We start from the raw sequence: 55,828 nt of genomic DNA, 5'->3' as shown, positions 1-55,828 counted from the left end.
GCCGGGCGCCCGGTTCCTCCGGTTCTGGCGGACCCTGGAGCACCTCGGGTGCGAGGTCCGGGGGTCGAAGGGGAGCGAGGTGTCGGTGTACCGGCCCGGCTACCGGAAGTACGTGCTCGGCCGGCACCGCACCAACCGGGAGGTGTTCCCCGCCGAGATCCAGCGGGTGCTGGGCCGGCTGGGGCTCACGACGGGGGAGTGGCTGACGGCGCTCCGGGCGTGATCGCTTCGGGCCGCCCGTGAGAGATGGGCCGGGGGCACCTTCGCCCCCGGCCCGGGACGCCGCCGGCCGAGACCGCCGAGGCCGCCAACCCGCCCGGTGGCGGTCGTGGCGGGCTCGGCCGGCACGAGGCGCACGACGACGGAGTGGGTGCGATGAGCGAGCGCACGCTGACCAGGTTGACGGAGGTCTCGGAGAGGGCGCAGAAGTGGGTGTGGACGGGCCGCATCCCGGCAGGGGCCATCACCGACCTGGCGGGCGACCCCGGCCGGGCCAAGAGCCGGATCGTGTACGACCTCGCGGCCCGGGTCACCCGGGGGCGGCCCCTGCCGGGCGAGACCGCGGCCCGCCCGCCGGCCGGGGTGGTGCTGCTCCAGGCGGAGGACGACGCGGCGGCGACGGTCGAGCCGGTGCTCCAGGCCGCGGACGCCGACCCGGACCGGGTGTTCGTGTACGACCCGGCCGCGTTCGGCGACGCCCCGCTGAGGCTGCCGGCGGACCTGAAACTGGTCCGCACCGCGGTCCAGCAGGTCGGGGCGAAGTTGGTGGTGGTCGACCCGGCGACGGCCCTGATCGCGTGCAACCCGAACGCCGACAGGTCGGTCCGGGACGCGCTGCGGCCGCTGGCCGAACTCGCCGCGGAGTACGAGTTGGCCGTGGTGGTGGTGCGGCACCTGCACAAGTCGGGCGGCGGGAGCCTCCTGCACCGCGGGGCCGGCAGCATCGCCCGGGTCGCCGCGGCCCGGTCGGGGCTCCTGGCCACGGCCGACCCGGCGTCGGCGGACCCGCACCGCCACCTGCTCGTGCAGACCAAGACGAACCTCGCGGGGGGCGCGACGTGGGCCTACCGGACGGTGTTGTCCGGCGGCCAGGTGGTCGCGGAGTGGCTCGGCGAGGTCGCGGTCACCGCCCGCGACCTGGCCGGGGGCGGGGACGCGGAGGCCTCGAAGCGGCGGGAGGCGGCGGAGGTGCTGTACCTGATCCTCGCGGAGGGTCCGTGCCGCGCCCGGGACGTGCGGGTGCAGGCGGCCGAGTCGTGCGTGGCGTTCCGGACCCTGGAGCGGGCCAAGGCCGCCCTGGGGGTGGTGTCCGAGCGGAAGACGCTCTCGGCGAAGTGGTGGGAGTGGGTGTGGCGGCTGCCGGGCGAGGACACGCCGCTCCTCGCGCAGGTCCGGGCGAAGTAGGCCCCGGCCGCCGCGGGCACGACCGCGGTGGCGTAGGCCGTCTCGGTGTGGGCCGCGACCGCAGGGGGGCGGACGCGGGGCCGTCGGCCGTCGCGGCCCGCACCGACGAGACTCACCGGCCGCCAGCGTGGGGCGCGACCGCCGAGTCGATTCCAGCGGGCGGACTACGCGCCCGTGAGTTCCTTGATCTGCCCGGTCGCGATGCCCAGCGGGCGGTCCAGCGGGACGCCCACGCACCCGAGCAGGGTGGTGAGCAGGTCGCCCTGGTTGGCCCTGATCCCGGTCAGGAACCGGCCCGTCTTGAGCGCCCCGCCGCCGCCCCCGGCGAGGACGAACGGGAGGTTGTCCCGGCTGTGCCGGTCCCCGTCCTCCAGCCCGGACCCCCACATCATGATGCAGTTGTCGAGGAGGGTGCCGTCCCCTTCTCGCAGGGCCGCCATCTTCCTCACCATGGTGGCGAACCGGGCGACGTTGAAGGCGGTGATGGCCGCGACCCGGCCCTTGGGCTCCTCCTTGTTCCCGTGGTGCGTGTACGAGTGGTGCTCGCCGCTGAACCCGAGTTCGGGGTACGACACCCCGTTCGGCGTCGACCCGATGTACGTGCTGACCCGCGTGACGTCGGCCTGGAAGGCCAGCACGTTCAGGTCGCACATGACGTCCATGTACTCGCTGCGCTTGTCGCCCTCGGGGATCTTGATCTCGATCGGCGGGGAGTCGGACGACTTGTTCTTGCTCGCGGGAACGCCGGACTTCGCCTGGGCCGCTTCCTTCTGGCGGTGCTCGATGGCGGCGATGCGGCGCTCGACCGACCGCACGCTGTCGAGGTACTCGTCGAGCTTGTCCTGGTCCCCCCTGGGCAGCCGCCGCCGCAGGTCGCGGGCACCGTCGAGGACCAGGTCCAGCATCTTCCCGTCGAGCGGGTCGACCCGCGCGGGCTGGTCCGCCCTGGTGGTCTTGCCGAAGAGGCGGTTCAACACGGCGCGGGGGTTGATCTCCGCGGGCAGGGCCTGCTTCGCCGAACTGAAGCTGCAGTGCGTGTAGTACCCCTCGTTCAGCCCCTCCTGGTTCTCCTTGTGCGTCTGCGGCATCGTCGCCAATTCGAGCGACGGCAGCGCGGTCAGGTGGCCGACGTAGTTCGCGGCGACCTGGTCCGCGGAGATGCCGATGTTGATCTTGTTGCGCGTGGCCGCGTCGGGCAGTTTGGCGGTGAGCCAGGTGGACAGTTCGAGGGCGTGCGGTGCCCCGTTGAACGGGGCGATCGGCACCCCGGAGATCCCTTTGGCCACGAGGCACCGGTCGAGCACCGGCTTCAGGGGCTCGAGCACGGGCGGCGGCGCGGTCAGGAACGTCTCCGGCGACCTGGGCCAGAACTCGCTCCCGATCACGCCGTGCGGCATGTACATGAACCCGAGCCGCACCGGTGGCCGGGCCGGCTTCGCCCCGGGCTCGGCCCACCCCATGCAGTCGAGCAGGGGCAGGGCGAGCGACGCCCCGAGGCCCCGGAGACACGTCCGCCGGTCGAGCAGGTGGTTACTTGGCATTGGGTGGCGCAACCTGGCGGTTCAGGAAGGGGTAGCTGGTGACGACTTCCACGACGAGCGACTGCATGCCGTAGTTGTCGCGGGCGAGGCGGCCCATCACGCCGTCGACGACGATCTCGTCGTACCCTTCGAGCTGGCGGCACAGCGCGTACGCGAGCAACTTCTCGGTAAGGTTCCGGGCGAGTTCGTCCCTGCGGCCGGCGACGATGGCCTTCAGTTCCTTCGGCGTCGAGAACCGCTTGCCGCCGGGCAACTCGCCGGCGGCGTCGATCGGCCCGCCCGAATCGTCCGTGTCGCGCCAGCGGCCGACGGCGTCGAAGTTTTCGAGGCCGAAGCCGATGGGGTCGAGCACCTTGTGGCAGCTGGCGCAGGTCGGGTTCTTGCGGTGCAGCTCCGTCCGCTGCCGCAGCGTCAGGGTCGCCACCTGCTTCGGGTTCTGCTTCTCCAGCGTCGGGACGTTCGCCGGGGCGGGGGGCACGTGCTGGCCCAGGAGCTGTTCGAGCACCCACACGCCGCGCTTCACCGGGCTCGTCCGTTCGGGGAACGACGTCACCGCCAGAACGCCGGGCATGCCGAGGACGCCCCCCCGGTTGCCGTCCGCGAGCTTCACCCGCCGCATCTCCGGCCCCGTGACGGTCTTCTCCAGGCCGTACAGCGGGGCGAGCGTGCCGTTCAGAAACGTGTAGTCGCTGTCGACGAAGCCCACGACGCTGCGGTTCTCCCGAACGATGCTGTCGAAGAACAGCCGCGCCTCGTCGTACATCGCCGCCCGCATCTCCGGGGTCACCAGTGGAAACTTCTTGGCGTCGAACGGCTTCGTCGCGAGCGTCCCGACCCCGAGCCACTGCGACCCGAAGCCGTCGAACAGCGCGCGCGAGCGTCGGTCGGCGAGCATCCGCTTCACCTGCCCGCGGAGCACCTCCGGTTCGTGCAGCGTGCCCTTGTCCGCGAGGGCGGCCAGTTCGGGGTCGGGCATCGTGGCCCAGAGGAAGTACGACAGCCGGGACGCGAGCTGGTGGTCGTCCAGCGGAACGATGGTTTTGCCGGCCTCGGCGGCCTTGGCGGGCGTGATGAAGAGGAACTGCGGCGACACGAGGACCGCCTTGAGCACGAGCCGCAGCGACTCCGGGTACGTGAGCTTGTTCGCTTGGGCCAGGTCGAAGACCTTCAGCAGCGCCTCGACCTCCTCGTCCGTCGCGGGGCGGCGGAACGCGCGGCGGGCCTGGGTGCGGGCCACGGCCGCGGCCGCCTCACGCGCCTTGCCCTCGGGCGGGGTTTCGCCGAACAGCGTCTTCTGCACCTCCGTCGGCGGGGCGTCCTTCGGGCCCAGCACCCGGTCCAGCACGGCGTTCGCGACGGCGAGGTACTGCTCGGTCTGCAGCGGCGAGAACGTGTTGAGGTACCCCTCGCCCGGGACGTCGTCGGGGAGGCCCGCGACGACCGCGGGGTCGACCCCGAACAGGTCGCGGAGGGTGTTGCCGAACTCGACCTTGGTGAGCCGGCGGATGACGAACGGCCCGGGGTCCACCGGGCTGAGGTACTTGACCGTCCCGACCCACTCGGCGAACTCCCGCCGCTCCGCCTCGGTGGGCTGCCTGGCGGTGCCCTCCGGCGGCATGGCCTGCTCGCGCACCTGGGCGAGGGAGACCTGCCAGGCGCTCCGGAACCGCCCGTCCGCCGGGCGCTGGACCATCTTCGCGAAGTCGATGCCCCCCTTCCGCTTGTTGTTGTTGCCGTGGCAGTCCATGCAGTACGCCTTGAGGAACGGGACGACCTTGGTGCGGAAGGTCTCGTTCACCCGGGCGCGTCGCGCCTCGGACGGGGCGTCCTGGGCCGCGGCCGCGGGGGCGAGCAGCGGCACGAAGGACGCGACCGGCACGGCGATCGCGCTCACGACCAGGTGGAGGGTGGGGGTCAGACGCATGACGCGTTGCTGCGGGGGTCGGGGCTCTCGGTCGGCGCGGGGGACGGGTCCGCACGGTGCGAGGGCGGCGGGTGAGGATCAGGGCGTCGGCGGGAGGCGGGAAGGACGCGGGCTCCCTGTCATCGTAACCGATCTTTCGCGATGGAACACCATTTTGCGGGTCCGGATTCCGGGAGCGTCCGGCACGACCGCTCGGGCGCGTGTTCGACTCGGTCACTCGGACCCGGTCGGGACCGGGGGGGCGCGGCGGGGCGGCCGGGCTACTCCCGCTCGACCGCCTCGAAGAGCTTCGCCATCGTGACCGCGAGTGCCGCGGCCACCTTCTCGATGTTCACCAGGCTCAGGTTGCGGGTGCCCCGCTCCACGTCGCTCAGGTAGGTGCGGTGGATGCCGGCCTTGTCGGCCAGGTCCTCCTGGGTCAGCCCCAGCTCCTCGCGCCGGAACTTCACCGCGGTCCCGAACCGCTCGCGCACGTCGGGCCTTGCTCGCCGCTTCCCCATTGCGGCGATCGTGGCGATCTGTAGCCTATAAGTGTATCGACGATGAGTGACATTCCGGCCCAACCCGGTGCCCACCGATGCCCGACCCCGTGCCGCCCGCGGACCCGTTCTGGCTCCTGACCGGCGACGTGCCGACCGGCCCGTTCACCGTCGGCCAGGTCCACGCGCGGATCGCCGCCGGCGATGCCACGTGGCAGACGCCGGCGTGCCCGGTCGGAGGGAGCACCTGGCTCCCGGTGGTGCGGACCCCGGGACTCGGCCCGGTGGCTCCCGGGGCAACTGCGCCCGCCGGTGTACCGGCGGAACGCGCCGCCCCGGGGCCGCTGCCGCCCCACCCGTCCTCTGCCGGTCCGCCGGCACCGCTCGCGCCGAGTCCGCCGGTGCCGCCCCCGGCTGCGCCCGCGGCCCCGCCCGCACCCGCCGCCGCGAAGTACGAACTCGTCGGTGCCGCCGTCGTGCTGCTCCTGATCGCGGGGGGCGTGTACGGGGCGTCCTGGGTCTGGGCGCAGATCCGCCCGGCGACCGCCACGGAGGTGTGCAAGAAGCTGGACGACGCGAAGACCGCGGCCGAGGCGAAGAAGTACGCGACCCCCCGGATGCACCCGCTCCTCGACGCCCTGTTCGCCGACAAGAGCGCCCTCGACCCGAACGACGCGTCCGAGTGGACCCAGGAGGTCGACGGGCCGCGGCCCGACACCAAGTTGGTCGGGTTCAAGGGCACGACGTTCGTCCCGGAGGCCGGGCGGCGGGTCCGCGTCGAGGGCCACTTCGTCGTGGTGAAGTCCGACGGGTGGAAGGCGGACGACGCGGTGCTCACCGGGGTCGAGGGCGCGTCGCTGCCCGGCCCGGTGTCCCTGGTGGACGAGCACCGGGCCGCGCTCGCGCGGCCCCAAGCGCCCGCCCCGGGCGCGGCCCCGACGGACCGGTCGTACCGCCAGCACCCGCCCGGTCCGTCGGCCCGGCCCCCGCAGCCGGTCACCCGGGTCAAGACGAAGTGGGAGGACATGTTCGACCGGCTGAGGGACGCGGTGGGCTGGGGCGGGATCGTTGTGCTCGGCATCCTGTTCGCCGCGGGGGCGGCCGTTCGGGAGTCATGGCGGAACAGGTCCTCGACGACCCCGTAAGCGCCGGCCGCGTCGTGTCGTCGGGCGGTCCGCACGCGGGTTCGCGAGGGGCGGCTCGCCGGCGAGTGCGGCACACACACTCACAACCATTCCGTTCGGGTTCCCCATGTACCCCTTGCTCGCCTTCGCCGGAGCGTACGGCCCGAACATCGCCTCCTGGCTGCTCGCGCACAGCGGCGAACTCGGGGACGCCGCGGCACGGATCGCCCGACCCGTGATGGCCGCGATCACCGATCCGAGTTCGTCCCTCGACCGCATCGGGTCGGCGCTCGTGGCCCAGAACGCCGACCGACAGGAGGTGATCGGGTTGCTCCACCAGCACACCACGCAGCTCGACGGGATCTCGGCCGCGGTCGTCGGCGTCGGACAAGCAGTCGGGCACGTCGGGCAGGCGGTCGGTGTCCTCACGTCGCTGACGATGGTCGGGTTGGGGGTCGCGGCCCTGTCGCAGGCGCACATCGCGTTTCAGTTCGCCCGGCTCACCGAGCGGCTGAAGCGCCTGGAGGCCGAGGTGCAGGAGATCAAGGAGACGATGCACGCCGGGTTCCGCGGGGAGATGAGTGCGGGCCTCATCAAGCTGAAATCGGCCCTCGACGCCCAGGCGGCCGCCCCCGACCGGGCCGACGCGCTGTTCCGCCAGGCGATCAACAACCTGACGGACAGCATGGCCAAGTACGTCGAACTGCTCCGCGGCGGCCTCGGCTCACGCAACCCGCACACGGAGTGGGTGCTGGCGCGCCACTTGACCGTATCGACCCTCGGCCAGGCCGCGGCCCACACGCGGCTCGGGGAGCCCGGTTCGGCCGTGCAAGCACTCCGGTTCGGCCTCCCGTCCATCCGCGAGCACACCAGGGCCGTCTTCCGCCGCACCGTGGGCGAGAAGCCGGGTACGTTCCTCATGCCGGCCCTGTCGGGGCACGGGATCACCCTCGACGTGCTGGCCGAACTGTGCCGACAGGCCGGGCACGCCGGGGTGCTGGAGAAGTCGACCCGGGTCACGGCGAGCGACGTGTTCGAGTCGCTGCGGGACCGCCTGCTCGACGTCACGGACCCGTGGTTCTTCAAGACGAGCAAGGTGGAGCGGCTGCGGGCCGAGTTCGCCGAGGCGTCGGCCGCGGTCGAAGAAGTGAACCGGATCGAGGGGCTGGCGCTGACGATCGAGCAGTGCGAGCGAACGGGGCACGACCACACGAGCGTGGTCGAACTGATCCTCCGGGCGATCGAGGCGTGTCGGCCCGACGAGGGGGCGTGCTTCGCGGTGTTCCCACCGCTGGATTGAGCGGGGGCTCGCGAGCCGGATCGGGCCCCCGCGCCCCGATAGGTAAAAGAGAGACTCGCCGAGTCCCGCCGGTGCGAGGCGAACGGGCACAACCGGGCCGCACCTTCTCCATTTGGGGAAGGTGCGGCGGGATTCGGACCAGGTCACACCGCCGGTTCAACGGCTCAGGGACACGCGGGCCACGTTCAACTCGGGCTCGGCCCGCACGACGGCGCGGACGGCCCGCCGCAACTGACTCATGAACTTGTCGCCGACCAGCACTTCACGAACCACGTTGGCCGCGCCCTCGGGCAGGTCGCCGGGGACGCGGACGGTGACGTGGATCTCGTCGAGTAGAACGGTCTTGTGCTTCGCCATCGGGTTCCCTCCGGCGGCTGGGGTTCGGAAGGCCGCCTCACCACACCAGGAGCCAGATCACGACGCTGGCGATGAAGTACGCCATTTCAACGACCACGGGGGATGGAGGGGCCGGAACGGGCCAGAGTCAGACGACGCTGAGCACGCCCAGGACGACGAGCCGGGTGACGACCGACCACCCGGCCAGGTACGCGAACAGGAGCGCGGTCCGGCCGCCCGAGAGGGACAGGCCGTCGTACACCGCCACGCCCCACGCGACCAGCGCCGCGACGTAGCCGAACGGGAACGGGACGAAGCTGGTCACCGTGACCGCGGCGACGGCCCACCCGGACGCGGTCGGGTAGTTCGGGTCGGCGGTCAGGTCGGCCGGGTCGCCGACCGTGGCCCCGTAGCACGCCACGGAGACGGCCCAGGTCGCCCAGGCCAGGAACGCGAAGATCACGAGCGCAACGAGGAGGACCACGGTCCCCTCCAGGTTCGGGGTGCGGGCAGAAGGAGGAAGAGCGGCGGGCGGGGCGGGGGAGCGGCGGCGCGGAACGGGGGAACCGCACGGGCTGGGGCACCCGCTCGGGGCGGGCACCGGGACCGGCCGGCTTCCCCTTCCGCGCCAACACGCGACCCCGCCCCGCCCGCCGCCGGGGGTCAGCGCAGCAGGCCGACCCGCCGGGCCGCCCGCCGGAGCCACGCCCCGGCCCGGACGCACGCGGTCGTGGCCGCGGCCGCGGCCCCGGCCCCGGCGACGGCCGCGGACACCGCCTCGGGCACCTGGGAGCACACCAGCGCCACCACGAGCCCGACACCGAGGGCGGCCCCCACGGCCCGGCGGACCGGGAGCGGCTCCCCGGCCGCGGCCCCCAGCGCCGCGACCGCGGTGGTGACCGCCGCGACCTTCGCCGCGACCGCCGTCTGGACCGTGGTGGCCGCCGCGACGGCGGCGGCCCGGGCCGAGGCGACCTTGGCCGTGATGCGGCCCCACAGGCCCGGCTTCTTGGGGTGAGCCGGTGCGTCGGTTGCTCTGGGCACGGGAGCGGGCACGGGCGGGGCCGCGTGGGGCACGAGCAGCGCCCGGAGTTCGGGATTGGTCATGATCTCGATGATGGCGTCCTTCACCGCCAGGCGGGTGCCCTCGCGGGCCGCGTCGGCGACGGCCCCGTTGAGGCCCTCGGCCAGGGCGTCGATGATCGAGTCGAGGCGGTCCAGTTGGTCGGCCAGTTGCTTGCGCGGCGGCCTGCCGTTCACGGTTGCGGTCGCGGTCACGGGGGTGTCCTCCGTTGGGGGTGGTGGGTTCGGTTCGGGTGAGTGCGGATCGGGGAGCGGCCGCTCCCGCTTCCCGGTGCGTGTGACGGCGGCCGGCACAGGGCACCGGGAGCGGCCGCGGAACGAGCGGGGAAGAAGGAGCGGCGGGTACGGTTCAGGAACGGTTCAGGAACAGGTCAGGACGGGCCGGTGCGGGCGAGGGCGGTCTCGGCGGCGAGGACGTCGGCGGCCGCGGCCAGGACCGCGAGGGCGGCCCGGGCGACGGGGCCGCCGGCCAGCCCCAGGCCCGCGGCCAGCACCCCGAGTCCGACGGCCGCGGGCACGGTCCCGTGCCGCGCGAGCCACCACCGGCCCACGTTCACCCCGACGGCGACCGCCGCGGCGGCCGGCACGGTGGGCACGGGGTCGTCCTCCTCGGGTTCGCCGCGGGCGGACCGGGCCGGGGCGCGGGGGCGGTCGTCCGCGTCGGGGTCGTCCCACGCGTCCCGGGGGTCGCCCCACGCGTCGAACTCGCGGTCGGCGTCCGCGTCGCCCCTCCGCACCGTCGACCGGGCCGCGGGGGCACGCGCCGCGCCCGCCCGCGGCGGGGCGACCAGGCGGTCCACGAGGGCCGCGGCCAGTACGTCGCGGACCGCGGTGCCGACCGCGTGGGCCAGTTCGGTCGCCAGCGCGGTCCGCACCTTGACCTTCAGGTCGCCGAGCGCGTCGGCGAGCCGGTGGCAGCGGGTGGTGACGATGGCCCTCACGGCGCGCCCCCCAGGTGGAGTTGCTTCAGGTTGGTCATCAGCGCGGACAGCACCTTCTTCTCCCTCTTCCCCTGGCGCAGGGCCGACACGAGCCGGGCCGCGAGGCCCGCGGCCCCGGCCAGGGCGGCCCGCAGGTCCTCGGCCAGGTCCAGGGGCTCGGGCGGGTCGCCCCGCGGCGGGGCGGGGCCGGTGGGTTCGGCCTTCACGGGCGGGCTCCTTTCGGATCGGGTGGGAAGGGTCGGGGACTCGGAAGCAGTCGTAGTGGGCGGGGCGAGCAGTGCGGGGTCGAGCGGGGCCGCGAGCAGGGTGCGGTCGCCGCCCGCGAAGACGACGGGCCGGTCGGGGCTGAAGAGGGCGGTGCGGCACCCGAGGGCCAGGGCTCGGACCAGCACCCGGCGGTCGAGGGCGACCCGGACCGGGGCACCGGAGTGGGTCGAGCGCTCCAGCACCACCTCCCGCGTCTCCCCGGCCTGCTCGCCCTCTCTGGCCCACCCGCGAACGCGCACGCCCCGATCGGCGTCGAGGGTCACGGGCCGCACGTCCCGGTCCCCGCCGGGCAGTCCGGGCAGGACCGGTAGCAGCGCGGCCGCGTCGGCCGGGTCGATGCGGACCGTGGCGGCCGCGTCCCGCGGCACCACCCCGGCGACGTCGGGGTACCTCGCCCCCGCGTCGGTCGGGAGCCACACCGCCCACGGCCCGGCCGCGACGACCAGGTGCGCCGCGGTCCGCGCGAGCGTGACAGTTGTGGGGCCGGCCAGCGGCTTGGCCCCGAACACGGGCAGGGCCGGGACCAGCACGTCGTCGGCGAACGGGAGCGTGAACCCGCCCCAGAGCAGGGCCACCTTGCCGTCGGTCCCGACGACGCGGCCGTGCCGCCCCTGGAGTTGCACCCGGGACAGCGCGAACCGGCCGCTCTCCCTCGCGGCCGCCCGCCCGCACGCGTGCAGCGCGGCGAGCACGTCCGGAGCCACGGCCGCCGCCGCGGGCGGGGCGGGAACCTCGTGCTGCCGGCCCGGCAGGACCAGGTCCACGGGGAGGGTCCGCGGCCCGGTTCCGCAGGTCCACCGCACCACGCCGGTCAGTTTTGTGCCGCGGTCCATGGAGACGGCCCCGTCGGCATTGCCCTCGGCCCCGGCGAGCACCGCCGCCGGCACGACCACCACGTCGTCGGGCTCGTCCGGGGCCGGGGTAGCGTGGGTCAGGGTGACGCCGGCGGCCGTGGTCGCGGCCAGCGTGCGGACGCCGGCCCGGACCCGGACCACGACGGGCGGGGCCGGCCCCCGGGGGCGGCCCGCGACGCACCGCCCGAACAGAACGCGGAAGTCCCGTGCGTCCGCACGGGTGAACAGGATCATGCCTCCTCCTGGGGGTGGCAACATCGGTCTCATACCAAGTCTGGCTGATCCGTAACCATCAGGCGGCGACGGCCCAGTGGAACCCGACGGCTCCCCCGACAACCGTCGGGTGGTCGGTGAGCCACTGGCACCGTGCGGTCAGCACCTCGGTCAGCTTCGGTAGCGTGTCGAACACCCGGTTGGCCGAACCCTCCCGGATCAGCGGCCAGAGGTGCTCGGCCGGCTGCAACTCGGGCGTGCAACTCGGCTGGCGGTGCAGCACCACGTTGGGCGGCACCTTTAACCCCTTGGCCGTGTGGCCGCCCGAACCGTCCAGAATCACGACCAGCAACTTCCGGCCCTCCGGGTCGGCCCACCCGGCGAAGTCCGCCAGCGCCTGCCCCATGCACTCGGCGTTGGCCTTCGCAAGGACCAGGAACCGGCTCCGCCCGCTCCTGGGGTGGGCGAGCCCGTACACGAACACCGACTCGAACTTGTGCCGCCCGTTGCTCGTCGGTCGCGTCCCCTTCAACGCCCACACCCGCCGGACGATCGGCTTGAGCCCGAGCCGCGCCTCGTCCTCGCACCACAGTTCGACCTCCCGGCTGGGGTGCTTCTGACGCAAGTCGGCCAGCCGCGCTCGCAGGCCGTCAAAGCCACACCCGCTGCTGCTCGGCGGAGGCCGCCTCGGGGTGCCGGGGGCGCGGGACGACCAGCCGGAACCCCAGATCCTTGAGCCACTGCCACCCGGTCTGGGGCCACACCTCCACCCCGAACCGGTCCTTCACGAAGGTCGCGACCTTCGGCCCGCTCCACAGCCCGCCGTCGGGCGGCTCGGCCTGGAGTGCCGCGAACAGCTCGGCCCGTTGCTCGGGCGTCAGCTTGGGGTCGGTCCCGTTGCCCCGACGCCCGTCGGGGAGGGCGTCGGGGCCGTGTGCGTTGTACCGCTTGAGGATGGCCCGCCCCCACGCCGGTGTGAACCCAACCACCTTCGCCGCTTTGGTGGCCGAGAGCGGGTGGTCGGGCCGGGTGACCAGCCACAGCACGTGCCACCGGCTCTTCTCGGCCGCGTCGGTGCAGGTGCGGTAGCGGCGGTCGATCTCCTCGGGCGTCAGGTGCTCAACGACAGGTAGTCGCTTCATGGTGTACCCTCCCACCGTTGGAGAGGGTTACGCATCAGCCGGATTCGGTATCAGTCGATCCGCCACCCGCGGTCGAACAACTCCTCGGCCGAGTCGTAGGCCTCGCGGGGCAGGTCCAGCAGCGCGGCGACCGTGGGCGGCAGGGCGAACAGGTTGGTCCTGAACACGCACGCGGAGAACCCGGTGGCCCCGCACACGGCCCACGCGTCGAACACGACGCCCAGTTCCTCGGCCCCGGCGGCGCGGCGCACCACCGGGAGGAACGGCCACGCGGGCCACAGGGCCGGGGTCGACACGAACAGCACGGTGCGGGTCCGGGCACCGGTCACGGCGGTGGGCATCTCGGGCTCCGGGGGATCTGGGGAGTGGGCCGGACCGCACGCTGCGGCCCGGCGGGGGACGTGACACCCGTCACGCGGTCGCGACGGGCTCGGCGAGCCGCGCGACCTTGAGCCGCAACTCGTCCCGGGCCGCGGCGAGTTCGCCGTCCAGCTTCGACTTCTCGTCGAGCAGGTACTCGGCGTAGCTCTGGACCTTGAACTGGGTGGCCCGGATCCTCTCGGCGGCCCGAATGAGCGTGTCCCCGCGGGTGTCCCCGCCGAACTGGGCCACGGCCCGGCGGTGCTCGTCGACCAGGGCCGCGAGCCCGGACGCCACCGCGTCCCGGACCGACCGGTCCCCCTCGGGGGTGCCCGCGGGGACCGGGAACCGGAGGATCTGGCCGTTGAGCCGCCCGAGCATGGCCTGCACCTGGCCCACGAACGCGGCGTGGCGGATCGGCGTGAAGTAGACCCCGCCCTGCGTGCGCACCGGGAACAGGTCCGCGTGCCGGTCGAACAGCTTCTGGATCACGCGGGTGACGTCGGCCCCGCTGCGGGCGTCGATGGCCCGGTCCAGTTCCTCCTGGGCCAGGGTCGCCAGGCCGGGCAGGTCGCAGGTGACCGTGCCGGTCCGCTTGTCCAGGGTGAGGAGCGTCTCCAGGGTGTACGCGAAGTGGTCCCCGTCCCGGCTCTCGGCCGTGAACTGGAACCTCACGCACGCCTCGTCCTCGGCCACCTGGCGGATGATCCGCTGGTCGCTGAGCTTCTTGCACGCCCGGGTGAACGCGTGCCGCGGGGCGAGTTTCGGGCCACGCCCTCGTCCAACGCGGCGTCGGCCAGGGCGGCCACCAGGGCCGCGTGGGTGACGCTCACCCCGGAACAGGTCCACGAGATCACCTCGCCGAGGAGCCGGGTGCCGGCGGCCACGGGGAACGGTCGGGGAGCGGTCGCGGTCGTCATGGAACGGGCCTCCGTGTGATGTGAGAGTGAAAACGAAGCGACCCGGCGGGCCGCCGGGTCGCGAGCGAACCGCAGTGGGCGGTGCTCAGAGCGAGAGGACGCGGCCGACCGCGTCGCCCGCGGGGTCGAGGGCGGTGACCCGGTGGACCTCGTCGCACACGCCCTCCAGGTCGCCCGGGGCGCTGCCGATCACCAGGGCCACGGCCCGCACCCGGGCCGCCGCCCGCCACTCCAAAAAATGGTTTTGGGTTTCTGGGGAAATGCGGCACTTCGCGTCGGTCAGGATCACCAGATCGGTCTCCCCCGGCGGGGCACCGATCTCCTTGTACATCCGGGGCAGTTCCTGGATCGGCACGTCGAGGTCCGAGCCGCCGCCGATGAACGCCGACAGCCAGTCACACAGGGCGGCCTCGTCCCACCGGCCCGGCGGCAATGCGAGGAGCCGCTCACCACTTCCCCCGGAGAACGCGATGAGCCCGGCCCACCGCCGCTGCTGTCGGGCCACCCACGCCAGCGCCAGGGCGAGGGCCTTGGCGGTGTGCGCCTTGGCCCCCTCCATCGACCCGCTCTCGTCGGTCACGACGAGGATCGGTCCCTTGCCCACGGGCTCGATCGCGTGATGCTCCCGGCACACGGCCTGGCGCTCCACGATGCGGCGCAGGGCGTCGAGTTCCAGGTCCGGGTCCGCGAGCCGGACCAGTTCCGCCGGGAGCAGCCGGCCGACGTCGCCGCCCGGCTCGACGCCCACCACGTCGTCCAGGCCGTGCGTGACCTTCCGCCGCTGCCGGCTCGCGGCGACCCGCCGGAACCGCCCCGCGAGTTCGCTGATCCGCCGGAGCGCCGGGTCGTTGCGGACCCGCTTGTAGAGTTCGGCGATGGCCCGCGGGTCGTTGCTGCCGGGCGAGCCCGGCCCCATCCCCAGGGCCGCGGCCGCGTCGCGGAGTTCCCCCACCTCCGTTCGGGCACCGGTCACGGCCCGGCCCGCGGCCCTTAGTGCCGCCATCTCGTCCGCGAGTCCGTCGCCGCTCTCACCGACGTCGCGCGCCCCGGCCCCCCGCTCGTGTTCCTCCTTTTTAAGCCTGGCGAACTGCTCGGCGAAGTGCCCCGCGGCGATCGCGGCGGCGGTGTCGTCGAGCCGGGTGGCCGAGTTGTCGGGCGAGTCGTTGGCCCTGGTACGCCGGAGTGTCGGGTTCCACGCCGAGCACCACGAGGCGGCGGGCGAGTTCAGGAAACCAGTTTCCCAAATTCAGGCCGAAACTCAACACGACCTGACCCACAGTACGAATCCGGGCGACAACCCTAACCCCGGAGGACCGTGCCTTGACCGACCTAACCGCCCTGGTCTCGCAGATTTCCGCCGCACACACCGAACTGACCCACGCCGTCCGCCACACGCTGACCCGTGCAAAGGCACTCGGGGAACTGCTGGACACGGCGAAGAAGTCGTTCAAGCGGCGGGGGCAGTTCAACGAGTGGGTGGAGGCGAACTTCCCTTTCGGCTCCCGCACGGCGACTAACTACATGGTGGTAGCTCGGGACTGGGACAAGTTCGAGGCCGACAACCTCGTGAACCTGACGCTGCCGGAGTTCCTGGCGAGCGTGCGGAACGGGAAGAAGACCGGCAAGAAGAACGACGAGGCCACGGGCAAGGACAAGGTGACCAGGAAGCCGAAGGCGGGCGGCCTGACGCTGAAGGCGGCCATCGTCCTGGAGGCGGCCGGGCGGCTGGGCGTTCAGGGCGACGTGTTGGCCCTGCTGGAGGAACTGGGGGTTCCGGTGGACAAGGTGGAGTTGATGGCGGCGTGAGAACGACCTTCACGATGCCCCGGAACACGACCTTCACGATGCCCTGCTGCGACTCGTGAAGTGAACGACCTTCACGATGCCCCGGCTGATCCACCGACGCCGGGGCCGTTCTCGCTACTGATTGGAGGTGTCGCCCTTCGCCCCTTGTTGTCCGACCGGAGGCGGAAGTTCCCGGGCGAGTGGGTGTCGTTCCACTCGATCTTCTTCCCGCAAGAGTCGCAGATGTACCAGTCGTTGTCCTTGCTCGGGTAGCGGGTAAAGGTCACGTCGTACTTCGCCTTGCAGTGCGGGCACTCGTAGCTTCCTTCGTGTGTACTGAACATGGTTCGGCCCTCTTGGTGTTATTCGAGTCCTTCACAGGCAGAAGACTTTCCGCACCCACGCATCGTTCTTGAACGGCCCGTGAACCGACTGGTAGCAGCCCTTCCCGTCGGGGATGGCCCGGTCAAGATCGGTCGTCACCCAAGTGACGTCGCACATCACCCGCTTCTCCACCACCTTCACGTCGGTGATGATCCCGAGGTGCAGTATCGTGATGCTCCCGTCCGGGTTCTTTCCGCCGGAGTTCCGTTTGATGGCGATGCGGTCGCCCACCTCCATCTGCTTCGCTCGCTTCTTCTGCGGCCCGCTCTGGAACCCGAGAATCCATATCCCCCGCTTCACCCACTTCTGGTCCTGGAAATCGACCCCGCCCCACGACGCCCCCACCACCCAGTAGTTGCTCACGGTCGCCCCCGTTGCTGAGACGTTCTGCCAGTCCCTTCATCTTACCCGGAGCGTCCGGAATTGAAATTGACCACGGGCAGAATGTTGGTAAGAATTCTGGTGTCCCGACCGATGGTTTAAAACGCGAGGGCATCCCGTGGGACGCAAGGCCAAGTACCAGTTCACGATTCAGGGCGGGAAGATCGTCGGGTACAACTTCAAGGCGAACAAAGGGCACTTCACGGCGGTGTTCAAGCACCCCACGGAGGACGAGAAGTACGTCCAGCACAGCACCGGCGTGGAGGTTCCGAAGGGGTGGCAGCCGTGGAAGGACGTTCCCGCCGACATTCACACGGAGGTGGCGAAGGCGGTGGTGAAGTGGTACTCGCCCACGCTGCCCCCGGACCCGAAGACGGCGACGTGGGAAGCGGCGATGAAAGACCTGGAGGAGCACGAGCACCTTCGGCCCCGGGCGTGGGAGGTGTACGTCAGCATCTTGAACGTCTTCCGGGCGACGATTCCGGGCAGCACGGGGCCGGGCGACGTGACGCTGGAGACCGCCAAGCAGTTCAAGAAGCTGTACTCCACTACGCCGTTCAAACGCTCCACGAAGGACGACGCCAAGGGGTACAAGCGGTCCCCGAAGACCGTCGAGAACTCGCTCCGCAGGCTCAGCGGCTTGTGGGAGAAGCTGACCCCGAAGTACGTCTCTTCGAACCCGTGGGAACTGATCGACCGGCCGACCGTCCCGGACATGCAGCCAGTCGTACCCACCGAGGACGACGTGGACAACTTCTTCAAGTGGCTCGACGCCCGGTACCCCGAGTGGAACCTGCCCCGGCTCTTCGTGGAGGTGAAGGCCCTGTCTGGGTGTCGGTTGAACGACCTCTGCCAGATCAAGAGCGACCAGCTTGACCCGACCGCCCACACGCTGACGATCCGCCCGGACCAGGACAAGACCCACAGGGAACGCACGATCCCGCTCCCGGCCGACCTGTCCGCCAAGCTGAACGAGGTGAAGGGCGAAACGTACCTCTGGGAACGGTACCTGGAGGACTCGAAGAAGTGGCGGCCCGGGACCAGGAGCAAGTTCCGGGAGCAGTTCGAGCCGAAGCTCATGTACCACGGGATGCAGAACATCTTCCGGGAGTACGCCGAGCAGGGGGGTAAGCTCCGCTCTCACGGTCTCCGGAAGCGGGCAATCACGCTGATGACGCTGGCGACCCAGAACGTGGACCAGACGGCGGCGGCCATCGGCGTTTCGGCCCAGACCGCCCGGAAGCACTACCTGGAAGCGAAGCGGGCGTTCGACGGGGCGGAACTTCTCAAGAAAATGGCGGACGTACTGCGGCCGAAGGGGGGCTGAAGGTACAGGTACCAACGAACCGGGCACCAGAGAGGTACAATCCCTTCTAGTGCCCGAGGTACAAACCGGTGGTATTTCTGGTGCCTTTCTAGTGCCCTTCAGCCCTCACTTCTTCGCAAACCCTTGTGTTTCTAGTACACCCAAGAGGAGTCGAACCTCTAACCTTCGGTTCCGTAGACCGATGCTCTATCCAGTTGAGCTATGGGTGCGTTGCCGGTGATACCACCGCGACAGGGGGAATTCTAGTTGGTCCCGGCTGCGATTCAACCGCAGCCTGCACATTTCGCGGTAGACTCGACGGCGCGCTCGCGTTTGAGTGAGTGTAGGGGCCGCGGGTCCGGGCGGCACCCGGTTGGCACCAGTTCGCGCCCGTGTCCGTAAAATTACCGCCCCGCCGGCCCCGGCCGGAGCGCCCGACGTCCGAACCACCCGAGTGGCGGCGACCCATGAGCATGACCGACACCGAACCGGAACTTCCCCGGTACAGCCCAATGCCGCCCGCCAACCCGCCCCAGCCGTTCGTCGTTCGCAGCCACGGTGACTCCGACCCCGGGCGGGTCCGCGCGTCGAACGAGGACCACTTCGTCATCATGGAGTTGGCCCGGACCATGTACGTCCACGGGACCAACATCCACCAGGCCAAGGCCCAGTACAGCCACCACCGGGGGCACATCTTCATCGTCGCCGACGGCATGGGCGGGCACCGGGCCGGCGAGGTCGCCAGCGCCCTCACCGTCATGACCATCGAGGGGTTCCTCCTCAACACCCTCAACCGGTTCACCAACCTGCAGGCGACCGAAGAGCACGTCGTGATGCAGGAGTTCCAGTCGGCCGTGTTCCAGGCCGACGCCAAGATCTTCGAGGAGGCCGCCCGGCACCCCGAGTTGCTCGGCATGGGGACCACCCTTACGATGGCCCTCGCCGTCGAGTGGCAACTGTTCGTCGCGCACGCCGGCGACAGCCGCGCGTACCTGTTCTCGAAGGACCGGCTCCAGCAACTCACCCACGACCACACCCTCGTGGCCGAGATGGTCCGCGACGGCAAGCTGTCCGCCACCGAGGCGACGCACCACCCGTCCCGGCACGTCGTCACGAACGTCCTCGGCGGCGCGGAGCCCGGGGTCCGCGTCGAGATGCACCGCCTCGCCCTCGAACCCGACGACCTGCTCATCATGTGCTCCGACGGCCTCACCGAGATGGTCCCCGACGAGCGGATCGCCGCGGTCATCCGCGAGGAGCGCGAGCCGCACAAGGTGTGCGAGCGGCTCGTCGCCGAGGCCAACGAGAACGGCGGCCGCGACAACGTCACCGTCGTCGTCGCCACCTTCCACACGTCCTGACGTTCGCTACGCAGTCGCCACGCTCCCGTCGGGGCCGAACCGAACCCGCCCCGGCTTCCACCGCAGCGGTCCCCGCACCTCCCCCGCGGCGGCCGCCAGCAGTGCTTCTCCCAGGTTGAAGTCCGCCAGTTCCCGCAGCCCCACGTACGACGTCGTGAGCCGGGGGTTGATCTCGATGGCGAAGTCGCGCGAGCCGTCGGCCGCGTCGCCGAGCACCAGATCGACGCCGACGTACCCCAGCAACCCCGGCACGCAACTCACCGCCCGCTGAGCGAGGCGCGTCGCGCGTTCCGCCAGATCGGCGGGGACCGGCACCTCGCCGCCGAGGTACCGGAACCGGTCGTCGGCCGAGAGGAGTTGGAACGCCGGGAGGAGCTGCACGGTCCCCGCGGGGCCGCACAGGAACGCGACGCTCGCCGCCCGCCCCGGCACGAACTCTTGAAGAATCATCGGGCCGGCGTACGCTTCCGCCGCGAGCTTCGCTTTTGCGCTGGCGAGGGCGAAGTGCGAGTCGAGCCGGAACGTGGAGGTCGAACCGGCCCCGTCGCGGGGCTTCCACACCACGGGGAACGGCTCGCACCGCGTCGGCTCGCGGTCGGTGGTCGCGGGCGTCCGCACGCCGCGGTCGCGCCAGTGGGCCGCGAGCGCGAGCTTGTCCGAGCAGAGTTGGATCGCGGAGAGCGACGGGCCGAGCAAGCGGCCGCCGTGCTCCACCACGCGCCGCGCGAGCCGCAGGAGTTCGCCGCCGCACTCGGGGGCGATCACGAGCGACCAGTCCGACGCACCGACCGCGTCCGCGAACTGCCGCGGCTCGGTCGGTGCCGCATCGGGGAGGAACCACACCTCGACGCCCGGCACGCGGCCGAGGTCGGCGACCACGGCGTCGCGCATGGCGCGGCCCTCGCGGAACATGCCGTGCCCGGGCGACGCCGGGTCGCGGCCGGCGCCGGTCGCGGTCAGGGACTCGTAGACGAACACGCGCATCGTCGGCTCCAGAACGACCCGGCGGGGCACCTCGGGCGGTGGTATCAATTAGATGAGGTCGGCCGGCCGATCGCCGCCGCGGAATGCCGCTCGGTGGTCACGCGAGTCCCGTCCCGATCCGATGACGTTGGGCGGCGGTCCGTCAGTCGAAACTTTGTGCGTGTGGGGCGGGAAATGGATCAGAGGGCGCGCCGGGGCATGTGGATGGTCGTGGCCGTGATTGCGGCGACCGCCGTGACCGAGTTGGTCATCACCGCGGTGAAGCTAGAACGGGGCCGGTTCAAAGGGTCGGACGTGTCGCGGTTCCTCTTCACGGCGTGGCTGTTCACGTCGGTCTGGTCCGGTCGCGCGTGGGCTCGGTGGCTCCTGGTTGGGCTGTCCCTCCTGACCGCCGCGCTGTCGTTGGTGGCCGTGGCCCTCATCGCCACCGGGAGGCTGGCGACCGGAACCCCAACGTTCGCGAGCCTGCTATTCCTGGGCCTCGGCGCACTGACGGGTGCCATGGGGCTCGCGCTCGCGTCCAGGTGGGTTGGTGCGTTCCAGGCGGCTCAGCGCCGAACGGTCGCGGACGACACCTGCGAGGCTGCTGCCCTTGTGAAACCGTTCCGGTCCCCGGAGAATACCCGCCTGTGACGGACCGGGTGGCCGCACTCGTGGGGCGCTCATGCGAATCGTGTTGGTCGGCCCGCCGGGCAGCGGGAAGGGCACCCAGGCCGAGCGGCTCGTCGCCGCGTTCGGGCTCGCGTACATCGGCACCGGGGTCATGCTCCGCGACGCCATCGCCCGCGGCACCGACGCCGGCCGCCTCATCGAGCCGCTACTCAAGCAGGGCCGGTACGCGCCGGACCCACTCGTGAACGAGGCCGTCGCCGAGTTGTTCCGCGGCCCGGGGAGGCCGGCGTGCTTCGTCACCGACGGCTACCCGCGGACGTACTCGCAGGCGGTCGCGTTCGACGCGCTCCTCAAGCAGCAGTACCTGTCCCTCGACGCGGTCGTGAACCTCGTGGTGCCCGACGACGAGGTCGTGCGGCGCATCAGCGGGCGGCGGTGCTGCCCGAACCCGGCGTGCGGTGCGTGCTTCCACCTGGCGTTCCGGCCCCCTCAGGTCGCGGACCGGTGCGACCGGTGCGGCGGACCCCTGGTCACCCGCGACGACGACCGCGAGGACACGGTCCGCCGCCGGCTCGCGGTGTACCACGAAAACACCGGCGGGCTCCTGGCCCACTACCGCAAGCAGAAGCTCGTGCGCGACGTCGACGCGACCGCGGCGGCCGACGCGGTGTTCGAGGGCGTCATCGCGGCCATCAGCTGTCGCGCGGCGTAGGGCGGCGCGCACCGCGAGTGGGATCGGGCGAACCCTGAGCGCCAGCGAGGGGGTAGACGCCACCCCCTCGCTGGCACTCAGGGTTCGCCAAAATCCACCGGGATCGCCCTCGGCCGACTTCGCTCCCCTCACTGCACCTTCACGTTCGTATAATTCCGCAATCCGAGTCCCACTCCGCGAAGTTACCGATGCTCCGAGCGAACAACAACCGCCCTCCCGAACTGAAGTCGGCCCGCGAACTCCTCATGATGCGCGAGTCGGGCAAGCTCGTCGCCCGCGCCCTCCGCATCTGCCGCGACATGGCCAGGCCCGGCGTCAAGACCATCGAGATCGACCAGGCCGTCGAGGCGTTCTACACGAAGCACAACGCGGTGCCGCTGTTCAAGGGGTACCCCGGCAAGACGCCGTTCCCGGCCGTCACCTGCCTGAGCGTCAACGAGCAGGTCGTCCACGGCGTCCCCGGGCAGCGGGTGCTGAAGGAGGGGGACCTGCTGAAGGTCGACACCGCGTGCCGGCTCGACGGCTGGTGCGCCGACCGGGCGATCACCCTTCCCATTGGCACCGTGTCGCCCGAGAAGGCCCGGCTGCTCCGCGTCGGCCAGGAGACGCTGCAAATCGCCATCGACCTGCTCCCGAAGCGGCGGTGGTGGAGCGAGGTCGCCAGTGCGATGCAGCGGCACGTCGAGTCGGCCGGGTTCAGTGTCGTCACCGCCTACGTCGGCCACGGCATCGGCCGCACGATGCACGAGAACCCGCAGGTGCCGAACTACGTGGACCGCGAGACGCGCAAGACCGACTTTCGCCTCGAACCCGGTCTGACGCTGGCGATCGAGCCGATGGTGAACATGCGCCGCGCGGAGGTGGACACGCTCGGCGACAACTGGACCGTCGTGACCCGCGACCGGATGCCGAGCGTCCACGTTGAGCACACGCTGGCCCTCACGGCGCAGGGCGTGCAGATCATCACCGCCGACGAGGGCGCGTTCGACGACGAACCCGCCGAGCAAAAGGCGTGAAGACGAAGAGTGTTGATCCGCAGATTACGCAGATGGACGCAGATTGAAAGACGAGGAGTGTTGATCCACAGAGGACACAGATTTTCAGACAGCAAACCCAGCAGAGAAGTTCGAGATGAGATTCCGAACCGCGGTGCGCCGCTCTGCCCTCTGACTTCTGATATCTGTCTTGAAATCTGTGTCCTCTGTGAATCGATCTCTTTTTGTCGTGGTCACCACGCGGCCTTGTAGATGTCGAGGATCTCGCCCTCGTTCTGCGGCATTCTCGGGTTCACCCGCATCAACCGCTTGATCGCGAACGCCTTCGCCGCGAACCCCGGCAGCATTTCTTCCGTCACGCCCAGGTCGCGGAGCCGCGTCGGGATGCCGATGTCCTCGCGGAGTTGCTCGACCTCGCGGATCGCGCCATCAGCCAGTTCGGCCAGGCCGTTCCCCTGGATCTTGCCGAGGAACACGCCGATCTGTGCGGTTTGGTCGATGCGCTTGGGCACGTTGAACCGCATCACGAACGGCAGCAGCAGCCCGTTGCCGGCCCCGTGCGAGACGTGGACCGCTCCGCCCACGGGGTACTCCATCGCGTGGACCAGCGCCACGCCCGCGTTCGAGAACGCCAGCCCGCCGAGCGTCGCGGCCAGCGCCATGCCGTCGCGGGCTTCCAGGTCGCTGCCGTCCTTCACCGCCCGCCGCAGGAACCGCCCGACGAGCCGGATCGCTTCCGCGGCCATCATGTCGGCCATCGGGTTCCTGCCCTGGTACACGCTCCTCTCGCCGCTCGGCAGCGGGAAGGCGTCGTTGTCCACGGCGCAGAACGCTTCGATGGCGTGCGTCAGCGCGTCGATGCCCGAGTCGGCGGTCACCTTCGGGGGGCACGTCACGGTGAACAGCGGGTCGACGATCGCGAAGTTCGGCCGCAGGAACGGGCTGAGGCACGACACCTTGATGTGGTTCGCGGTGTCGGTGAACACCGCCGCCGGCGACACCTCCGAGCCGGTGCCGGCCGTCGTCGGGATGCAGATGAGCGGAACGACCGGGCCGGGGACGCGGCAGTCGCCGGGGTAGTCGAGCGGGTCGCCGCCGTGCGCGAGGATCATCGCGACCAGCTTGGCCGTGTCGATGTTGCTGCCGCCGCCGAGGCCGATCACGACGTCCGGCTTGCACGCCCGCGCCGCCGCCACGCACTCGCGGACCAGCTCGACGCCCGGCTCGGGCGTGACGCTGTCGAACGCCTCGAACGCCACCCCCGCGGCCGCGAGCGGCTCCGTCGTCTGCGCGAGCAGCCCGGCCCGAACCAGAATCGCGTCGGTGACGATGAACGCCCGCTTCGCCTTCAAGCGATCGCACGCATCAGCGAGGTGGTGCCGCACGGCGTGCCGGCCGAAGAACAGCGTGCCCGCGGAGGAGAAGGACCAGGTGCGCATCGGGGGGCCGGGGTCGGGATTCGGGAGCCAGAAAGACGGCAGCGGTATCGCTGTGGGGCAGTATAATCGGCCCGTGGCAGCGAGGCACTTGCGGTTTGTGTCTTCCCCGGACTCCCGTTTCCAGGCACCCGACTCCTTATGAGAATCGGCATCCTCACCATCTCCGACCGGGCCAGCCGCGGCGAGTACGCGGACAAGGGCGGCCCCGCCATTGTCGAGTTCCTCCGCGAGGCTCTGAGCTGCGACTGGCAGCCGCACGCGCTCATCATCCCCGACGAGCAGGACCAGATCGAGGCGACGCTGAAGGCGCTGTGCGACGACGAAGGGTGCTGTCTGGTGGTGACCACCGGCGGCACCGGCCCGGCGAAGCGCGACGTCACGCCAGAGGCGACCGTCGCGGTGTGCGAGAAGGTGCTCCCGGGGTTCGGCGAACTGATGCGGAGCGTGTCGCTGAAGTCGGTGCCGACCGCGATCCTCTCGCGGCAGACGGCCGGCGTCCGCGGCTCGTCGCTGATCGTGAACCTCCCCGGCAAGCCGGCGGCGATCCGCGAGTGCCTGCTCGCGGTGCTCCCCGCGATCCCGTACTGCGTCGACCTGATCGGCGGGCCGTACCTCACCACCAACGACGCCGTCGTGAAGGCGTTCCGGCCGAAGGCTTCCTGACCACGGCGCGCCTGCAACAAGGGAGTGCGACATGCGATTGTCAGTTGCGTTGCTGTTGGCGTTCGTGCCGTCCGTTGCGCTCGCACAGACCCAGCAAGTCGACGACGCGGTCAAGGCGAAGCTCGCGACGGTGAAGTGGGTGTACGGACTCGAAGACCCGGTCGGCGGGTTCCACGTCGCGCCGCACGACCCGAAGAGCGACGCGGTTCGCAAGCCGAGCCTGCGGGCGACGAGCGCCGCGGTGCGGGCGCTCAAGTATTCCGGGGCCGAGGTGCCGAACGCCGAGCGGCACGCGGCGTTCGTGCTGAAGTGCTACGACCCGGCCACGGGCGGGTTCGCGGAGCCCGGCGGCAAGCCGGACGTGACGCTCACCAGCGTCGGCGTGATGGCGGCCGCCGAACTCGGCATCCCGCACGACAAGTACCCCAAGGCGCTGGAGTTCCTGAAGGCGAACGCGAAGACGTTCGAGGACGTGCGGATCGGCGCGGCCGCGGTCGAGGCGTGGGGCGTGAAGGACTGCCCGTTCGACCTCGCCGACTGGCAGGCGCTCGCCGCCGGGGACGTGAACCCGAAGCTCCCGGCCCCGAACAACGGCGGCGCGCGGTTCGTGGGCTCGTACACCGCGTTCATGCTCCGGCTCGGGCTCCAGAAGGGGAACGACTCGAAGCCCGCGGCGCTAGCCGCCGTGCTCGACCGCGGCCAGCTCCCCGACGGCGGGTGGAACAAGGAGGGCGAGAAGGCGTCGGACGTCGAGACGACGTACCGGGTCATGCGGGCGTACATGCTGCTGAACGTGAAGCCGAAGGACGCCGCCGCGGTGCGCACGTTCCTCGCGGCGCACCGCAACGCCGACGGCGGCTACGGCACCGTGCCGGGCGGCCCGTCGAACGTGGGCGGGACGTACTACGCGGTGACGATCTCGAAGTGGCTCGACGCGATGGGGAAGTGAACCCGCCGGCCCACCGGTCGCGACCGGTGGGCCGGCCGCACTCACGCCACGGGCGCGTTCTTGGCGACGCGGGCCTGGACGAACGAGTTGATGCACAGCGCCAGGAAGAACAGCGAGGCCAGCGTCATCATCCACCCGACGCGCACCGCGGCCTCGGCGATGTCGTTGTGCCGGAGCATCACCGGGACCAGACCGCCGAGCGTGCCGAGGAGCCCGGCCATCGCGCCGAGGTGCATCGCGTGCTTGCGGGCGTTCGGGGCGGCGATCGAGACGATCCCCACCAGGAGGATCACCGCGCCGATGGCCGCCGGGGCCAGGCTGGTCGGCGAGTGCGGGGCCGGGGCCTCGCGGACGACCTGCTCGTTGGCGTCCACGACGACCTGCCCATTGTTCATCACCTCTTTCCCCGAGCCGATCAGCTCGGGGGCCATGTAGGCGAACAGCCCGAGCGCGACCAGCGTGGTCCCGAACAGGACCGCCATCGTGGGCATCGTGGACGACGGGGACTCGACGGGTGCGGGAGAAGGCATGGACATGAAGTGGCTCCTTGGGGCGACACTGAGGTCGGACGCGGCCACTTGATTATTACGATGCTTCGGCCATAACCGCCAGCAGATGTTTCACGAGTTCGTCCGATCCGTGCAGTTCGACCGCCCAGGCGTCGGAAAACACGTCGAACAACTCCGCCCCGACCCGGAACCGCAGGAACCCCATCGGCAGCGGCACCTCCAGCTCGAACTCGTCCTCGGGGTACGCGCCGGCCCGTGCGAGCGCCTCAAGGAGCCGCCCCTGCGTCTCGTAGTCCTCGCGGGCACAGATCGCGGCACGCATGGGGCACCCGCTCCGCGGCGCAGCTAAAGGAGATCGCACTCCGCACTCCACATTCGAGTCACTCCCACTCGATGGTCGCGGGGGGCTTGCTGGAGATGTCGTACACGACGCGGTTGATGCCCTTCACCTTGTTGATGATGGCGGTGGCGACGCGGGCGAGGAGGTCTTCGGGGAGCCGGGACCAGTCGGCGGTCATGAAGTCGTCGGTCTGCACGCACCGCAGGCAGATCGCGTTCTCGTAGGTGCGGCCGTCGCCCATCACGCCCACCGACTGCACCGGGAGCAGCACGGCGAACGCCTGCGACGTCTTCTTGTACCAGTCCGACTTGTGAAGCTCTTCGAGGAAGATCGTGTCGGCCCGGCGGAGCGTCGCGAGCTTCGCCTCGGTCACCTCGCCCAGGCACCGCACCGCCAGCCCCGGCCCGGGGAACGGGTGCCGCCCCACCACCTTCTCGGGCAGCCCGAGGTCGAGCCCGATGCGGCGCACCTCGTCCTTGAACAGGTCGCGGAGCGGCTCGACGAGGTCGAACCCGAGTTCCGCCGGCAGCCCGCCCACGTTGTGGTGCAGCTTGATCGTCGCCGCCGGGCCGTCCAGCGACCCGCCGCTCTCGATCACGTCGGGGTAAAGCGTCCCCTGGGCGAGGAACTTCGCGTCGGCGATGCTCTTCGCCTCGTGCTTGAACACGTCGATGAACACCTTGCCGATGACCTTCCGCTTCGCCTGCGGGTCGGTGACACCGGCGAGTTCCGAGAGGAACCGGTCCTTCGCGTCGACCACGTGCAGGTCGGCCTTGAACCAGTCGCGGAACGTGTGCCGCACCACCTCGGTCTCGCCCTCGCGCATCAGGCCGTTGTCGACGTAGATGCACGCGACCTGCGGGCCGATGGCCTTGAGGAGCAGGGCGGCGCACACGCTCGAATCGACCCCGCCGGACAGCCCGCAGATCACCCGGTTCTTGCCGACCGTCGCGCGGATGCCCGCGACCGTGTCGTCGATGAACGCCTGCATCTTCCACTGGCCGGTGCAGCCGCACACGTCGCGGAGGAAGTTCGCGAGCACCTGCCCGCCGTGCGGCGTGTGCGCCACTTCGGGGTGGAACTGGAGCCCGAAGATCGGCCGGGTGCGGTGCTTCACGGCCGCGTTCGGGCACGTGTCGGTCGAGGCGAGAGCGACGAACTCGCCGGCCGCGTCCTGCACCTGGTCCCCGTGGCTCATCCACACGGTCGACTCGGGCGGGTACGCGCGGAACAGCGAGTTCGCGTCGGTGACGGTGAGCGTGGCCCGGCCGTACTCGCGGGTGTGGCTCCCGCCGCCGACCTTCCCGCCCAGCGCCTGACACGCCAGTTGCATCCCGTAGCAGATGCCGAGGACCGGGATGCCGAGGTCGAAGATCTTCGGGTCGCAGTGCGGCGCGCCCGGCTCGTACACGCTCGCCGGCCCGCCCGAGAGGATGATCCCCTTGGGGTTCAGCGCCTTGATCCGCTCGGCCGACAGGTCGTGCCGGACGATCTGGCAGAAGACGTTCTGCTCGCGAACGCGCCGGGCGATCAACTGCCCGAATTGCGAGCCGAAGTCGAGGATCAGTACCTGTTCTTGTGTCATGGTTGTCGCGCCAAAGAACTAACCACAGAGTCACAGATAGGACGGAGGGAAGGAGCACGGAGCAACAGCGGAATTCATTGTTCACTCGGTGTTCGGCTTCTCTCTGTGCCCTCTGTGGCTCTGTGGTTAATCATGCTTTACTTCCCTAGATCCTGTGAGCGCTTCGTGGCGGCTTCGACGGCGTCCATCGCGGCGGCGCGGAAGCCGGCCCGTTCGAGTGCGTGCAACCCGGCGATGGTCGTGCCGCCCGGGCTGGCGACCGCGTCCTTCAGTGCCCCCGGGTGCAGGCCGGTTTGCAGGACCATCTGCGCGGCCCCGAGGACCGTTTGCGCCGCGAGTGCCTGCGCCACGTCGCGGGGCAGGCCCATGCGCACGCCGCCGTCGGCGAGCGCCTCGATGAACACGTACACGAACGCCGGACCGCTGCCGCTCAGGCCGGTGACCGCGTCGAGCTGCGGCTCGGAGACGCGGACCGCCTTGCCGACCGCCCCGAACAGCGCGGCCACGAGTTCGACGTGCGCCGCGGTCGCGTTCGGCCCCGGGGTGTAGCCCGAGGCGCTCGCGCCGACGAGGCACGGCGTGTTCGGCATCACCCGCACGACCGGCACGCCGGCCCCGAGGCCGTCGGCGAGCGCCTTGAGCGTGACGCCGGCCGCTATCGAGATCACGAGCCGGCCCGCGGGGACCGCGTCGCGGACCTCGGCGAGGAGCGCCGGCATCATCTGCGGCTTCACCGCCAGCACGAGAACGTCACACGCGGCCGCGACCTCGCGGTTCGACGCGGTCGCCCTCACGCCGGTGGCGGCCTGGAACTTGTCGCGGGCCGCAACGTACGGGTCGGAGGCCACTGAACGGGCCACGTCGAGCAGCCCGGCGCTCGTCCAGCCGCCCGCGAGGGCGGTGGCCATCTGCCCCGCCCCCAGAAAGCCGACGGACACAGCAGTGGCTCGATCCCCAGCCATCCCATCACCCCGCGTGGAATGCGAAAGGGGAATTGTACGACACGAACGGGCTTTGGAGCCGAGTTGCGAGAAGTGGGGGCGAGAGTCGGCTCGTCGCGCGGCGGGCCGACCGCTACAATCCCCATTCCGATACCGAAGCAACCACACTCGGGAGATGAGTTATGGGCATTCAGCACGCACCGAAGAGCCAGCGGAACGCCTCGAAGAAGCGCCGCAAGGCCCGCAAGCACAAGCTCCGCAGCACGAAGAAGTACAAGTCCTGAGCCGGCACCGGTGAGCCAACAACGCATCAGGCACGCTCCGTGTGCCGTTCCGCTAACCACGCGAACGGCACACGGAGCGTGCCTGCTACCGTTACAGGTACGTCGAGAGCAGGTACAGGGTCAGACCGATGCCGACCAGGAACATCGCGATGCGGACGCCCCAGCCGAACGCCTCGGAGAGGATGCGGTCCCAGCGGTCGTGCCGGGTCGCGGCGTAGACGAAACTGACGATCACCAGCAGGACCGGCAGGTCCCAGTAGATGCTGACGGCGAACAGGGCGGGAATCACGTCGCACCCCCTTGAGGCGGGCCGTCCGGCGGACTGGTGGCGACGACCGGGGCCACGGGTTCGGGCGGCGGACTCGCGGCCACCAGCGGCTTCGGGCTCTCCGGATCCAGAGGCTTGCCCGCGGCCTGTTCCTCCAGCCACTTCGGCGGGTCGCGGAACATCGGCCCGGCGAGCGCGTCGTAGATCACGAGCAGGTTCAGCACGCCGGCGATCACGGTGTACACCCAGCCCAGGTCCCACCGCTTCGAGGCGTTCCGCTGCAACTCGTTCAGTTGCTCCTCGGTCGGCGACCGCTGGAACTTCTTGAAAGGCGGCGGCCCCTCGTCCTTGGTGCGGTCGAACTTGATGTACTGGTACACGGCCGGCCACGCGGCGGTGCCGATGAAGAACTGCGCGACGAATTGCGGGCGGTACGAGACCGCCTTGGGGACGCCCTCGAGCCGCTGGTTGAGGACGACCACGTCGGGCAGGTCGTGCGTGTCGGGGAGCCAGACGTTCCGCCACTGGCCCATCCACATGCCGTAAAAGAACAGCGTGTAGAGCCCGGCGAAGAACAGCAGCCCCTTGCCGACGCGGCCCTGGTAGATCTGGCCCAGGCCGGGCACCAGGTAGCTGAAGAGGGCGGCCAGCGGGTCGAGTTTGACCGGGGGTAGCGGCAGTTCGAGGGGCTCGGTGGTCGTTTTTGGGGAAGCCAAAGCCATTGGTGCGGGCCACCCGGAGAGCGGACGCGGTCGTGACAGAAACCACTTCCCGATCGATTCGGGGAGACGGGCATTATATTGCCGCACGCTCACCGGGGCCAAGGAAGCTCCTGGGGAAGCTCGATCCACCCGTGAATCTGGGCGACCTTTGCCGCCGTGTAGGCCAGCAGCCCGAGCCCCGCGAGGCCGAACAGCGACTTCACGAACCCGGACCGCAGCACCCGGCCGGGGAACCCGAGCAGGCCGAGCCCCCAGTTCACGAAGCCGTTGAACACCACGAGCGGCCACAAAACCGCCGGGACGTCCGCGTCTCGCGGTCCGGTGGCCGGCTCTTCGGGAGCAGGTGCTGGGGCGGGTGCCGGTGCCGACTTCGGCGCGAGTACGCGGGCGCTCGACGCGGGCATCGGCAGAGGAAGGGGCACGGGCTTCGGAGACGCGGCCGGGGCTGTGGCCGCCTTCGCAACAACGGGTTGCGGCGGCGCAACGGGCTCGCGCTTCGGCTGCGGGGGCGGAACCACCGGTGCGGGCGGCGGCTCCGGGGGAGCGACCTTCGCGACCGGCGTTGGTGCTGGTACGGGCGGCGTCTCGACGAGCAACCGCGGGGCCGCCACGGGTGCGGGCGGCGGTTCAGGAGCCGGAGCCGGGCGCGTCGGTTCAACGAGCAACCGCGGGGGCTGCACGATCGGCGTGGGGGCCGGTGGTGGCGGCTCGGGGCGGCGGAACAGCTGTGCGGGGACCGGGGCCGGCGCGGCGGGTGCGGGCGACGCGGCCGGGAACGACTGCGGCAGTGGCGGCGCGTACACCGTCAGGTTCGGCACGGGGGCCGGGGCCGGCGTCGGGAAGTTGGGCGGGGGCGTCGGCGCGTGCGGCTCCGTCGGCGGCGAGATCGGCAGGGACAGCATGCGCTGGAGGAGCGCGTCGAGTTCGTCGAGCTGCTGGCGGGTCAGGTCGTTGGGGCTGGTCTGAGCGGTCGCCATGTGAATCCTTCCGCGGCCGGCATCCTGCCTGTGCGGCGAGAGTCCTCGCGCTGTGGCGAGTATAAAATCGGCCCCACCGGGAAAAAAGGGCAACACCGGCACGCGCCGGCGGGCTACGCTGCGGGGACAAGTCCGGACCGCGGGCCCGGCCCGTGATCGTGAGAGGAGTAGCCGATGTTGTTCGCCGGCATCGACTGGGACCAGGTGATGATGCAGGGGCTGATCGGCGGCGTGGTCGGGGGCGTGATCGGCCTCGTCGCGTACCTGTTCAAGAGGGTCAAGGGCGACGGCAAGCCCAAGTCCGACGGCCCCAGCACGGGCAAGCGGAACTGGTGACGGGCCGCGTCCCTTGTCACTTCCCGGGGAGCGCCGCGAGCACCTCGGCCGCGCTCGCTCGGTCGCCGTGACCGGTGCTCACCTTCGCGAACGCGACCTTCCGGGTGCCGTCGACCACGAACGTTGCGGGGTACGCCGTCTCGCCGCCCGCGTCCCAGCGGAGCCCGTAGGCGGTCGTGAACGCGTAGTCCGGGTCGAGCAGGACGCGGAAGTGCGCCGGGTAGTCCTCGCCCCGCACGAACGCGGCGGCCTGCTCCTTCAACCCGTCGGCCGGCCCCGGGTACACGAAACAGACCTGTGCACCGGCCCTCGCGAACGCGCCCGCCTTGCGGCGGAACTCGGCGAACTGCGCGGTGCAGACCGGGCACTGGTAGCCGGGGTTGCCGCGGAGGACGACCAGCACCACCGGTCCCTTCTCGGCGAGTGCCGAGAGCTTCACCTGCTCCCCGCCGAGGTCGGCCAGCCCGAAGTCCCTCGCCTCGTCGCCGACCTTCGGGCCGACGTCGCGGGGCCGCGGGCCGGACGCATGGCAGCCCGCTACGAGTGCGACTGCCAGAACGCCGAAGCACGCGAAGCGGTGTACCATGAGCGCTCCCCCAACGAAAACTCGTGCGGTGACCGTGCGTTGATTCAGATAGGGAGTATGCCGGGCGATGGCAGACGCAACGCAAGAGCGGCTCGCACTCACGCGGCGGATCAACCGGCTGGCGTTCGCCGAGTACGCGTCCGTCGGGTGGTTCAAGGCCACGACCCTCGGCGACCTCCTTGTGTACGCCGCCGGCCCCGAGGAAGAGGTGGTTCGCGAGTACGACCGCGATCCGCACGACCCGGCCCGCGACCGCGACGTGATCCGCGTGTTCCTCGGCGAGTGGCTGGTGTGCCACCACCCCGAGAGCATGGGTACCTACGCCCTGGAAGCGGAGCCGTTCCGCCGCATTGACCGGGCCGAAGCGCTGGAGGCGGTTGACGGGATCATCGCGGCGAGCATCGATGCCGGAGGCGAGATCGGCGGGTGCCTCGACTGGCTCACTCCGGTCAGCGAGGCGGACGCGGCCGACGTGCCGTATTCGCGCCTTGAGGAGTGGTTCGCGGCGCTGTTCGGCGGCGACAGCCGGTTCTACCTCCGCGACGACGGCGGCCCGTGGGTCGTCGGCCTCGCGCCGGACGTGCTGGGAATGCTGTGGATGGAGTAGGGCAGGGTGGGGGTTCGAGCGGGCGGAAGAAAGTATCCGGCACACGGAGTGCGCCGGATACTTTCTTCCGCCTGTCCTGATTTCGGAGCGTTGGGCGTCCCGGCCTCGCCAACCGGCTACGGTGGCTCAGTTTGCGGGCCGGTGGCGGGGCGCGGCCACAAGGGAGCGGGTGGGGCTGTTCCACTCCCTTGCGGTCCGCCGGGTCACGTCACTTCTTGCCGGCCTCCATCTTCATGTGGCAGTTCTTGTACTTCTTCCCGCTGCCGCAGTGGCACGGGTCGTTGCGGCCGACGCGGGCACCGACGTTGCGGATCGGCTCGACCTTCTTCGGTTCGCCGCTGGCGGCGTTCGTCTGCATCTGGGCGGCGCTCTCCTGGGCCTGCCGGGCCTGGACCGCCGACAGCGCCGCGGCGTGCGACTCGCGTGCCCCGGCCCACAGCGCGGCCTGGGCCTCCTCGTCGCCCATCTCCTCCATGCGGAACACCGACTCGGTGATGCGGTCGCGGATGCCCGCCCACATCGCGTCGAACTCCTTCATGCCCTCGCGCTTGAAGACGATCTTGTAGTCCTCCTGCGCGTAGCCGGCGAGCCGCGCGCCGGACTTCAGGTTGTCCATCACCAGCAGGTGCGACTTCCACGCGCTGTCGAGTTGCTCCAGCAGCAGCGACCGCTCCGTCGAGTGCATCTCGGGCCGGTACTTCTTGTCGTAGGCGTTCAGGAGCGTGTCGCGGGCCGCCTCGGCGGTCATCCCGGTGACCTTCGCCGGGTCGAGGGTCAGCCCGAGTTCGGTCCGCGCCCACTCGGTCAGCTCCTTTGCGTCCTCGGCCTCGGCCACCTTCGCGCCGCTGAACACCTCGGTCACCTTCGCGGCGACCTCGTCGAGGTCGGCGGTCGGTACCGCCTTGGGGGCGATCTCCAGGAGCTTCTCGCGGAGCTTGCTCCGCGGCTCGGTGCGGACGAACTCCTCGGTGAACCCCTCGGCCTCGACGGCCTCGAACGCGGCCGCGAAAAACCCGGACTCGCCGGCCAGCGCGTCCGGCCCGGCGGTCTTCAGCGCCAGCACGGTCCCGAGCCGCTGGGCCGCCCACTTGTAGAGCCCGTCGCGGTCGTACCGCTGGCCCCCGCCCTGCACGGCCTTGTCGGCCATGAAGTTCTGCATCGCCACGCGGACCGGGAACTCGACGTCCTTCTCGCGGTACGCGAGCCGGATCCTCTGGTAGAGGAAGTCGTGGAGGGCCGCGCCGGACCGGCTCGCGATCTCCTCGACCGTGAGCTTCACGCCGAACTTCTGCCGCATCCAGTCGGCGAGCGCCTCGGCCCCGTAGGTGGGGGTGAGGTACCGCGCGCCCTCGGCCAGGTCCACGGCCTTCATCGCCGCGACGCCCCGGGCGACCAGGTACTCGGTGATCTTGTCCGGGTCGATCTTCTTGAGTTCCTTCTCGGTGAACTTGAACCCGTACTTGGCGTTCACCGCCCGGCACAGCTCGCTCCACGACCAGTCCTTCGGGTCCTCGTCCGGGTTCAGGCTGGCCTCGACGAGCTCCTGGATCTTGGTCGGCACCTCGTTGACGGCCTTCTCGACGGCCCCCTTGCTGGCGTCGTCGTACCCGCCGCGGAAGTCGCGGGCGTCGAACGGCATCCCGAGGCGGTTCCCGGCGAACTCGGCGAAGCTGGCCGGGCCGTAGTCGGTGTCGAGGAACTGGTCGGCGACCTTGGCGACCTGGCCCTTGATCATCCCGAGGATCTCGGCCCGCGGGTTCTTCCCGTCCAGGACGTCCTGGCGGGCGCGGTAGATCCGCTTCCGCTGGTGGTCCATCACCTCGTCCTCCTCGAGCAGGCTCTTGCGGCTCTCGAAGTGCCACTCCTCGACCTTCTTCTGGGCCTTCTCGATGCGGCGGGTGACCATGCCCGACTCGATGGCCTCGCCCTCCTGCATGCCCAGCCGCGTGAGGACGCCGCTCACCCACTCGCCGGCGAACATTCGCATCAGGTCGTCCTGCAGCGACAGGTAGAACCGCGACGAGCCGGGGTCGCCCTGGCGGCCGGCCCGGCCGCGGAGCTGGTTGTCGATGCGGCGGCTGTCGTGCCGCTCGGTGCCGACGATGTGGAGCCCGCCCATCTCGGCGACCCGCCGCCCCTCCTCCCGCATCTTCTCCTTGGTCTCGATCTCACTGACCGTCTTGGTCCACACGTCGTTGGGCACCTCGAGCCGCGTCGGGTACAGCGGGCGGCCGTCGGCGTCCTTGAGCTGCTTGAGCCGCGCCCACGCGAGGGTCTCGGGGTTGCCGCCGAGGATGATGTCGGTGCCGCGGCCGGCCATGTTCGTGCTGATGGTGACCGCCGAGATCCGGCCAGCCTGGGCGACGATCTCGGCCTCGCGGCCGACGTTCTCCGGCTTGGCGTTGAGCAGCTCGTGCTTGATCCCGCGGCGCTTGAGCATCCCCGAGAGCTTCTCGCTCTTGTCGACGTCCTTGGTGCCGATGAGCACCGGCCGGCCGCTCTTGTGGGTCTCCTCGACCTCGTTGAGCACCGCGTCCCACTTCTCCTTGTCGGTCCGGTACACGAGGTCCCGGTGCTCGATGCGGAGCATCGGCTTGTTGGTCGGGACGCGGACCACGTCGAGCTTGTAGATCTTCCAGAACTCGGCCTCTTCGGTCTTCGCGGTCCCGGTCATGCCGCCGAGCTTCTGGTACAGCTTGAAGAAGTTCTGCAGCGTGACCGTGGCCATCGTCTGCGTTTCCTGCTTGATCTGCACCCCGTCCTTAATGTGCTTGGCCTCGACCGCTTGGTGCAGCCCGTCGGACCACTGGCGGCCGTACATGGCGCGGCCGGTGTGGCTGTCGATGATGACGATGCTGAGCTCGTTGTTCTCGCGCGCGTCGCGGTCGATCATGTAGTCGCGGTCGCGGTGGTACAGGTGGTGCGCCTTCAGCGAGTTGTCGATGAGGTGCGGCCACTCCATGTTCCCGGCCGTGTAGAAGCTCTCGACGCCGGCGAGCTTCTCGGCCTCGCGGACCCCCGCGTCCGTGAGGTGGCAGGTCCGCTCCTTCTCCTTGATCTCGAAGTACACGCCCTTGGGGGGCGGGTCGGCCGGGTCCACGCGGGCCGGGTCGATCGGCCCGAGGGTCGTGAGGCCGTCGCCCTCGGTGCCGGTGGCCTTCACCCGCGTCCCCTGCGCGACCAGGTCCTTGCGGGCCTTGCGCTCCATCTCGGTGAGCGCCCGGGCGACCTTGTCGGCCTCGGCGAACCGCTTGGCGTCCGAGAACGCCGGGCCGCTGATGATGAGCGGGGTCCGGGCCTCGTCGATGAGGATGTTGTCCACCTCGTCGATGATGGCGTAGTGGTGGCTCCGCTGGACCTGCCGGTAGTACGGGTGGAACCCCTCGTCGTCGAACCGCGCGGTCTTCATGTTGTCGCGGAGGTAGTCGAACCCGAACTCGCTGCTGGTGCCGTAGGTGATGTCGCACTCGTAGGCGGCCCGGCGGCGCTCCGGGTCGATGTCCGACTGGATGAACGCGGCCGACACGCCCAGCGCGTTGTAGATGGGGAGCATCCACTCGCAGTCGCGGCGGGCCAGGTAGTCGTTGACGGTGACGACGTGGACCCCCTTCCCGGTGATCGCGTTGAGGTACGCCGGGAGGGTGGCGACGAGCGTCTTGCCCTCTCCGGTGACCATCTCGGCGATCGCGCCGAGGCCGCTCCCGTACCCGTGCAGGATGGCCCCGCCGACCATCTGCGTGTCGTAGTGCCGCATCCCCTTGGTGCGGCGGCCGGCCTCGCGGCACGCGGCGAACGCCTCGGGGAGCAATTTGTCGAGCGTCTCGCCATTGTTGAGCCGCTCGCGGAACTTGACGGTCTGGGCCTTCAACTCGTCGTCCGAGAGCGCCTTCATCTTGTCTTCGAGGGCGTTGATCTTGTGCAGCACGGACCCGGGCGTGACGGTGTGAACCTGCGCCCCCTTGGGCCGGTAGAACCCGAGGGACTTGGCCGTCCGCTCGTCGGCCGACCCGCCCATCGCCCGCGAGAGCAGGCCGACGCACCCCTCGACGAAGGAGTTGAACGAGTCGCCGAGCTTCTCGAAGAACCCGGACTCCATGTTCGTCTTCGCCACCTGGGTCGCGGTCGCCATGATTCCGTCCTCCTGCCGATAACCCGGGGCGCAGAAGCACCTCCGGCCGCGCCGGGTCAAGAAGTTCACTCTAAGAAGGTGGGAAAACTGGGTCAATACGGACCGCCCGTGCCGGTTGTGCGGCTCGGACCGCCGACCCGGGTCCGGTCCCTCATTCGTAACCGGACACCGGGACGGGAGTTGCTCGCCGGCGGGGCGTAGAAGGGGGCCGCCCGTGGGATAATCTGCCAGCCGACGAGGACAACCTGATGCCCGAGTGCCCTGGGAATCCACCTGGCAAGCCGCTCACCCCGCCGGCTTGTCGCCCTTGAGTTCCGGTTCGATCACCGCCCGGAGGCGGGCCTCGAACGCCGGCGGGAGTCCGCACTTCGGCAGCGCTCGGGCCACCCGCACCGTGTGCGAGTACGAGTGGACCAACACCCCGCAGTGGTCGCACCCGTTGATGTGGACCTCGACCGTGGTCCGGCTCTCGACGACGAGCGCGCCGCCGACGTAGTCGTGCAGTAACTGGTAGAGTTCTTCGCAGGTCACGGCGTCACCTTCCCCTCGAAGTGCGGTGCCAGGAGGTCGCGCATCCGGAGCCGGCCGCGGTGCAATCGGCTCTTCACGGCCGCCAGCGACAGGCCGAGCATGTCGCCGATCTCGGAGTTCGGCAGGCCCTCCACGTCGGCCAGGAGGTACACGTCGCGGAACGGCTCGGGCAGTTGCGCGATCGCCGCTTCAATCACCGCCGCCTGCTCGGTGGCCAGGGCGGTCTCCTCCGGGCCCACGTCCCACTTCCGGCCGGGCGTGACCGGGTCGCCCGAGCCCAGCAATTCGTCGTCGGTCTCGCCGGCCTCGTGCTTTTGGCGGTTCGCCCGCTTCTGTCGGTGCGCGAGGGCCGCGTTCACCGTGACGCGGTGCAGCCACGTCGCGATCTGGCTGTCGCCGCGGAACGTGTCCAATTTCCGAACCACTTGGAGGAGCACGTCTTGTGTCACGTCCTCGGCGTCCGCGTCGTTGCCGAGCATCCGGCGGGCGATGTTGTAGATGCGCGGCGCGTACTCGTGGAACACCAACTCGGGCGTCAGTTTCTCGGGCGGCGGATCGAACATGCGGCCCTCGCGGCGGGTTCGGACGGGCACCGTCCACGATACCGCGAAGGCCGTTGCGTGTCCGCAGGGACACGCCCTTTCCCGGTAAGATGGGGGCCGGCGGGGAAAGGATTCTCGCGGCGGCCCGTGCGGGCCGCCGCTCGGGTAGGGTCGCGGTGCAAGTCTGACCCCGATTCCATCTCAGCGCAGGTCGATCGAGAACGTGTTCGGACCGGGTTGGATGTCCGTGAATAAATCTGTCCTATCCGGTCGGGCATACTTCGCTGGACTACCGGACACCGCGGTAACAACAACCCGCATCTTTCCGGCCCGGGTAGGAGAGATGAAGTAACTCCCATCCTCGGCAAGGGTCGTATCGACCGCGTTCCCATCTTCGCCCACGAACGTCACTTTCCCGAGGGTGATCGGTTTCCCCTGGTACGTGATTTTTCCCGAGATCGTGGGCTCGTCGCGGACGCAGGTATGACCAGTATCAGAAAGGTGCGAAGAACGAGCTGGACGGTTTTCACCAGCCCGTTCCTCTGCTCACGCCGTTCTGTGGCGTGCTCGCGTTTCACCACGTCGTCGAACCGATGGCGTAACCGACGCGCCGGACGCTGCCGTCAACTATTCTTGGCGTCCCCTGGAGTGACACAAGTCGGCCATGAGGAAGATTCACTCGTGGCAGAGGATGGACAACACGACTACGCGAACCGATCCATTCGCGTGGGAACGCCCTCCGCGAATGGACCGGCCTGGTCGTTACTTTTCAACACGGCAACGATTGAACTCAGGGGATATCAATTGAGTACGCATTTTCCCCCGGTTTGATTTCGACCGTGAGGTCGGTAGTCTTCGGATCGCGATACTTGGCCGGAAGGTTCGACATTGAGGTAATCATGACACGCATTGTCCCGACACGGGCCGGCCGGATCAAGTACGTTCCATCTTCTGCCAAGATCGTGTTCAATCCATTGCCCTGCTCATCAACAAATGTCACCTGACCGAGCGCCGGAACCTTGCCCTGGTAAGTGATCTTGCCAGAAATGGAAGGCTCTGGCTGATGGCAGCCAATTGCCACAACGAGGAGGAGGCTCAGAATTATGGTTCGAAGGGATTTCACCAGTCGGTCCCCAGCACGGTGGAATTCTCAGGGGTACTCGCGTTCCACCACGTCGATGAAGTAATCGAATAGCTGACAAACCGGACGCTTCCGTCCATCAAAGAAACTGCCAGCCCACCCGAATGGGGGCCCGAGGATTTTCTTCCGTTGCAAGTGGCATTCGTCCGCCAGTCGCCGACGTTCCTGTTCGGGGAGGGTGCGCCGTTGAGCGGCCCCATCGAGCCCCAGCCGGACTGAACCGACGGAAACAAATTTTGTGAGTCGGTGAACCGAATGCCACTCGCGCCACCAAAATAGCCCCAGGCGTTTGAGGCGGCGAAGTAGTAGTCCCACTGGGGGATCATACAATTCGCCAACTTCTCGGTGAAGGCAATCGTGTTCGAGGTGCCATCCCCGAAGTCGGTATCCATTCGGCGAGTATCGCCTGGAACGATCATCAGCTGGTCGTTAGAGGCAAACCCTCCGTCCGACCTCCTCAGCTGATCCCGAATCCCCGGCGTCGTCGTCGCCAGTAACGAAGGGTTTGCTTCGACGGTGTATTTACTGAAGGCCGGTCCGTTCGCTCCATAACTCATCACCGCCCAGGGCTTGGCCGGAGTACCGGAGTTCGGTACCGTCGCCACCGCGCCGGCCGGATTGTACACTGCGACTCCACCATTGTAGGTGTAATCACTCGGACAGGCGTACACATTGATCGGGTTGAATGCTACTAACCGGCTATCGAAATCCCCAGTGGTCGTGCGAGCTTGGTTGTAAAGGGCGCTCTGTTCGAGGTATGGGAGAAGCCAAAAGAACACGGTATTGGTGTTTCCGGTCGCACCAAGAGGGCCAAAAATCGTGGGGAACTTTTGAGAGGCGTCATGGTAACCATGGAGGGCCAGCCCCATTTGCTTCAAGTTGTTCTGACACTTCATCAGTGCAGCGGACTCACGGACTTTCTGGACGGCCGGCAGAAGCAGGCCGATGAGGATTGCAATAATGGCAATCACCACGAGCAATTCGATCAAAGTGAACCCAAATCTCTCCGCAGTCTTCCGTTTCATGCAACCCCTCTCCTGTCGGAACCCTTGTGGCGATGAGCCGTAGTGGCTGCCCGCCACGTCGAATGAAAGACGTCCTGATCGGACCCGTACCGATGGTGGGCCCCAACCACGAGGGGCTGCCACCTACGGGCCTCGGCTACTTCCGGGAGAGGGGGAGAGGGGCGGAAGCAGTCGACGACCCATTGTCACGGTTTCAACGGGTCCTGATCCGCGGTTGTTGCACCGCGGAGGGAGAGAGCATCGAGTCTACCCTAACCTCAGAAATGACTGTTGTGGGGAAAATCAGTAACGAAATGGGGAAAGGGCGGCGCGAGGTGCGATCGGGACCTTGTGAAGTCCACGGGTCGCCGGGCGCCGCCCCGGGGGCCGGTCCCGAGGCGGATCGGGCCGCCCCCGGTTACTTGCGGCGTTGCGGCTGATCTCGGCGGTGGCATCCGAGAGTTCGATGAACGCGTTCCCGGCGTACGGACCGGCTCCGGGGCGTGGTGCGCCCCGGGGCTCGAGTGGGCCGCCCGGGGCGGGGTGGTCACGGCCGGGGCCTGGCGTGGGAGCGGATCAGCGAGATGATGTCGCCGACGGCCACGTCGATGTCGTCGAGCGCCTTGTCCTTCAGGCCGCCGAAGTCCGCCTTGGCCGCGCGCAGCTCGTCGCGGGCCTCGCGCAGGTCGGCCAGCGCGGCCCGCAGCCGGGGGTGGTCCGGGTACCGCTTGTAGTAGTCCGGGGTCCGCTCCACCCCGCGGAAGTTCTTCACGTCCTTGACGGCCAGGATCCCCTTGATGGAGTTGATCGCCTCCTGGGTCGACGCCAGAGCGCGGTCCTTCAGCGGGTTGGGGGCCTCGTCGGCGACGTCGGTCAGCGTGCCGCGGGCGTCGCGGAGTTCGTGCAGCGCGGCCCGCAGCCGCTGGTAGCTCGCCGGCTCCTGGGCGGTGGCGGCGGACGGCCCGGAAAGGGCGATGGCGACAAGGGCGGCGAGTCCGGCGTGGCGGGGCATGGGAACCTCGGGTTGGGACGGGGCGAGAGAAGAACCGGTGCGGGTGCGTGAAAATGCCGTGCCGCGACGGGCCGGCCCGCGTGGGCTTTCCCACCCCACATCTTACAATACCCGCCCGTTCCCCCACTCCCCACGCGCGAGGCGAGGCGATGCCCGAGTACCGCACCGAGACCGACAGCATGGGGCCGATCCGCGTGCCCGCCGACCGCTACTACGGCGCGCAGACCGCCCGGTCCCTCACCCACTTCGCCATCGGGGCCGACACGATGCCGAGGGCCGTCGTCCGGGCGTTCGGCACCCTCAAGAAGGCCGCCGCGCTCGTGAACCGCGACCTCGGGCTCCTCGCCGCCGACAAGGCCGACCTCATCGCGAAGGCGGCCGACGAGGTCATCAGCGGCACGCTCAACGACCACTTCCCCCTGCGGGTGTGGCAGACCGGGAGCGGCACCCAGTCGAACATGAACGTCAACGAGGTCATCTCGAACCGCGGGATCGAGATGGCCGGCGGCGTCATGGGCTCGAAGAAGCCGGTCCACCCGAACGACGACGTGAACATGTCGCAGTCGTCGAACGACACGTTCCCGACCGCCATGCACATCGCCGCCGTCGAGGAGATCACGCACCACCTGCTCCCGAGCGTGGCGGCGCTCCGCGACACGTTCGCGGCCAAGGCGAAGGAGTTCGCCGACATCGTGAAGATCGGCCGCACGCACTTGATGGACGCGGTGCCGCTGACGCTCGGCCAGGAGTTCGGCGGGTACGTCGCCCAGCTCGACCACGGCCTCGCCGCGGTCCGGGCGACGCTGCCGCACCTGTACGAACTCGCCCTCGGCGGCACGGCCGTTGGCACCGGTCTGAACGCGCACAAGGAGTTCGCCGACCGCGTGGCGAAGAAGATCGCCGAGTTGACCGGCCTGCCGTTCGTCACCGCCCCGAACAAGTTCCAGGCGCTCGCCGGGCACGAGCCGCTCGCGTTCGCCAGCGGGGCGCTCAAGGCGCTCGCCGCCGGCCTCATGAAGATCGCCAACGACGTCCGGTGGCTCGCGTCCGGCCCCCGGTGCGGGCTCGGCGAGTTGACCATCCCCGAGAACGAGCCCGGGTCGTCGATCATGCCCGGGAAGGTGAACCCGACGCAGTCCGAGGCGATGACGATGGTGTGCGTGCAGGTGCTGGCCAACGACGTCGCCGTCGGCATCGCCGCGAGCCAGGGGAACTTCGAGCTGAACGTGTTCAAGCCGGTGCTGATCCACAACTTCCTGCACTCGGTGCGGCTCCTCACCGACGCCTGCCGCAGCTTCCGCGAGCACTGCGCCGCCGACATGCCCGAGACCGACTACGAGGCGCTCGAGTACCACGTCGGCTCCGACACGGGGATGGTCGAGGTCGATCACACCCGGGTCAGGCCGAAGGCCGGGGGGAAGGTGCGGCCGGGCATCGAGGCGAACCGCAAGGCCATCGCCCGCATTCTCAACGAGTCGCTGATGCTCGTGACGGCGCTGAACCGGCACATCGGGTACGATGCGGCCGCGAAGATCGCCAAGACGGCGCACCACAACGGCACGACGCTCCGCGAAGAAGCCGTGAAACTCGCCCCGCCCCTGAAGGACGGCAGCGGCGTGCTCACCGGCGAGAAGTTCGATCAGATCGTGCGGCCCGAGAAGATGTGCGGACCCGGGACCGATTGACGGAAATTCGGAACGTGGAGCGCGGAACTCGGAATGGAAGCCGGGATGAGCGGTCGGGGCGAGGACTTGGTAGTTGTTGCGTGATTCCGCGTTCCGAAATCCGCACTCCGAATTCAGCAAAAACGTCCGGTGGTGCGGGGACACCACCGGACGGCAAGATCGTACCTCGCGCAGGCACAACCGATATCAAGTGTAATCCATCGTCCGGACCGGTTCAACTACGGCGCGAAGTTTTCTCGGACCGCCTCGATCGCCGACTTCTATTGCGAACCCCCACCCCGTGGATCGTGTCCGGCGAACTCGTTTCCGAACCCGTCAAACCAGCCCGGGACCGTCATTCTGATAGGAGTTTGTCCGGACTTTTAGTCCGTTCCGCCGCATCGCTTCGTCGGCGCAACCCAATGAAATAAGAAATGTTGCGCGTTCTGATACAAATTTGTCCGCAAGAATTATGTTGATTCGCGAAAAGTTGCGATTCACCGGGGAGGGGTGGCGCGGCGGTGCGGAACGAATGCGATGCCGCCGCGTTCGGTCCCCGAACGGTTCACCCGCGACGAAAATCGCCTCCGGTCCCATCCGTCCGGGTCCGGGCCTCGTCATAGGTGGATCGGAACCCGCCGATACTTCTCTCAACATTCCAACCGTTGTTCATCCGGAGGTTTTCATGCGGACGTTCCTGCGCGCCGCGGTGCCCGTCGCTGCCCTCGTCGCCGTTGTCGGTGCCGACGCCTCGGCCGCGAGGTTAATGATGGCCCCGAGCCCGCCCGGAGCACGGGCGATCTCGGCCGACGTCGTGATCGTCGGCAAGGTCGTCGGGTTCGCGAAGGAGCCGGTTCAGGCCGCGTCGCCGTTCCGCGGGGCCAAGGACATGGTCGCGTACCAGGTCGCCACGGTGAAGGTCGAGACCGGCCTCGTCGGGGCCGAGAAGTTCAAGGAGATCAAGGTCGGCACGGTCCTCCCGCCCAAGATCGATCCGAACGCGAACCCGAAGCTCCCGCGGATCGGCGGCGGCCCGCGGGGCCGGTTCGGCGCCGAACTGAAGGAGGGCCAGGAGCTGATCCTGTTCCTGGTGAAGCACCCGACCGCCGACTTCTACATCATCCCGGGGGTGGCGCTCCCGATCGACATGAAGGGCGAGCAGGCCAAGAAGGACCTGGAGGCGGTGAAGGGGGTCGCGGCGGTGCTGGCGGACCCGGCGAAGGCGCTGAAGGCCGACAAGCCCGAGGCCCGCGCCGAGGCCGCCACGGTCATCGTGATGAAGTACCGTGCGTACCCGGCCCTGGGTGGCGAGGTCGATCAGGCCGCGATCCCCGCCGACGAGAGCAAGGCCCTCCTCAAGGCGCTCGGCGAGGGCGACTGGAGCATGACGAACCGGCGGTTCGACGCGCCGCCGAGCCCGCTGCAGGCGTTCCAGTCGCTGGGGCTGACGCCGAAGGACGGGTGGGTCGAGCCGGTGATCGTGGCCGCCCCGGGCGCCCCGCCGGTGGACTACGGCGCGGTCCAGAGGGACGCGTTCCTGAAGTGGCTCGACGGCCCGGGCCGGGACTACCTCATCAAGAAGAACGCCCCCAAGCTGATGAAGTGATTCGCGTTTCCCGAAGGCGGGGCGGCCGCGAACGGCCGCCCCGCTGCGGCCACCTCTCCGAACCGTCCCGACGGTCACGCCCGCGTCCCATTCATTGACTTTCCACTGAGGTATTCATGCGATTCGCTTCCGTCGCGGCGGCCGTTGCCGCCGTTGCACTGGTCCCTACGACGTCCGCGGCCGCACGCAAGGTCGCCGCGCCGCTGCCGCCGGCGCAGCGGGCGATCATGGTCGACACCGTCGTCGTCGGCAAGGTCGTCGGGTTCGAGAAGAACCTCGTCCAGGCCGCGTCGCCGTACGCGGGGGCCGCGGACAAGGTCGGGTATCAGATCGCCACGATCAAGGTGGAGACCGGCCTGGTCGGGTCCGAGAAGCTGAAGGAGATCAAGCTCGGCTTCGTCCCGCCCCCGAAGGCCGACCCGAACGGCGGCCCCCCGGTCCGCGGCGGGCGCGGCCGGTTCGGCTTCGTGCCCACCGAGGGCCAGGAGCTGATCCTGTTCCTGGTGAAGCATCCGACCGCCGACTTCTACATCATCCCGGGGATGGCGATGCCGGTGGACCTCAAGGGCGAAGAGGCCAAGGAGGCGCTGGCATCGGTGAAGGCCGTTGCGGCGGTGCTGGCGGACCCGGCGAAGGCGCTGAAGGCCGACAAGCCCGAGGCCCGCGCCGAGGCGGCGACCGCGATCGTGCTCAAGTACCGCGCGTACCCGGCCCTGGGCGGCGAGGTCGATCTGGCCGCGATCCCCGCCGACGAGAGCAAGGCGCTCCTCAAGGCGCTCGGCGAGGGCGACTGGGCGACCAACAACCGCCGCTACGACGCGCCGCCGAGCCCGCTGCAGGCGTTCCAGTCGCTGGGGCTGACGGCGAAGGACGGGTGGGTCGAGCCGGTGATCGTGGCCGCCCCGGGCGCGCCCCCGGTGGACTACGGCGCGGTCCAGAGGGACGCGTTCCTCAAGTGGCTCGACGGCCCAGGCCGGGACTACCAAATCAAGAAGAACGCCCCCAAGCCGATGAGGTGACCGGGCGAATCGACGAGCGCTCGCCGCGAGTCGGTTACTGGCGGCGTGCGGTCCCGGGCCACGCGCCGTCTGCTTTCTGCACACCACAACGTGCGTACCGGCCGGCGTTGCTCACATTTCCCACAGTTGGACGCGCACCTCTCGTCCCGCCACAACATTCCGGCGGTGATCGCTCGCGTACCCTCTTGACGGCCCGGATCGCCCCGTCAGAATCATAAGCTGGAACCCAGCAGTCGATTCAGCCGTCCAACACTCGGTGCCCGTCACCGTTCCGATTCGATTCCCCTCGTCGCCCCGGGAGCATCATCATGTCGTCCCGTCCGTGGATCGTCGCCGCCCTCATCCTGTTCGGCACGGCCGGGCCGGCCGCGGCCCAGGCCCCCTCGCCGCTCGACCTCGTCGGCGGCATCCGCGAGGCCGGCCTCGCCGACCTCGCCCTCGAGTACCTCCGCGAGATCGAGCCCAAGCTCAACACCGCGGACAAGCAGGTGCTGCCGCTGGAGCGGGCCAAGTGCCTGCTGGAGGCGTCCGAGGAGGAGCCCGACGAGGGCACCCGCACCAGCATGGTGAACGAGGCCAAGGTCGCCTTCGACAACTTCCTGTCGACGGCCGCCAACCACCCCCGCGCCGCCGAGGCGTCGATGGCCCTGGCCCGGCTCACCTCGGTCGAGGCGAAGTCGCAGTTGAACCGCGCCCGGCGGATGGACGTCCCCGCGAGGGACGACGCGGGCTACGACGCGGCGATCCAGAAGCAGAAGGCCGAAATGGCCAAGGCCCGGCCGCTGTTCCTCCTCGCGTCCAAGCGGTTCGCCGACGCCGCGACCCAGATGAAGGCCCGGCTCGACTCGCTCCCGCCCAACGACCCGGCCCGCACCGCCCTCGCCCGGGAGTCGTTTGACGCCGACCTCGCGGCCGCCATCAACGAGTACTACCTCGCCGAGACCGCGCTCGCGACCGGGGCACAGGGGGTCGTCGAGCGGGACAAGTTCCTCGAGGCCGCCCGGAAGAAGTTCGAGGACCTCGCGAAGGGGTCGCCGACCAGCCGCACCGTGTGGATCGCCCGGGCCTGGATGGCCGAGGTGCTCGCCGACCAGGGGAAGCCGAACGACGCCAAGACCGAGTTCGCCGCCATCCTCGCCGCCCCGCGGGCCGAGGCCGAGGAGGGGAAGCGGCTCGCCCGGTTCTTCCAGATCCGCCGCGAGTACCTCGACGCCCTCACCGAGAACAACCCGACCAAGCTCGGGGCCGTCGAGCAGCTGCTCAAGAGCTGGCTGTTCCGGTACGGCAACACGCAGAAGCCGCCGGCCGAGGTCATCGCCGCCCGGTACTACCTCGCGTTCGCCCTCCAGCGGCAGGGCACCATCACGATCCTGAAGAACCCCGGCGGCAAGCTCCCGGACAGCGTGAAGGGCCAGTTCGAGGCGGCCGAGAAGCTGTACCGCGGGCTGAGCCAGTCGGACCACGACTACACCGACCGGTCGGCCAAGAACCGCATGTTCGTCGTCCGCCGGCTGCTCGGCGAGGCCGACAAGCCCGCGAGCGAGTACGTGAACTTCGAGTCGGCCCAGATGGCCGCGCTCATCCAGATGGCGAAGCTCAACGACATGGAGAAGTCCCTGGCCGGCGCGGCCGAGCTCCGCGAGGCGGCCGAGGAGATGCCGTTCTGGGCCGGGCTCCGGGCGCTCGGCAACGTCCGCCGCGTCGAGGAGGACGCCAAGGACCGCAAGGTCCGCGTCGTCGCGCTCCTGGAGCGGGCCCGCGAGCTGGCGACCGAGCGGGACAACCCGGCCGACGTGACCGACAACCTGATCCGGCTCGTGTACTTCTACACGAACTCGGACCAGCCGCACCAGGCCGCGGTCCTGGGCGAGCACATCGCCCGCACGAGCCGGACCACCGGCGGCAAGGCGGCCCTCGCCGGCCTGATGGCCCTCAACGGGTACTCCATCTCGATGGGCAAGGTCAACCGCGACGCCCAGCGGGGCGTGGCGGCCCAGCCCGAGAAGGCCGACGAGATCAACGCCGCGGCCGCGGCCGCGACCCGGGCCGACCGCGAGCGGGCCATCGAGGTCGCGCGGCTCCTCGACCAGAAGTTCCCGAACGACTCCGCGACCGACAGCGCCCGGCACCGCCTCGCGTTCCTCCTCCGGGACGAGGGCAAGATCGACCAGGCGTTCCAGGCGGTCGTGAAGATCCGCTCCGGGTACTCCGCCCTGCTGGCCGCCCGCCAGTTCGAGGGCGCGCTCGCCAGCGCCCTGATCAACCCGAAGGAGAAGGAGGGCGAGCTCCCCAAGGACAAGAAGAAGGCGATCTACCGCCAGGCCATCACCGACCTGTCGAAGGTCGCCAAGCCCCCGCTGGCGGCGAGCAAGGACGACGTGCAGGGGTGGGTCGCGTGCCGGCTCCGGCTCGCGTTCCTGTTCCTGACCCAGAACCGGGCCGACGACGAGACCGAGAAGACCGCCCCGGGGTACGACCGGGCGCTCGGCGTGGCCGACGAACTGGTCGCGGCGATCCCGGCGTTCAACGCCTGCCAGGACAAGGACAAGAAGCTGACGGTCGACGGGATGGAGTTCTCGTTCCAGGCGAACGACCTGCACACCCGGGCGCTGTACCTGCGGGCCAAGAGCCTCGTCGACGACGGGAAGTTCGACGACGCCGCCGGCATCGTCACCGCCGCCGCCGGGGAGATCTCGAAGCCGCTCTTCGACGAGCGGATGAACAAGTGGCGGGACGGGAGCGGCGACCCGGGCGACCCCGAGGCGGTCGGCAAGCAGAAGGCCCAGATCGCCGGCCTGGCCCAGAGCATCGACAAGGTCCGCCGCGACATCGTGATGGTCGGGTTCAAGATCCGCTGCCTCCAGGGCAAGAAGGAGGAGGCGGCCAAGATGCTGGAGACCCTCAAGGCCGCCGGCGGCGGCGTCGAGACCAACCTCCAGGCGCTCATGCTGATGGCCCAGGAACTGTCGGCCCAGTTGAAGACCCTCAAAAAGGACGGCAAGGCCAAGGAGGCGGCCGACCTCGGGGCCGGCCTGACCCTGCTCCTGAGCGAGTTCACCAGCGTCAAGGAACTGGCCCCCTCGACCATCCTCTTCCTGGGCGACACGCTCTCCACCATCGGCGAGTGGGAAAAGGCGGCCGATGCGTTCCGCAAGATCCCGCAGCCGAGTCTGGACGGCAAGCCCATCCCGGGCTGGCAGACGCGAAAGATCGACGACTTCCCCGCCGAGAACCGGGCCGAAATCAGCAAGCAGATCGCGACGTACCGGTACGCCCAGCTCGGTACCGCCAAGGCCCTCCGCGGGGCCGGCAAGTTCCCGGAGGCCGAGAAGCTCCTGACCGAGGCGATCGGCGACAACACCAAGCAGGGGTTCGCCTTCGGCAGCCTCGACTTCCGCAAGGAACTGGCCACGCTCTATGAGACCAAGGCCGCGACCCTCACCGGCAAGCCGGCCAACGACGAGTGGGGCAAGTCTCTCAAGGAGTGGAGCACCCTGTTCCAGTTCGCCCAGAACGGCCTCAAGCAGATCAATCCGAATACTCCGCAAGAGGTAGTCAGGAAGCTCAAGAGCACGTTCCTCGACTCGTACTTCGAGATCCAGCGCGTCCTCGTGACTGCCAACCAGGCACTCATCAAGGACCCGGCGAAGCTCGACGCCAGCTTCGAGAAGGTGGGCACGCAGATCTTCAACGTCGAGAACCTGCACAAGTTCAACGACGTCAAGCAGGTTCCCAACGCGGCAGGAAAAATGGTCCCGATCAAGGTCGGCACCGAGATCATCACCCCCGAGGTGTGGACCCGGTACTGCGACCTGCTCGACAAGAACCCGAAGCTGAAGGCCGCGTACCAGAAGGCCGGCGGCAAGTTCTTCCTGGAGCGGCCGAAGGACGACTGACGCGCGACCGGTGTGCGGGGCGGGGGGCGGCGGTCTCCTGGGCGAACAACCCGGGGGCCACCACCCCCCGTCCCACGGCTTTTGGAACGCATCGGTTTGCGAAACGGAAGTCCAGGGGTTTGGACCCTCGTCGAAAGATGGCAACCCACCCGGACCCGAGATCCGACTCTCATCCGAGGAACGCTCCGATGATCCGGCCGGTGGCTCGCGGTCTCCTGGTTTTCGTCGGCCTGACAGCGCCCGTTGAAGCGGGTGCCGGTCAGCAACCGGCACCCGCCGACCCCGCACAGCTCGGCGTTGCCAAGGCGCTCCGCGAAGACGGCAAGCTCGACGAGGCCGAGAAGCTCCTCACGGATGCAATCGGCGCGAACAACCAACCGGGGCCGGCCTTCGGCAACTTGGCGTTCCGCAAGGAACTGGCCACGCTCTACGAGACCAAGGCCGCGACGCTGACCGGCAAGGCGGCCAACGACGAGTGGGGCAAGTCGCTCAAGGAGTGGACCACCCTGTTCCAGTACGCACAGCGCGATCTGAAGCAGATCACGCCCGACACCCCGCCGGAAAAGGTCAAGCACCTCAAGAGTGCCTTCCATGATTCGTACTTCGAGGTCCAGCGGGTGCTGATCACCGCCAACCAGTCGCTGATAAAGGATCCGGCGAAGCTCGACGCCAGCTTCGAGAAGGCGGGGACCAACATCTTCAACCTTGAGAACCTGCACAAGTTCAACGACGTCAAGAAGGTGGACGGCCAAGACGGGAAAATGGTCCCGATCAAGGTTGGGACCGAGGTCATCACCCCCGAGGTGTGGGGCCGGTACTGCGACCTGCTCGACAAGAACCCGAAGCTGAAGGCCGCGTACCGGAAGGCGGGCGGCAAGTTCTTCCTCGAGCGGCCTCCGACGAATGACGCGCGGCCGGTGAGCGAGGCGGGGCCGGTGGTCTCGTGGGCGTGCAACCCGGTGGTGGTCGCCCCCGCCACGCAGTGCTTCGCACGCACCGGTCGACGAAAGTAGTTCCGGGGGCTTGGCCCCCCGCCCGAAACATGGCAACATACCGGAACCCGAGTTCCGACTCTCTCATCCAAGGAACGCTCCAATGATTCGGCTGGTGGCGCGCGGTCTCGTCGTTCTCGTCGGCATCACACTGTTCCTCGAGTCGGTCGCCGGGCGGCAGCCGGTGACGGCCCCGGACAAGATCTCGGTCCGCGACAAGAAGGACGGCTCGATCAAGAACTACGAGGGGACGCTCGTGTTCGCCCCGGCCGGGCTGCAGGTCGTCGGGCCGGACAAGAAGACGCTCGCCGTCGTCTCCCCGTCGGACGTCGTCAAGGTGGTGCCGGGCGAGATGGCGGGGGTGGACCGGGGCGAGGTGCTGCGGCTCGTGGGGCTGGAGGACAAAAAGACCAAGGCCGACTACGCCGCGGCCCGGCTCGGGTACGTGGACCTGAAGAAGAAGGCCGGGGCCGCGCCCGCGGGGTCGAAGAAGTACCTCGACTTCAAGCTCTCGCTCATGGCCAGCCGCATCGCCGACGAGGCCGCGTACGACGAGGACTGGTCGAAGCTCGGGGCCGAGGCGGCCGACAACTGGGGCGGGTTCGTCAACGACTACAAGACCGGGTACGAGGCGTGGTACGCGACCCGTGCCGCGGCCCGGATCTACACCGAGATGAACAAGTTCAACGACGTGGCCCGGACCTGGAAGCCGATGACCAAGAAGGACTCCGGGCTCCCGGCCGACCTGCTCCTGGAGGCCCAGATGCAGGAGATCGACGCGCAGATCCGCACCCGGACCGGGGCCGCCGCGGCGCAGGTGGCCGCGGCCGACCTGCTGAAGACCGCCCCGGCCGGCCCGGCCAAGGAGAAGCTGGCCGTCTACGAGGCGGCCGCGAAGGCGATCGCCGGCGGCGACTCGCTCGCCGGGGTGAAGCCGATCGAGGCCGTGATCGCCGCGACGAAGGACCCGACCGTGCGGGCCGTCGCGTTCGGCATGCTCGGCGAGATCTACCTGACGGCCGCGCCGCCGAAGCCGCGGGACGCGATGTGGGCGTTCCTGTGGGTCGAGACCGTGTACACCGCGGACAAGGACGAGGTGTTCAAGGCGATGTGCCGGCTCGCGGAGGTGTTCAAGAGCCAGCAGGACGACGACCGCGTGCGGCTGTACCACGACAAGCTGCGCCGCGCCCGCTCGAACTTCTGACCCCGGACCGCGGCCGCTCGGGGCGGCGCACCCGGTCGCCCCGAACTTCCCCTTGCCCGCGGCCGCCGGCCTCTTATCATGACGTCACCGGGGCGGTAGCTCAGTTGGTAGAGCGCTTCGTTCGCAACGAAGAGGTCAGGGGTTCGACTCCCCTTCGCTCCACTTCACGACCCTCGGTGACAGCAAGTGTCACCGGGGGTTTTTCGTTGACTTCCAGGCTCATTTCCTGGCCCTTTGGGGGCGACAACTCAAACTCGTTTGGTAGTGCTTGAGTGCCGGCAAGTGCCCCAGAACGCCCCTGGTTGTACCCAGTTGGTGCAACCGTTGGTGCAACCCAACTCGGTGCCAGGTGTGAGCGGCCGTCGGTTCCCGTTGTGACGCCCGCCCCCGCCTCGGGTGAACGTCCCCCGTCCGAAAGGGGAAGGGCCGGCAGCCTCTCGACCGCCCCGCGAACGTCGAGCAGTCGTGGGTCCGTGTACACGCCCATCGTCAGCTTGATGTCGGAGTGTCGCATCGCGGCCTGGGCTGTCCGGGGTGCGGTCCCCGTCTTGCTCAGCAGCGTCCCGAACGTCGTCCGCATGGCGTGAACGTCCACCGTCCGCCCCCGATCGTCCCGCTTTGGGATCCCCGCGGCCTTCAGGTCGCGGTCGAGGATGCGGAGCAGCCCCGCCGGCACGTCGAACACCGGGGCGTCTCCTGGAGCCCGCAGCGGGATCGGCTCGCACGCGGCCTTCGCGGCCTCCTGCAATTCCTTCAACTTGTGGTCGAGCCACCCCCGGAGGTCGGCGGCGAGGTCGTCGCGGATGGCGACCGCGTTGCCCTCTCCACTCTTCTCGTCCGCGGCGTCGAGTTGCAGGAAGGCGCGTCCCGGGGCCAGGTCGAGTTGTGCCGCGGTCAGGGTTCGCAACTCGTTCGCCCGGAGTCCGGTGAGCACCAGCGTCTTGTAGATCAGCGCACGCTCCCGGCCGACGGCCTGCAACCGGGTAACGGTGTCGTCCCGCAGCTCGGCCAGCGCCTCGCCCTTCCGCACGCCGCGGCGAACGGTCCGTGCGTCGGTCAGGGGGCGGGCCGCGGCCACGGCGAGTACGCGCCTCAGCTCGTCTTCGGTGAGCGCCCGGCGCTGGCGTCGGGGGTCGGCTTTCGGGTCGGCCTTCGGGAGCCGGTCGAGGTCGTGGCCGAGCAACCGGCCCGTTGCGACGCACCAGTTGGCGAAGGTGACCACCGACTGCCGGTAGTAATTTCTGGCGCTCGCCGACATCTGTTCGTCCGGTGCCATCCGTGCCGCCAACCAAGCCACGATGGTCTCGCGACTGAACTGTGCCGGGGTCGCGAAGCCGCACTCCTTTGCGATCCGGCGAACGCCCCGCAGCGTGTTCGCGCGGTACACGTCCGACACCTCCGCGGCGATCAGCGAGCGCTCGTACGCGATCAAGTGTTCCTCTAGTGGGACGGTCGCCTGCCGGGCCGCGTCGAGTGCCTTCCGGTCGAGGGTGCCGGCCCTCACCTGCTCGACTTCGCGCTCCCACTTCTTCAACAGTTGCTCGGCGGCCTGCCGGTCGCGGCACCCGGTCGGCTTCGTGACCACGATCCCGCCCGCGTCCCGGAACTTGGCGAAGTAGGTGCCGGACTCGGTCACGATCCGGTCCCCACCGCTCTTGCCCCGGGTGAGGGGCGCGGTGCGGAGCTTCCCGCGGACACGCCACTTGGCGACGCGCTGCCCGGCCTTTTCGGTGACCTCCGCGCCGGCCGGAACCGGGCGGGTCGTCTGCTTCTTAAACACGGTGCCCATCGGTCACCCCTTCGGGCTCTTTTTGCTCGGCTTCTTCACGGTCGGGGTCAGCGTCAGCCCCAGGTACGCGGCCAGCTTGTCCGCAAAATCGAGCCGCAGGGAGCGCTCGCCGCGAACGAATCTTGAGATACTCGCACGCTGTACACCGGTTTCTTCTTCGATCCGTTGCAGCGGCAGTCCACTGTCGAGGATGGCTTGTCGCAGAATGTCCGACATCGGGTTCTCGGTCGCCATCGTGTCAATTGTCACAGACGACGTGCCCGATCACAAGTCCGTTAGTCCTGGAGATTCGCTGATGAGGGTTCCGCCGAACCGCCCGGCGCGTCGGCGAGAGTCACCAGGGGGGGGCGGCCGCACCGGTGCTCCACGGAAACCAGAATCGCTCCTTCCAACGACCGCAATGCACGTCGAGCGGTGCCACGCGGCATCCGCAACGCGGACAAGTTCAGCGGTACCGTACGTTCGTTGCGGCACCCGGCTTCCCGCCAGACGACCAACCCGACCGCCAGCGCCTTCCCCGGGAGTGCTGACGCGGCCTCGATCCATTGCCACGGGATCGGCCCTTTGAGGAACTTCTCGCCGGCCTTGTGTCGGGGCGAGCGCTTCTCCGTCCTGGTCGGAATGTCGCTGGGGAGCGATTCAAGGTGCGTGGCGTTGAAGGGATCGAACACGGCATCACCCAATACGGGAAGAGAAGACAGACCCAACTAGACTGAAATAAGACTAGGCGGGTGTACCACGGGTGGCGCAAGTGGTGTACCACGGATGGTACAGGTGGGTGCGTCACAAGTGGCACAGGCCCGCCGGTTCGAGGTCGGCGAGAATCCGCTGTACGACCGCCCACATTCGTTCGCCGCGCGGGTCCGAGTACCGGTCGGGGTGGCGCACGATCTTCGCCTCGGTCTTCAACGGAAAACCCGGTAGCACCCACTCGGAGGCTCGTTGCATTGCGTCCTGCATCCGCGCGGTTTCGGCGTCGATGTCCTCGGTGCTGGCCTCGATCAGAAACGCATCGTGGACCGGGCAACACACAGTGATCCCGCTTTCGGTCGCGAGACACGCCGCGAGCCGCATCATTTCGGCACCGTTCCCCTGCATCGGGAAGTTCCTCAGCGACCGCGGGTTGACGTTCGCCCCGACGCGAACCGTCCAACCGAAGACCGTGCTCAGTTCGCCGGTGAGGATCGCGCGTTCCTCGATCGCATCCGACCATTCCCAGAACCGCCTGAACGTGCGCTGGTGGAGCCCGAGCAGTTCCCGCCCCCGGCGAACCGGGACGCCGAGCTTGCGGGCCAAGCCGTCGGCGCTCAGGCCGTACAGCACACCGAGCGCCACCGTCTTGAATTGGTCGCGTTCCTGCCCGTGCGTCTTCTTCGTCGCGCTCGGCGGCACTGCGCCGGCCAACCTCGCGAACGTCAGGTAGAAGTCGCCCGACGTGTACGCCTCCATCATCTTCGGGTCGCGGGAAAGCGCCGCGGCGATGGCGAGTTCCTGTTGTGACCAATCGACGTAGGCCAGCGCTCGTCCGGGCTCCGGCCGGATCAGGGAGCGCAACCACGCGCTCGGTCCGAACACGAATCGGGAGTTTGACGGCTGGTTGCGTCCAGTCCGTGACCGGAACACCGACAAGAGCGTTCGATTCCTGCCGTCGCTCCCGACCGCGAGATCGTTCAGCCGCATCTGCCCGAGCGTGTGCCGCAACTCACGCATCGGCCCGACCTGCGCCGGGTACGACTTCGCCAGCTCGCGAAACGTCTCGTCGTCGAGTGCGAGCGCTCCGCTCGGGAGCCGCGGCCACGGGATACGCGTTCGGCTGAGGTACGCGGCCCACCGTTCCGCTGAGAAGGTCACCGGGCTGTCGAAGGGCACGCGCCCCCTTGAGCCGACCATCTCGGTGTCGAGAACCGCAGCGCCCGATCGCGATGCGGGATCGGGCCGTCGGCCGGTGGGGACGAACACGTTGTAATCCCGGTCGATCTCCTGCACCAACCGGCACTTGATCCTGTCCCAGTTCGCACCAAGGCTGCGGAGGGTGGGAACGTCGATTGGGACACCGTTCGCTTCCATCCGGGCGACTGCCGCCATGTAGCGGCCGCGAAGCAGCGCACGGGGTAGATCGAGGTGCGGCACCATCCGCGGCAGCAACCACGTGAGAGAATCGACGTCCGATTGACAGTAATCGAGCAGCGCGTTGCGCTCGGTGTCGGCGTACTCGCCCCCGCGCATGGCAAGCGATCGCATGGCGTCCTTTTCGGCGGCGTCGAGGGCGTCCAATCCGAAATAGGCGAGCGCCCCGAGCAACCCGTTGCCGTGCGGGGCCGGGCACCCGTTGGTGAGGTTTCGGAACTCGGTGAACAGGTCGAGAACCCGGACGGGGAGCGGCCAGTTCAAAGCCAGATGGCATCCCAGTTCAGCAGACGCGTAGTACGCGACGAACAGCTCATCGGGACCGGCCGAGTACTGCGGCATCGGGGGCGGATGGTCCGTGAGCCAGACGCGAACGAGCCGGCCCGACCGGAGCCCCCGTGCAACGACGCACAGGGGTTCCGGCCGGTGCCCGTCCGGCGCGCGGAACTCGAAGTCCACGCACCAGATTTCGCGAAAGCAGCCGAGTGCTTCCACGGGTTAGACCCAATGCCCTTCAGTTAAGCGGAAAGCCGGTGCCTCCTTGGTATTGTGGGGTTG

General features: G+C 69.3%; 54 protein-coding genes, 2 tRNA genes and 1 pseudogene (1 of these 57 cut by a window edge). 22 read left to right on the top strand and 35 right to left on the bottom strand.

Going from position 1 to position 55,828, the window contains the following annotated elements; genetic code table 11:
- Positions 1-223, top strand: partial view of a hypothetical protein gene (locus tag ACTIGN_RS19500; protein WP_439626863.1) — the final stretch only. 587 nt of this gene lie to the left of the window's left edge; the window shows 223 of its 810 coding nt (coding positions 588-810); its start codon lies off the left edge, out of view; its stop codon occupies positions 221-223.
- A 152-nt stretch (positions 224-375) separates the two neighbouring features.
- Complete coding sequence (locus ACTIGN_RS19495) at positions 376-1,404, top strand: AAA family ATPase (RefSeq protein ID WP_439626861.1); 1,029 nt, start codon at positions 376-378, stop codon at positions 1,402-1,404.
- Positions 1,405-1,568: 164 nt separating this feature from the next.
- Here the strand turns inward: ACTIGN_RS19495 and ACTIGN_RS19490 are convergent, their stop codons facing one another.
- From ACTIGN_RS19490 to ACTIGN_RS19480, 3 genes are all read right to left on the bottom strand, one after another.
- On the bottom strand, positions 1,569-2,945 hold the full coding sequence (locus ACTIGN_RS19490; RefSeq protein ID WP_439626859.1) for a DUF1552 domain-containing protein: 1,377 nt from the start codon (positions 2,943-2,945) through the stop codon (positions 1,569-1,571).
- The gene (locus ACTIGN_RS19485) at positions 2,935-4,869 is read right to left on the bottom strand and encodes a DUF1592 domain-containing protein (protein ID WP_439626857.1); all 1,935 of its coding nucleotides are present in this window, start codon (positions 4,867-4,869) and stop codon (positions 2,935-2,937) included. The genes ACTIGN_RS19490 and ACTIGN_RS19485 overlap by 11 nt, the downstream gene beginning before the upstream one ends.
- 260 nt (positions 4,870-5,129) lie before the next feature.
- Positions 5,130-5,369, bottom strand: coding sequence for a helix-turn-helix domain-containing protein (locus ACTIGN_RS19480; protein ID WP_439626855.1), 240 nt, complete (start codon positions 5,367-5,369; stop codon positions 5,130-5,132).
- A 77-nt stretch (positions 5,370-5,446) separates the two neighbouring features.
- Here ACTIGN_RS19480 and ACTIGN_RS19475 point away from each other — a divergent pair, with 77 nt between their 5' ends.
- Positions 5,447-6,493 (top strand): hypothetical protein, encoded by a 1,047-nt coding sequence (locus tag ACTIGN_RS19475; protein ID WP_439626853.1) that lies wholly within the window; start codon positions 5,447-5,449, stop codon positions 6,491-6,493.
- 106 nt (positions 6,494-6,599) lie between these two features.
- Positions 6,600-7,772 (top strand): hypothetical protein, encoded by a 1,173-nt coding sequence (locus tag ACTIGN_RS19470; protein ID WP_439626851.1) that lies wholly within the window; start codon positions 6,600-6,602, stop codon positions 7,770-7,772.
- A gap of 156 nt (positions 7,773-7,928) precedes the next feature.
- Here the strand turns inward: ACTIGN_RS19470 and ACTIGN_RS19465 are convergent, their stop codons facing one another.
- The 10 genes from ACTIGN_RS19465 to ACTIGN_RS19420 form a co-directional block, all read right to left on the bottom strand.
- Entirely contained in the window at positions 7,929-8,129 is a 201-nt protein-coding gene (locus ACTIGN_RS19465) for a hypothetical protein (protein WP_439626849.1), read from the bottom strand.
- 127 nt (positions 8,130-8,256) lie between these two features.
- A complete protein-coding gene (locus ACTIGN_RS19460; RefSeq protein ID WP_439626847.1) occupies positions 8,257-8,592 on the bottom strand; it encodes a hypothetical protein in 336 nt (111 codons plus the stop codon).
- A gap of 179 nt (positions 8,593-8,771) precedes the next feature.
- Complete coding sequence (locus ACTIGN_RS19455) at positions 8,772-9,386, bottom strand: hypothetical protein (protein ID WP_439626845.1); 615 nt, start codon at positions 9,384-9,386, stop codon at positions 8,772-8,774.
- Between the two features lie 176 nt (positions 9,387-9,562).
- On the bottom strand, positions 9,563-10,132 hold the full coding sequence (locus ACTIGN_RS19450; RefSeq protein ID WP_439626843.1) for a hypothetical protein: 570 nt from the start codon (positions 10,130-10,132) through the stop codon (positions 9,563-9,565).
- Positions 10,129-11,487, bottom strand: a complete 1,359-nt coding sequence (locus ACTIGN_RS19445) for a hypothetical protein (RefSeq protein WP_439626841.1) — start codon at positions 11,485-11,487, stop codon at positions 10,129-10,131. Before ACTIGN_RS19445 ends, ACTIGN_RS19450 begins: the two co-directional genes overlap by 4 nt.
- Positions 11,488-11,545: 58 nt before the next feature.
- A complete protein-coding gene (locus ACTIGN_RS19440; protein WP_439626839.1) occupies positions 11,546-12,091 on the bottom strand; it encodes a transposase in 546 nt (181 codons plus the stop codon).
- Positions 12,092-12,116: 25 nt separating this feature from the next.
- Positions 12,117-12,608 carry a winged helix-turn-helix domain-containing protein gene (locus tag ACTIGN_RS19435; RefSeq protein WP_439626837.1) on the bottom strand — a complete coding sequence of 164 codons (492 nt, stop codon included), beginning with the start codon at positions 12,606-12,608 and terminating at the stop codon, positions 12,117-12,119.
- A gap of 50 nt (positions 12,609-12,658) precedes the next feature.
- Positions 12,659-12,949, bottom strand: coding sequence for a hypothetical protein (locus ACTIGN_RS19430; protein WP_439626835.1), 291 nt, complete (start codon positions 12,947-12,949; stop codon positions 12,659-12,661).
- 70 nt (positions 12,950-13,019) lie between these two features.
- The gene (locus ACTIGN_RS19425) at positions 13,020-13,643 is read right to left on the bottom strand and encodes a hypothetical protein (RefSeq protein WP_439626833.1); all 624 of its coding nucleotides are present in this window, start codon (positions 13,641-13,643) and stop codon (positions 13,020-13,022) included.
- A gap of 330 nt (positions 13,644-13,973) precedes the next feature.
- Entirely contained in the window at positions 13,974-14,861 is an 888-nt protein-coding gene (locus ACTIGN_RS19420; protein ID WP_439626831.1) for a hypothetical protein, read from the bottom strand.
- A gap of 347 nt (positions 14,862-15,208) precedes the next feature.
- Here ACTIGN_RS19420 and ACTIGN_RS19415 point away from each other — a divergent pair, with 347 nt between their 5' ends.
- Positions 15,209-15,694, top strand: a complete 486-nt coding sequence (locus ACTIGN_RS19415) for a hypothetical protein (RefSeq protein WP_439626829.1) — start codon at positions 15,209-15,211, stop codon at positions 15,692-15,694.
- A 71-nt stretch (positions 15,695-15,765) separates the two neighbouring features.
- Here ACTIGN_RS19415 and ACTIGN_RS19410 read toward each other — a convergent pair whose 3' ends face one another.
- The gene (locus tag ACTIGN_RS19410) at positions 15,766-16,017 is read right to left on the bottom strand and encodes a hypothetical protein (RefSeq protein WP_439626827.1); all 252 of its coding nucleotides are present in this window, start codon (positions 16,015-16,017) and stop codon (positions 15,766-15,768) included.
- A gap of 31 nt (positions 16,018-16,048) precedes the next feature.
- Entirely contained in the window at positions 16,049-16,420 is a 372-nt protein-coding gene (locus ACTIGN_RS19405) for a hypothetical protein (protein ID WP_439626825.1), read from the bottom strand.
- A gap of 136 nt (positions 16,421-16,556) precedes the next feature.
- Between ACTIGN_RS19405 and ACTIGN_RS19400 the strand changes: the two genes are divergently transcribed.
- On the top strand, positions 16,557-17,765 hold the full coding sequence (locus ACTIGN_RS19400; RefSeq protein WP_439626823.1) for a tyrosine-type recombinase/integrase: 1,209 nt from the start codon (positions 16,557-16,559) through the stop codon (positions 17,763-17,765).
- Between the two features lie 135 nt (positions 17,766-17,900).
- Here the strand turns inward: ACTIGN_RS19400 and ACTIGN_RS19395 are convergent.
- Positions 17,901-17,974: transfer RNA gene (locus ACTIGN_RS19395), tRNA-Arg, on the bottom strand.
- A 243-nt stretch (positions 17,975-18,217) separates the two neighbouring features.
- On the opposite strand from ACTIGN_RS19395, the gene ACTIGN_RS19390 reads away from it, so the two are divergent.
- On the top strand, positions 18,218-19,105 hold the full coding sequence (locus tag ACTIGN_RS19390) for a Stp1/IreP family PP2C-type Ser/Thr phosphatase (protein WP_439626821.1): 888 nt from the start codon (positions 18,218-18,220) through the stop codon (positions 19,103-19,105).
- 6 nt (positions 19,106-19,111) lie between these two features.
- Here ACTIGN_RS19390 and ACTIGN_RS19385 read toward each other — a convergent pair whose 3' ends face one another.
- Positions 19,112-20,089: an ATP-grasp domain-containing protein gene (locus ACTIGN_RS19385; RefSeq protein WP_439626819.1), complete on the bottom strand. Its 978-nt coding sequence runs from the start codon at positions 20,087-20,089 to the stop codon at positions 19,112-19,114.
- Between the two features lie 204 nt (positions 20,090-20,293).
- On the opposite strand from ACTIGN_RS19385, the gene ACTIGN_RS19380 reads away from it, so the two are divergent.
- The 3 genes from ACTIGN_RS19380 (at position 20,294) to map (ending at position 22,429) form a co-directional block, all read left to right on the top strand.
- Positions 20,294-20,722: a hypothetical protein gene (locus ACTIGN_RS19380; protein ID WP_439626817.1), complete on the top strand. Its 429-nt coding sequence runs from the start codon at positions 20,294-20,296 to the stop codon at positions 20,720-20,722.
- Between the two features lie 31 nt (positions 20,723-20,753).
- On the top strand, positions 20,754-21,413 hold the full coding sequence (locus ACTIGN_RS19375) for an adenylate kinase family protein (protein WP_439626815.1): 660 nt from the start codon (positions 20,754-20,756) through the stop codon (positions 21,411-21,413).
- A 188-nt stretch (positions 21,414-21,601) separates the two neighbouring features.
- Positions 21,602-22,429, top strand: a complete 828-nt coding sequence (gene map / locus ACTIGN_RS19370) for a type I methionyl aminopeptidase (protein ID WP_439626813.1) — start codon at positions 21,602-21,604, stop codon at positions 22,427-22,429.
- Between the two features lie 212 nt (positions 22,430-22,641).
- Here the strand turns inward: map and ACTIGN_RS19365 are convergent, their stop codons facing one another.
- Positions 22,642-23,847 (bottom strand): iron-containing alcohol dehydrogenase, encoded by a 1,206-nt coding sequence (locus ACTIGN_RS19365; protein ID WP_439626811.1) that lies wholly within the window; start codon positions 23,845-23,847, stop codon positions 22,642-22,644.
- Between the two features lie 138 nt (positions 23,848-23,985).
- On the opposite strand from ACTIGN_RS19365, the gene mog reads away from it, so the two are divergent.
- Both mog and ACTIGN_RS19355 read left to right on the top strand, forming a co-directional pair.
- Positions 23,986-24,510, top strand: coding sequence for a molybdopterin adenylyltransferase (mog, locus tag ACTIGN_RS19360; RefSeq protein WP_439626809.1), 525 nt, complete (start codon positions 23,986-23,988; stop codon positions 24,508-24,510).
- 31 nt (positions 24,511-24,541) lie between these two features.
- Positions 24,542-25,459 carry a prenyltransferase/squalene oxidase repeat-containing protein gene (locus ACTIGN_RS19355; RefSeq protein WP_439626807.1) on the top strand — a complete coding sequence of 306 codons (918 nt, stop codon included), beginning with the start codon at positions 24,542-24,544 and terminating at the stop codon, positions 25,457-25,459.
- A 41-nt stretch (positions 25,460-25,500) separates the two neighbouring features.
- Here ACTIGN_RS19355 and ACTIGN_RS19350 read toward each other — a convergent pair whose 3' ends face one another.
- The 7 genes from ACTIGN_RS19350 to ACTIGN_RS19320 form a co-directional block, all read right to left on the bottom strand.
- Positions 25,501-25,995 (bottom strand): hypothetical protein, encoded by a 495-nt coding sequence (locus ACTIGN_RS19350; RefSeq protein WP_439626805.1) that lies wholly within the window; start codon positions 25,993-25,995, stop codon positions 25,501-25,503.
- 49 nt (positions 25,996-26,044) lie between these two features.
- Positions 26,045-26,290, bottom strand: coding sequence for a hypothetical protein (locus ACTIGN_RS19345; protein ID WP_439626803.1), 246 nt, complete (start codon positions 26,288-26,290; stop codon positions 26,045-26,047).
- A 58-nt stretch (positions 26,291-26,348) separates the two neighbouring features.
- Entirely contained in the window at positions 26,349-27,893 is a 1,545-nt protein-coding gene (gene guaA / locus ACTIGN_RS19340; RefSeq protein WP_439626801.1) for a glutamine-hydrolyzing GMP synthase, read from the bottom strand.
- Positions 27,894-28,030: 137 nt separating this feature from the next.
- The gene (proC, locus tag ACTIGN_RS19335) at positions 28,031-28,855 is read right to left on the bottom strand and encodes a pyrroline-5-carboxylate reductase (RefSeq protein WP_439626799.1); all 825 of its coding nucleotides are present in this window, start codon (positions 28,853-28,855) and stop codon (positions 28,031-28,033) included.
- A gap of 354 nt (positions 28,856-29,209) precedes the next feature.
- Entirely contained in the window at positions 29,210-29,407 is a 198-nt protein-coding gene (locus tag ACTIGN_RS19330; RefSeq protein ID WP_144945016.1) for a hypothetical protein, read from the bottom strand.
- Positions 29,404-30,108, bottom strand: a complete 705-nt coding sequence (locus ACTIGN_RS19325; RefSeq protein ID WP_439626797.1) for a DUF6677 family protein — start codon at positions 30,106-30,108, stop codon at positions 29,404-29,406. Before ACTIGN_RS19325 ends, ACTIGN_RS19330 begins: the two co-directional genes overlap by 4 nt.
- An 89-nt stretch (positions 30,109-30,197) precedes the next feature.
- The gene (locus tag ACTIGN_RS19320; protein WP_439626795.1) at positions 30,198-31,085 is read right to left on the bottom strand and encodes a hypothetical protein; all 888 of its coding nucleotides are present in this window, start codon (positions 31,083-31,085) and stop codon (positions 30,198-30,200) included.
- 174 nt (positions 31,086-31,259) lie between these two features.
- Between ACTIGN_RS19320 and ACTIGN_RS19315 the strand changes: the two genes are divergently transcribed.
- The gene (locus ACTIGN_RS19315) at positions 31,260-31,421 is read left to right on the top strand and encodes a hypothetical protein (RefSeq protein WP_439626793.1); all 162 of its coding nucleotides are present in this window, start codon (positions 31,260-31,262) and stop codon (positions 31,419-31,421) included.
- A gap of 16 nt (positions 31,422-31,437) precedes the next feature.
- Here ACTIGN_RS19315 and ACTIGN_RS19310 read toward each other — a convergent pair whose 3' ends face one another.
- The gene (locus ACTIGN_RS19310) at positions 31,438-32,007 is read right to left on the bottom strand and encodes a peroxiredoxin family protein (RefSeq protein WP_439626791.1); all 570 of its coding nucleotides are present in this window, start codon (positions 32,005-32,007) and stop codon (positions 31,438-31,440) included.
- A 67-nt stretch (positions 32,008-32,074) separates the two neighbouring features.
- Between ACTIGN_RS19310 and ACTIGN_RS19305 the strand changes: the two genes are divergently transcribed.
- Complete coding sequence (locus ACTIGN_RS19305; RefSeq protein ID WP_439626789.1) at positions 32,075-32,614, top strand: hypothetical protein; 540 nt, start codon at positions 32,075-32,077, stop codon at positions 32,612-32,614.
- Positions 32,615-32,822: 208 nt separating this feature from the next.
- Here ACTIGN_RS19305 and secA read toward each other — a convergent pair whose 3' ends face one another.
- From secA to ACTIGN_RS19275, 6 genes are all read right to left on the bottom strand, one after another.
- A complete protein-coding gene (gene secA, locus ACTIGN_RS19300; RefSeq protein WP_439626787.1) occupies positions 32,823-36,743 on the bottom strand; it encodes a preprotein translocase subunit SecA in 3,921 nt (1,306 codons plus the stop codon).
- Positions 36,744-37,028: 285 nt separating this feature from the next.
- Entirely contained in the window at positions 37,029-37,274 is a 246-nt protein-coding gene (locus ACTIGN_RS19295) for an anti-sigma factor family protein (RefSeq protein WP_439626785.1), read from the bottom strand.
- Positions 37,271-37,837: an RNA polymerase sigma factor gene (locus tag ACTIGN_RS19290; RefSeq protein WP_439626783.1), complete on the bottom strand. Its 567-nt coding sequence runs from the start codon at positions 37,835-37,837 to the stop codon at positions 37,271-37,273. The genes ACTIGN_RS19295 and ACTIGN_RS19290 overlap by 4 nt, the downstream gene beginning before the upstream one ends.
- Positions 37,838-38,606: 769 nt before the next feature.
- Positions 38,607-38,939 (bottom strand): hypothetical protein, encoded by a 333-nt coding sequence (locus ACTIGN_RS19285; protein WP_439626781.1) that lies wholly within the window; start codon positions 38,937-38,939, stop codon positions 38,607-38,609.
- Positions 38,936-39,982: a DUF1559 family PulG-like putative transporter gene (locus ACTIGN_RS19280; RefSeq protein ID WP_439626779.1), complete on the bottom strand. Its 1,047-nt coding sequence runs from the start codon at positions 39,980-39,982 to the stop codon at positions 38,936-38,938. The genes ACTIGN_RS19285 and ACTIGN_RS19280 overlap by 4 nt, the downstream gene beginning before the upstream one ends.
- Before the next feature lie 526 nt (positions 39,983-40,508).
- The gene (locus tag ACTIGN_RS19275) at positions 40,509-40,973 is read right to left on the bottom strand and encodes a hypothetical protein (RefSeq protein WP_439626777.1); all 465 of its coding nucleotides are present in this window, start codon (positions 40,971-40,973) and stop codon (positions 40,509-40,511) included.
- Between the two features lie 149 nt (positions 40,974-41,122).
- On the opposite strand from ACTIGN_RS19275, the gene fumC reads away from it, so the two are divergent.
- The 7 genes from fumC to ACTIGN_RS19240 all read left to right on the top strand — a co-directional run bounded on the left by fumC (position 41,123) and on the right by ACTIGN_RS19240 (position 51,516).
- Positions 41,123-42,658 (top strand): class II fumarate hydratase, encoded by a 1,536-nt coding sequence (gene fumC / locus ACTIGN_RS19270; protein WP_439626775.1) that lies wholly within the window; start codon positions 41,123-41,125, stop codon positions 42,656-42,658.
- Positions 42,659-43,322: 664 nt separating this feature from the next.
- Positions 43,323-44,243 carry a hypothetical protein gene (locus ACTIGN_RS19265; RefSeq protein ID WP_439626773.1) on the top strand — a complete coding sequence of 307 codons (921 nt, stop codon included), beginning with the start codon at positions 43,323-43,325 and terminating at the stop codon, positions 44,241-44,243.
- Positions 44,244-44,359: 116 nt separating this feature from the next.
- Positions 44,360-45,262, top strand: coding sequence for a hypothetical protein (locus tag ACTIGN_RS19260; RefSeq protein WP_439626771.1), 903 nt, complete (start codon positions 44,360-44,362; stop codon positions 45,260-45,262).
- A gap of 308 nt (positions 45,263-45,570) precedes the next feature.
- Positions 45,571-49,158, top strand: coding sequence for a hypothetical protein (locus tag ACTIGN_RS19255; protein ID WP_439626769.1), 3,588 nt, complete (start codon positions 45,571-45,573; stop codon positions 49,156-49,158).
- A 200-nt stretch (positions 49,159-49,358) separates the two neighbouring features.
- The gene (locus tag ACTIGN_RS19250) at positions 49,359-50,171 is read left to right on the top strand and encodes a hypothetical protein (protein ID WP_439626767.1); all 813 of its coding nucleotides are present in this window, start codon (positions 49,359-49,361) and stop codon (positions 50,169-50,171) included.
- An 82-nt stretch (positions 50,172-50,253) separates the two neighbouring features.
- Positions 50,254-51,354 (top strand): hypothetical protein, encoded by a 1,101-nt coding sequence (locus tag ACTIGN_RS19245; protein WP_439626765.1) that lies wholly within the window; start codon positions 50,254-50,256, stop codon positions 51,352-51,354.
- Between the two features lie 89 nt (positions 51,355-51,443).
- A tRNA-Ala gene (locus tag ACTIGN_RS19240) sits at positions 51,444-51,516 on the top strand.
- Positions 51,517-51,832: 316 nt separating this feature from the next.
- Here ACTIGN_RS19240 and ACTIGN_RS19235 read toward each other — a convergent pair.
- Positions 51,833-52,612: pseudogene (locus tag ACTIGN_RS19235) on the bottom strand (tyrosine-type recombinase/integrase); the annotation flags it as partial.
- A gap of 40 nt (positions 52,613-52,652) precedes the next feature.
- Between ACTIGN_RS19235 and ACTIGN_RS19230 the strand changes: the two are divergent.
- Entirely contained in the window at positions 52,653-52,973 is a 321-nt protein-coding gene (locus ACTIGN_RS19230; RefSeq protein WP_439626763.1) for a hypothetical protein, read from the top strand.
- 173 nt (positions 52,974-53,146) lie between these two features.
- Here the strand turns inward: ACTIGN_RS19230 and ACTIGN_RS19225 are convergent, their stop codons facing one another.
- Together ACTIGN_RS19225 and ACTIGN_RS19220 are read right to left on the bottom strand one after the other, a co-directional pair.
- A complete protein-coding gene (locus tag ACTIGN_RS19225; RefSeq protein ID WP_439626761.1) occupies positions 53,147-53,359 on the bottom strand; it encodes a helix-turn-helix domain-containing protein in 213 nt (70 codons plus the stop codon).
- Positions 53,360-53,926: 567 nt separating this feature from the next.
- Positions 53,927-55,729, bottom strand: a complete 1,803-nt coding sequence (locus ACTIGN_RS19220) for a DNA polymerase (protein WP_439626759.1) — start codon at positions 55,727-55,729, stop codon at positions 53,927-53,929.
- Between the last annotated feature and the right edge of the window lie 99 nt (positions 55,730-55,828).

This window comes from Gemmata sp., from assembly GCF_051859125.1.
Classification (GTDB): Bacteria; Planctomycetota; Planctomycetia; order Gemmatales; family Gemmataceae; genus Gemmata.
The sequence above is the reverse complement of the archived record's forward strand: the minus strand, read 5'-3'. Positions and strand labels throughout refer to the sequence as shown.

Bases quoted from the DNA above. Each gene is read 5' to 3' on its own strand.
- ACTIGN_RS19345 (WP_439626803.1), bottom strand. From the start codon at position 26,290: ATGCGTGCCGCGATCTGTGCCCGCGAGGACTACGAGACGCAGGGGCGG.
- ACTIGN_RS19385 (WP_439626819.1), bottom strand. From the start codon at position 20,089: ATGCGCGTGTTCGTCTACGAGTCCCTGACCGCGACCGGCGCCGGCCGC.
- map (WP_439626813.1), top strand. From the start codon at position 21,602: ATGCTCCGAGCGAACAACAACCGCCCTCCCGAACTGAAGTCGGCCCGC.
- ACTIGN_RS19320 (WP_439626795.1), bottom strand. From the start codon at position 31,085: ATGGCGACCGCTCAGACCAGCCCCAACGACCTGACCCGCCAGCAGCTC.
- ACTIGN_RS19245 (WP_439626765.1), top strand. From the start codon at position 50,254: ATGATTCGGCTGGTGGCGCGCGGTCTCGTCGTTCTCGTCGGCATCACA.
- ACTIGN_RS19265 (WP_439626773.1), top strand. From the start codon at position 43,323: ATGCGGACGTTCCTGCGCGCCGCGGTGCCCGTCGCTGCCCTCGTCGCC.
- proC (WP_439626799.1), bottom strand. From the start codon at position 28,855: ATGGCTGGGGATCGAGCCACTGCTGTGTCCGTCGGCTTTCTGGGGGCG.
- ACTIGN_RS19380 (WP_439626817.1), top strand. From the start codon at position 20,294: ATGGTCGTGGCCGTGATTGCGGCGACCGCCGTGACCGAGTTGGTCATC.
- ACTIGN_RS19445 (WP_439626841.1), bottom strand. From the start codon at position 11,487: ATGATCCTGTTCACCCGTGCGGACGCACGGGACTTCCGCGTTCTGTTC.
- ACTIGN_RS19260 (WP_439626771.1), top strand. From the start codon at position 44,360: ATGCGATTCGCTTCCGTCGCGGCGGCCGTTGCCGCCGTTGCACTGGTC.
- ACTIGN_RS19495 (WP_439626861.1), top strand. From the start codon at position 376: ATGAGCGAGCGCACGCTGACCAGGTTGACGGAGGTCTCGGAGAGGGCG.
- ACTIGN_RS19430 (WP_439626835.1), bottom strand. From the start codon at position 12,949: ATGCCCACCGCCGTGACCGGTGCCCGGACCCGCACCGTGCTGTTCGTG.
- ACTIGN_RS19485 (WP_439626857.1), bottom strand. From the start codon at position 4,869: ATGCGTCTGACCCCCACCCTCCACCTGGTCGTGAGCGCGATCGCCGTG.
- secA (WP_439626787.1), bottom strand. From the start codon at position 36,743: ATGGCGACCGCGACCCAGGTGGCGAAGACGAACATGGAGTCCGGGTTC.
- ACTIGN_RS19390 (WP_439626821.1), top strand. From the start codon at position 18,218: ATGACCGACACCGAACCGGAACTTCCCCGGTACAGCCCAATGCCGCCC.
- ACTIGN_RS19225 (WP_439626761.1), bottom strand. From the start codon at position 53,359: ATGTCGGACATTCTGCGACAAGCCATCCTCGACAGTGGACTGCCGCTG.
- ACTIGN_RS19355 (WP_439626807.1), top strand. From the start codon at position 24,542: ATGCGATTGTCAGTTGCGTTGCTGTTGGCGTTCGTGCCGTCCGTTGCG.
- ACTIGN_RS19470 (WP_439626851.1), top strand. From the start codon at position 6,600: ATGTACCCCTTGCTCGCCTTCGCCGGAGCGTACGGCCCGAACATCGCC.
- ACTIGN_RS19465 (WP_439626849.1), bottom strand. From the start codon at position 8,129: ATGGCGAAGCACAAGACCGTTCTACTCGACGAGATCCACGTCACCGTC.
- ACTIGN_RS19475 (WP_439626853.1), top strand. From the start codon at position 5,447: ATGCCCGACCCCGTGCCGCCCGCGGACCCGTTCTGGCTCCTGACCGGC.
- ACTIGN_RS19350 (WP_439626805.1), bottom strand. From the start codon at position 25,995: ATGTCCATGCCTTCTCCCGCACCCGTCGAGTCCCCGTCGTCCACGATG.
- ACTIGN_RS19230 (WP_439626763.1), top strand. From the start codon at position 52,653: ATGGTCTCGCGACTGAACTGTGCCGGGGTCGCGAAGCCGCACTCCTTT.
- ACTIGN_RS19480 (WP_439626855.1), bottom strand. From the start codon at position 5,369: ATGGGGAAGCGGCGAGCAAGGCCCGACGTGCGCGAGCGGTTCGGGACC.
- ACTIGN_RS19325 (WP_439626797.1), bottom strand. From the start codon at position 30,108: ATGGCTTTGGCTTCCCCAAAAACGACCACCGAGCCCCTCGAACTGCCG.
- ACTIGN_RS19290 (WP_439626783.1), bottom strand. From the start codon at position 37,837: ATGTTCGATCCGCCGCCCGAGAAACTGACGCCCGAGTTGGTGTTCCAC.
- ACTIGN_RS19255 (WP_439626769.1), top strand. From the start codon at position 45,571: ATGTCGTCCCGTCCGTGGATCGTCGCCGCCCTCATCCTGTTCGGCACG.
- ACTIGN_RS19490 (WP_439626859.1), bottom strand. From the start codon at position 2,945: ATGCCAAGTAACCACCTGCTCGACCGGCGGACGTGTCTCCGGGGCCTC.
- ACTIGN_RS19310 (WP_439626791.1), bottom strand. From the start codon at position 32,007: ATGGTACACCGCTTCGCGTGCTTCGGCGTTCTGGCAGTCGCACTCGTA.
- guaA (WP_439626801.1), bottom strand. From the start codon at position 27,893: ATGACACAAGAACAGGTACTGATCCTCGACTTCGGCTCGCAATTCGGG.
- ACTIGN_RS19280 (WP_439626779.1), bottom strand. From the start codon at position 39,982: ATGAAACGGAAGACTGCGGAGAGATTTGGGTTCACTTTGATCGAATTG.
- ACTIGN_RS19375 (WP_439626815.1), top strand. From the start codon at position 20,754: ATGCGAATCGTGTTGGTCGGCCCGCCGGGCAGCGGGAAGGGCACCCAG.
- ACTIGN_RS19435 (WP_439626837.1), bottom strand. From the start codon at position 12,608: ATGAAGCGACTACCTGTCGTTGAGCACCTGACGCCCGAGGAGATCGAC.
- ACTIGN_RS19275 (WP_439626777.1), bottom strand. From the start codon at position 40,973: ATGCCCCGCCACGCCGGACTCGCCGCCCTTGTCGCCATCGCCCTTTCC.
- ACTIGN_RS19305 (WP_439626789.1), top strand. From the start codon at position 32,075: ATGGCAGACGCAACGCAAGAGCGGCTCGCACTCACGCGGCGGATCAAC.
- ACTIGN_RS19410 (WP_439626827.1), bottom strand. From the start codon at position 16,017: ATGTTCAGTACACACGAAGGAAGCTACGAGTGCCCGCACTGCAAGGCG.
- fumC (WP_439626775.1), top strand. From the start codon at position 41,123: ATGCCCGAGTACCGCACCGAGACCGACAGCATGGGGCCGATCCGCGTG.
- ACTIGN_RS19315 (WP_439626793.1), top strand. From the start codon at position 31,260: ATGTTGTTCGCCGGCATCGACTGGGACCAGGTGATGATGCAGGGGCTG.
- ACTIGN_RS19365 (WP_439626811.1), bottom strand. From the start codon at position 23,847: ATGCGCACCTGGTCCTTCTCCTCCGCGGGCACGCTGTTCTTCGGCCGG.
- mog (WP_439626809.1), top strand. From the start codon at position 23,986: ATGAGAATCGGCATCCTCACCATCTCCGACCGGGCCAGCCGCGGCGAG.